The organism is Sphingobium sp. BYY-5 (genome assembly GCF_022758885.1).
Classification (GTDB): Bacteria; Pseudomonadota; Alphaproteobacteria; order Sphingomonadales; family Sphingomonadaceae; genus Sphingobium.
Window position 1 is genome coordinate 2,387,501 of the sequence record NZ_JALEBH010000001.1, and the last position, 57,671, is coordinate 2,445,171.

The window sequence follows — 57,671 nt, forward strand, 5'->3', positions numbered from 1 at the left end:
GTAAGCTTCCCGTCTATGACCACCGGCAGGTGGCGAATGCGCCGCTTGGTCATCAGCGACAGGCCATGGAGGATTGGGGTCCGGTCATCGATGGTGATAGCCGGCGCGGTCATCACTTCCCCCACCGTATGATTGAGCGCCGCCGCGCCGTCGCTGGCGACACGATAGAGCAGGTCACGTTCGGAAAATATGCCGAGCACCGCGCCATCTTCGACCACCGGCACACAGCCGATGCGCTTTTCTGCCAGCAATTGCACCGCGGACAGCACGCTGTCGGTCGGTTTCACATGGATGACGTCGCGTCCCTTCCCCTGCAATATCGCCGCGATGGTCATGGCTGCTCTCCTTTTCGCCTGAACTGATTATATTCGGCCGCTTGATGATCCCACTTTCGCAGCCCATTGAAAAGGGATGACACACAAGGAAGCGCTCGATGATCCGCAGATCGCGGCCACGGCCTGGGGCCGGTTTCGCCGCATCATGGGGTGGATGGCGCTGGCCGGCGTGCTATGCGTCGCGGCGGCGCTGCTATTCCTCTACTGGTGGACCGGTACGCTGCTGCTCCACATGGCGATCGCAACCATATTGGGGGTCTGGTTGACCTTCATGCTGGGAACCGGTCTGATGGCGCTCGCTTTCCTGTCGCACGGGACGGGGCATGACGAACAGGTGATAGACCGGCTGAAGGACGAGGTGCCGATTGACGACTGATCGACGAGGCGAGGTGGTCCTGCGGGTGATGCCGCGGCTGACCGACATCAACAGCAACGGCCATATTTTCGGCGGCTGGGTATTGAGCCAGATGGACATTGCCGGCGGCATCGTCGCCGCGCGAATCGCGCAGGGCGCGGTCGCAACCGTGGCGATCGAGAGCATGAAATTCATCACCCCGATCCTGCTGGGCGACATCGTGTCGGTCTATGCGCGAGAAGAACGGCGTGGCCGCACATCGATCGCTATCCGCATTGATGTCGTGGCGATACGCGGCGTCGGCCAGCAGGAGGTCGAACTGACCAGCGGCCTCTATACGTTCGTCGCGCTGGACGCGAATCACCGGCCACGCCCTCTGCCCGAAGCCTGAACATCAGCGCGCAAGGCGCTCCTTATACTGATAGTCCAGCGTGCCGTTGGCCGGCACGGTCGCGCGCCAGATCCAGTCATTGCCGCGCCGCTCCATCCCGGTGGGACGCGGATCGATGTCGTGCGGGATGGTGACTTCCGCTGTGACGGCGAAGGGCCGGGCGTTGTCGAGCCTGACCGCCCAATGACGAACCTTGCGTGTTTCGGAAAGGGTGCGCACAGCGATGCGTACATCAGCGCTGACGGCAAGGTCATAGTCGACCCGTTCCCCCTCCGCCTTGTCGCCGATATCCGTTTCGCCCGCGAGCAGACGCACGCCGGCGACATCCTCGAACAGCGCGACCCGGCCGGACGGCATGGCCAGGCCGAGTCCATCTTCCTTCCGGTTCTGCACACGCAGGCGCAGCGTCATCGGTTGCGATCCATCGGTCGCGCCGGAGAGGGTGGCGGCGTAGAGGCGTTCCACCTTCACATCCGCCTGTCGCATCAGCGTGACCTGCTTCTGACCATTGGCGGCGACGTCGACAGGGACAGGCACGCGATAGAGCTTCAGGTCGCCGACATCCTCCGGTGGGGGTGGAGGTGGCGGAGGAGAAGGCGCGGCGGGTGCTGGCAGCGCAACGCGATCCAACCGGCGCTGCGCCGACACGACAATGTCCTGCGCGCCCGCCATCTCCATCAACGGCGGGGCGGGCATGTCGACCGGGAACAACTCCCAGCGCGGATGGGTGCTGGTGATGTCCATCGGCCAGCAGGTCAGGTGCAACGGGCCGCCAGTTGGCCGCGGTTTAGCCCCCCATGCACGCTTGTTGGGCTGGCCGGCGATGACATTAAGGCGCGCATCGGGAAAGCCTGTGACGCCCCCATTCGCGACGGTCAGCCAGGCCATGAGGTCGAGCGTCCCGCCATCGGAGTTCATTTCCGCCACATAGTTGGCGGCCCAGTCGAAACCTTCGGCGAGATAGGTGAGTTGCACGGTTGCGCGGGTGGCACGGTCGCTGCTCGCGATCACCGACAGGGTCGGGCGCGGCGACAGGTCCGGCGGCGCCTTGGGATAGAGCATCCGTTCGGGCAGGCCGCTGCATCCCAACGCTTCATAGCCCTGCGCGGTCTGGACGATCACGCCGCCGGTCGGACCGGCGCTGATGATCGCGTCCTGCTCCGTCACCTTGCCGGTCTTGCGATCGGTGCGACGAAGCGTGACGCTGCGCTTGAGATAGGCGTCGACCAGACCGGCGGGCGAGAGCAGCCGGGCGTCCCTGTTCTTCTCCCGTACGCCACGCGGCATGGCCGAAAGCACCGCCGTTTCCGGCATCAATCCTTCGGCCACGCCCTCGAATCGGACGACCGATTCGCCTTGGGGCAGGTCGATGGTGCGGGTTTCGGTGACAAGCGCATAGCCACCCGGCCATCTGCGATCGATCGCACCCTTGGTGCGGCCGGGCTGGCGATAGACGGTGACGGAGACCGAATCGGCCCCGGTGGAAATGACGGTGCCCGCCTGCGCCGATGCAAGACAGGTCCATAAGAGCAACAGCAGGGTTAAGAAGCGCGGCACTGGGGCGCCCGTCCGGTCAGTAGCGCGAATCGAAGGTGACGCTGAGGTCGACCGAACCATTGGCGGCCACCGGCACGCTCCATTCCATCCGGTCGGCCGAGACTCGCTTGCCCTCCAGGCTTTGCCCTCCGAGGCTTTGCATGGTGACGCGGGTGTCGCCCCACAGGCCCAGTTGCGCCAGATCGATCGTCACCGATTCGGGCCGGGCGTTGGTCAGCGTATAACGCATCTTCGTTTCCCAGCGGGAGCCGCCCTTTCTGGTGCGCTGCTCGACGGTGGGGCGCACCTTGACGTCGAAGGCGTCGCCGGTGCGCAGCGCCATGGACGACCCCATGGGCGTGTGATCGATGCTGTTCTCCCCGATAAACTGCGGATCGCCGCGCGCGTCGCGCATATAGACGCGAATTGTGCCGGCGGGGAGTTGATCGCCAAGGCCGCCCTGCTTCGAGGTCGAGAATTTGAGCACGCTCGACGCGCTCGTCGCTTCGGCCGTGCTGCCGAGCCAGCCGTTGACATATTCATAGGTAGCCCGCACCGGCGCACCCTTCACGTCGAGGAAGCTGACCTGCTTCTGCTGGGCGTTGGCGATGGTCGTGCGTGCGGCGAGCGGATAGAGATAATAGTCGCCCAGCCGTTCGCGCGCACCGCTTTCGGTTCCGGCCTGGTCGATCGCGCCGCTCGATGCCCCACCCGACGATTGCCACCAGTTGGTCCGGCCGCCGCCATCGGCGGGATTGCCCGCGACCAATATGGTCTTGGCATTGGTGAAGCTGGTGCCCGTATTGTTGGTGAGCGTGACCCAGCCCTGCATGTCCATCGCGCCCTTGGCCGCATCGAACAAGGCGACATAGTCGGCGGTCCAGCCGAGATTGGGCGTCAGATAGGAAAGCCGCGCCGGCACCGTTCCACCGCGCGCCGATTCGACTGTCACCGACAGGGTCGGGCGGGCGCGCAGATTGGGCGGCACCCGGTCGAACACCACACGCACCGGCAGGCCGTCGTCGCGCAGCACCTCGATCCGGCTGCCGATCTGGAGGACGATGCCGCCATTGGCCGCCAGAACCTTGGCCCGCTCGCGCGTTTCCGCGCCGGTTGCGGGGTTGGTGCGCACCAGCGTCACCTCCTGCCCGACCGCCTTGTCCATCAGCTTGTCGGGGGACAGGAGGTCATAGTCGAAATTCTGCTCGACAATGGAAAGGCCCGGACCGGAAAGATTCACCGTTTCCGGCCGGATGCGCGCCGATACGTCGGGAAATTCGATGCGGTTGCGCCCCTGGTTCACGACGAGTTGCCGATCATCCTGCACCAGCGACTGCCCCCCATTATAGATGGTGACGGCAACGTCGCCCTGCGCCGTGGCGCCGGTCGGGTCAGCGGCGTCCTGCGCCTGCGCCGAAAAGGGAAGAAGGGTCAGCAGCAAGGGAAGCAGGGGCGCGGCTTTCATCGGCATCTCTCCAGCGATTTGGAGAGCCTTGTGCCGGATCATGTGGCGCTTGGAAAGCGGACAAAAAAAGGGGACGGCGCAATGGGCGCCGTCCCTTTTTCATCCCCAAAAGCCGAGCCGCTTATTCGGCGGCTTCGGTCGCGGCCGTAGAGCGCGGGCGGCGAGCGCGCTTCTTGGGCGCTTCCTCGACATCCGCTTCGGCGTCATTGTCGGCGCGCGCGATCGACGGCGGCAGGACGGCGGCATCGAAGCCTTCGCCAGCCTCAACCGGTGCAACAACCTTGCGCGGGCGGCCGCGGCGGGGACGCGGCGCTTCGGCTTCCGCTTCCACGATCGGCTGCGGCGCAGGCTCGACAGCGGGATTGCCCGCCGGTCCTTCTACGCCCATTTCCTGCCGCGCAACCCCGCCTTCCTCCGCACCGAAGCGGTCACGGCGATTGCGGTCACGATAAGTGTTGCGGCCGTCACGGGCATCGCGCCCTTCCCGATGGTCGCGCGATCCCTCGCTCCGATCCTGACGACGATCCTGATCGCGCGGCGCACGCTCTTGGGCCTGATCGCGCGGAGCGCGCTCCTGAGCCTGGTCACGCTGGGGGCGCTCATAGGAGGACGGCTGTTCGCTGCGGAAATCCTCGCCCCCTTCATAGGAGGCGTCATAATCCTCGCCATCCTCGTCGAAATTATCCTCGCGAGGGCGGAAACGCTGCTGCTGCTCGTCCTGCCGTGCCCGGTTGTCGGCGAGCACGCGGAAATAATGGTCGGCGAACTGCAGATAATATTCGGCATTCACCCGGTCACCCGCCATCTGGGCATCGCGCGCCATATTCTTGTATTTCTCAAGAAGCTGGGTCGCATTGCCGCGCGCGCGGTTGTCAATCCTGTTGCCATTGTCGCCACCGCCCCGATTGTTGCCGTTGGGACGTCCATTATTATTCCGGCCGCGATTGCGGCGACCGGCCTGCCGATTGTTGATCAAGACATGATCCTTGCGTTCGCTATGCCAAACTTCACTGAAAACACTGTTCAGTCGCCATCCCCAAGCACGGCCCGAATTTCAGGCCGGATACGGCTCCGCCGGGCACAGTCCTTGCCGGACCATCACCCAGCCGCCAACGGCGCTTGCGCAGCGAGCGCCGTCATGACTTTAAGGAGCGGGAAAACGGCCTTTTCTATCAATGGCCTGTGCGACCATGTCACAAGATAGAGCCGTCCCTGACGCTGATGTAGTGGCTTTCACGCCATAAACCAAGCAATTTTCGCTTGTCCTATGGTAAATCAAGCCTTGTTCACGACGGATGGACCGCAAGAAGGCAGCGGTCATGCCCGGCGAGATCACGTCGCACCGCCACGTCCAGCCCCTTTTCCATCAACAGTGCGGAGACGCTTTCCCTCTGGTCATGGCCAATCTCGATCGCCGCCAGGCCGCCGGGCGCGATCAGACGCGGCAGGTCAGGCGCGATGCGGCGATAATCGTCCAGCCCGTCGACGCCCGCGAACAGCGCGCTGGCCGGTTCGCGCAGGACATCGCCCGAAAGCACTTCGTCCCGCGCGATATAGGGCGGGTTGATAAGGAGCAGATCGAACGGCCCCTCCACACCCTCCGCCCAGTCGCCCAGTCGGAAGACGGCGCGGTCCGCCAGACCCAGCCTGGCCGCATTGCCCTGCGCCACGGCGAGTGCAGCGGGGGAGGCGTCAATGCCAAGTCCCCGTGCCTGCGGCCATTGCGCGAGCGCCGCCAGCAGCAATGCGCCGGAGCCGGTGCCAAGGTCCAGGACGCTGCCGGGTACACGATCATGGAAATGATCGACCGCCACCTCGATCAGCGTTTCGGTGTCAGGACGTGGGATCAGGACATCGGGCGTGACCGTCAAGCTGATCGTCCAGAAATCGCGGATGCCGATGATATGGGCGATCGGCTCGCCCGCCAGACGACGTTCCAGCAGCGGGGCGAAACCGGTGGGCACATCAAGATCGCGCTGGCGCAGCAGCATATCGGCGCGCGACAGGCCCAGCGCATGGGCCATCAGCAATTCGGCGTCGAGGCGCGGCGTGTCACTACCGACAGCGAGCTGGACAGTCGACGTGCGCAGCCTGTCGGGAATGCTCACCCCGCCCCGTCCAGTTGCGCGAGACGGGCGGCTTCATCCTCCGCCATCAGCGCATCGATGACTTCGGCGAGGCCCGGTCCTTCGAGAATCTCGGGCAGGCGGTGCAGCGTCAGGTTGATGCGGTGGTCGGTGACGCGCCCTTGCGGGAAATTATAGGTGCGGATGCGTTCCGACCGGTCGCCCGATCCCACCATCGCCTTGCGCGCGCCAGCCTGCTCGCTCTGGGTGCGCTCACGCTCGGCTTCGTAGATGCGCGCGCGCAGGACCTGCATCGCCTTCGCCTTATTCTTGTGCTGCGATCGTTCGTCCTGCTGGGTCACGACGATGCCGCTGGGCAAATGGGTGATGCGGACGGCGGAGTCGGTGGTGTTCACATGCTGCCCGCCGGCACCCGAAGCGCGGTAGATGTCGATCTTCAAATCGCCGTCGGCGATCTGGACGTCGACCTCCTCCGGCTCGGGAAGGACGGCGACGGTCGCGGCAGAGGTATGGATGCGTCCGCCGCTTTCCGTGACGGGCACGCGCTGGACACGGTGGACGCCGCTTTCGAACTTCAGCTTCGCGAAGACGCCGACGCCGTTGATGGAGGCGACCACTTCCTTGAAGCCCCCCTGTTCCGAAGCATTGGCGGAGATCATCTCCATCTTCCAGCCCTGCGCATCGGCATAGCGCTGATACATGCGGAACAGGTCGCCAGCGAAGAGCGCGGCCTCATCACCGCCGGTGCCGGCGCGGATTTCCAGCATGGCGGGCCGGGCGTCGGCCGCGTCCTTCGGCAGCAGTTGCAACGCCAGCGCCCGTTCCGCGTCGGGGAGCCGGCCCTTGATGAGTTGCATCTCCTCCTGCGCCATGTCGCGCATGGCGGGATCGGCTTCCTCGCCACCGGTCATCATCTCCAGCGCGGCCAGTTCCTGCCGCAACCGGCGCAATTCGCGCGCGGCCCTCGCCACCGGCTCGATCTCGGCATATTCCTTGGACAGCCGCACGAACGCATCGGGCGCAAGGTCGCTGCGGGTCATCGACGCCTGCACCTCGTCCCGGCGCGCCTCGATCTGCGCGATGCGTTCGGCGGAGATGTGCATCAGAGCGCCGTGACCGTCCCGATCAGTGCATCCAGCAGCACCGCCTGCTGCTCACCAGTGCCCAGGTTACGGACAGCCGCCTCGCCCCGCGCCAGTTCATCGTCGCCCAGGATGATCGCCCAGGCGGCTCCGCTAGCATTGGCGCGTTGCATCCGCTTCTTCATATTGCCGCGATAGCCCATGTCGCAGGCGACGCCAGCGCGGCGCAGGTCAGCGATGATGCCGGTCGCCTTCATCTCGGCCGCTTCCCCCATCGGGATGACGGCAATCGCTGGCTTGTCGATGGCAGGCATATCCACCAGCATCGCCAGCCGTTCGATCCCCGCTGCCCAGCCGACCGCCGGGGTGGATGGACCACCCAGATTCTCGATCAGCCCGTCATAGCGGCCGCCGCCCAGCACCGTGCCCTGTGCGCCCAGCCGGTCGGTGACGAATTCGAACGCGGTGTGGCGATAATAATCAAGGCCGCGCACCAGCCGGGAATTACGTTCCCACGCGACACCCGCGGCGTCGAGGCCCGCCGTCACCTTCTCGAAAAAGCTGCGCGCCTCGTCGGTCAGATAGGCGTCGATATCCGGCGCGCTGTCGGCGATCGGGCGATCGCGCGGGTCCTTGCTGTCGAGGATGCGCAGCGGATTGCGGTGCAGGCGGTCGCGGCTATCTTCGCTAAGATCATGCGTGTGAGACATGAAGTGTTCGACCAGCGCCGCGCGCCAGGCATCGCGGCTGGCCGCGTCGCCCAGCGTGTTGAGGGTCAGGGTCACGCCGTCCGAAACGCCCAACTCACGCAATAATTGGTCAGCAAAAACAAGAAGTTCCACGTCCGCGCCCGGCTCGCCCGCGCCCAATATTTCGGCGTCGAGCTGGTGGAACTGACGGAAACGGCCCTTTTGCGGGCGCTCGTAGCGGAAGAGCGGACCGTGGGTGGCGACCTTCAAGGGCGCATATTGCTGCCAGCCTTCGGTGATATAGGCGCGGCTGATGCCGGCGGTGAATTCGGGGCGCAGGGTGATGCTGTCGCCACCGCGATCCTCGAACGTGTACATCTCTTTCGAGACGACGTCCGTGCTTTCGCCCAGCGAGCGCGCGAAGACGCCGGTGGATTCGAACACCGGCACCTCGACCCGCTGAAAGCCGTAGAGCTTGCGCACCCGGTCGAACGTCGCGACCACATGCGCGAAGCGCTCCTGAAACGCTTCGGTGGTGCCGCCCAGCATATCCTGCGTGCCGCGCACGGGGCGCGGGGTTTCGATCTTCGCCATGGGGCAGCGCCTTTAACGGCAAACGCCTCCCAAGGAAACGCGCTTTTTCGGCCGCGACCGTTAGAATGTCGTGGTCAGCGCCAGCGAGATATAGCGGACGTCTCCGGAGCGCGGCGCATTGGGCGCATCACGCAGGAAACGCCCCTTGCCCAGCCAACTGGCATTGAGTTCGGCGCGCACCCGCTGCGGCACGGCCCACCAGCGCAGGCGACCATCGACCATATGCCCAGCGAAGCGACCCGAGCGACCGGTCGCATCGCGCACGCCGCTGGTCGAGAAAGCGTCTGTACGTGACGCCAGCCACATCGGATGCCAGCTTCCGAACAGGTCCAGCCGCTTGCCCGGCGCCATTTCGATGCGCAGGCCGGGCGTCAGGATATTGGCGCGGCCGGTCTGGGCGAAGATACCCGCCGGTACGAAATCCGCGCGACGCATCCCGAACAGCGTGTCGAACCGGCCATAGCGGCCACCGGGCCGATCACCGCTGGCATAGTCGAATTCTGCGGACAGGCGGGCCTTCAACGCGCCTGGAAAGCTGTATCCGGCATCGGCATGGACAAACCAGGCCGCGACATCGAGCGATGCCGCAGCGGGCGCATTGCTCGCACGTACACGTCCCATCTGCCAGATGCCTTCCACCTCATAGTCGAACCGGGCGGGTGCGGGATCGCGCATCACGCGCGCGCTGAAGCTGTGCAGATGGCGGTTGCGCGTCGGGCGGCCGGGTGCATCGCGTTCGGCGAGGCCGACATAGCCCAGTTCGATCATCGACCCGCGCGACAGCTTTTGCGCGGCATAACCGCCCCATAGGCGGAGGTCGAAACTTTCCCGGTCGATCGCAACCGCATTATCGAGCACGGATTGCTCATCGTCGGGCCGGCGCATCTGCGGCAGGACGTAGATAAGCGTCGCCGTCCCGCCACTCGCCGTCGCGATATCCACCCGCGCGCCGCTATAGCCGTTGGTGGTGTTGCGATAATCATCGGCCGCCACCAGCCGCCGCGATCCGAGATTGAGGAGAAAGCGGCCCAGTTGCACCGCTGTCTTGCTGTCACGCCCGAGCACCGAACCGAGATCAGCCGCGACATAAGCCTGCACCGGCTCCAGGGTGTTCACCTCCCCGGTGCCGATCCCCTCCCCCGGCTTGCCGCCCCAGGCACGGCTGTCCCACAATTCCGCGCCGAGATGAATCGGACCATGGCGATAATCGGCAGCAATCACGGTACGCAGGCTGGCGAGGTCGATCCGGTCATCGAGTCCCGCGCGCGCCTGCCCGTCCAACGCTTCATAACGGATGCGGACATTGCCCGAGAGAGAAAGGCCATCCTCCGCCAGAGCAGATGGCGCACCAACGAACAAAAGGGTGAAAGAGGTGAAAAGGAAGATACGGTCCACGCACGGCTCCATGCTCCGCCCGGAGGCGGTTTATGAGGCAGCCTTTGGCGCGGACGCGCTGACCGGGAAGCCGCTTATCCCGATGTCATATCGCATGGCCAAAGCCATCGCGCCGATCAAGCCTTTTCGCGCGGACGGGGTGGACGCAGGCCCTTCATAGCGCCATGCTGGAAGGCAATCGGGCCGCCCGGCCCTGCAAAAATTTCTGGAGACATCCATGATCCGCAGCCTTGCTGCCGCACTATGCCTATCAACGGGCCTTTCAACCGCGATCGCCACACCGCTGTTCGCGCAGGACGCGATCCGTTCCAGGCCGACCGCCCTGCCCGTCAACGATGCAACGCCCGCGCCCAGGGACATACCCTATCCGGGCGGCACCATCCGGCTGGAGGTCGATGCGACCGACACGACCCAGCGCATCTTCCGCGTCAGGGAAACCATCCCCGTCGCAGCCGCCGGCCCGCTGACCCTGCTGATGCCGCAATGGCTGCCGGGCAATCATGCGCCGCGCGGGCAGATCGAGAAGCTGACCGGTATCAGCTTCACCGTGGGCGGCCAGCCCGTGACATGGAAGCGCGATCCGCTGAACGTCTACGCCTTCCAGATCGACGTGCCGCAGGGCGCGACTGAAGTCGTGGCGCAGTTCCAGTTCCTGTCCGCCACCCAGCCCAACCAGGGGCGCGTCGTCGTGACGCCCAAGATGCTGAATATCCAGTGGGAATCAGTCTCGCTCTATCCGGCCGGCTATTACACCCGCCAGATCCCGATCCAGGCGAGCGTCACCTATCCCACCGGCTGGCAGGCCGCGACCGCGCTGCGTGGCACGAAGAGCGGTGATCGCGTCGCCTATGAGACGATCGACTATGAGGCGTTGCAGGATTCGCCGGTCTTTGCCGGCCGCTATTTCAAGCCGGTGGACCTTGGCAGCAACGTGACGCTGAACATCGTCGCCGATGACGCCGACGAACTGGATTTCAAGCCCGATCAGATCGCCAGGCACAGGAAGCTGGTGGCCGAGGCGGGCGCCCTGTTCGGCACCTATCATTTCAATCACTACGACTTCCTGCTCGCCATCACCGACGAGATGGGCGGCATCGGCCTGGAGCATCACCGGTCGTCCGAGAATCAGGTCGAGCCGGGCTATTTCAAGAAATGGGATTCAGGCGAGGCACTGCTCGACCGCAACCTGCTGCCGCATGAATTCACCCATAGCTGGGACGGCAAGTTCCGCCGCCCCGACCTGCTCTGGACCCCCGATTTCAACGTGCCGATGCAGGACAATCTGCTGTGGGTCTATGAAGGGCAGACGCAATTCTGGGGCTATGTGCTGGGCGCGCGGTCGGGGATGTTTTCCAAGGCCGAGACGCTGGACGCCTATGCCCATATCGCCGCCAAGCTGGACACGACGGTCGGCCGTCAGTGGCGCCCGATGGAGGACACCACGCTCGACCCCGTCATCTCCGCCCGCCGTCCCAAGGGCTGGCCGAGCTGGCAGCGGTCCGAGGATTATTATAATGAAGGCCTGATGATCTGGCTGGAGGCCGACGCGATCATCGCCAAGGCGACGCGCGGCAAGAAGGGCCTGGATGATTTCGCCAAGGCCTTTTTCGGCATCAATCCAGGCGACTGGGGGCAGGTCGTCTACAACCGCGGCGATGTTATCAGGACGCTGAACGACATCGCCCCTTATGACTGGGCGGGCTTCTTCCAGAAATATGTCGACCAGCCCACGCGCGAGACGCCCAAGGGCGGCTTCATCCTGGGCGGTTACAAGCTGGTCTATGGCGAGGAGCCGGGCGCCATCACCAAGGCGGCCGAGGGATCGGGCAAGATGGTCGACCAGAGTTTCGGCCTGGGCGCGATCGTCAAGAATGACGGCGAAATCAGCGGCGTCATCTGGGACAGTGCGGCGTTCAAGGCGGGGCTGGCCGTGGGATCGAAGATCCTTGCGGTCAATGGCGACGAATTTTCCGGCGACGTGTGGAAGGCCGCGATCAAGGCCAAGGCACCGATCCAAATTATCCTGAAACAGGATAAATACTATCGCACTTTGACACTCGATTATTCGGGTGGCCTGCGCTATCCGCGCCTCGAAAAGACAGGAGAGGGTGAAGGCAGCCTCGATAAGCTGCTGAAACCGAGAACATGACTCACCCGCACCCCCACGCGAAGATAAAGGCATAGCCATGAATATCGAACTGATCCCTGTCGGCGACGATCCGCCCAACAGCCTGAACGTCATCATCGAGGTTCCCGTTGGCGGCGAACCGGTGAAATATGAGTTCGACAAGGCGTCGGGTGCGCTGTTCGTGGACCGCATCCTGCACACGCCGATGCGCTACCCCGCCAATTACGGCTTCGTTCCGCACACGCTGTCGCCCGACGGCGACCCGCTGGACGCACTGGTCATCGCCCGCTCGCCCTTCGTCCCCGGATCGGTCGTGCGCGCGCGCCCGATCGCGGTGCTGAACCTGGAAGACGAAGCGGGCGGCGACGAAAAGCTGGTCTGCGTCCCCGACAACAAGACCTTCCCTTATTATGCCGATGTCGGCGAGAAGGACGACCTGCCCGGCATCGTGATGGAGCAGATCGAGCATTTCTTCACCCACTATAAGGATCTGGAAAAGACCAAGTGGGTGCGCATCGGCACCTGGGGCGGCGCGGAAGACGCCAAGCGCATCACCCTGGAAGCGATCGCCCGCTATCAGGCGGAGAAGAAGGCGGCGTAAGGCTGGCTTTCCGACCGAGAAAAAAAGGCCGTGCGGAGCGATCTGCATGGCCTTTTTGTTGGGAGCCGCACCGGCCCTCACCCCCACCCGGCCACCCATATGATACTGCCGTTGGGTGGCCGGGTGGGGGTGAGGGCCGGTGCGGTCTCAAAATGCGCTCTTCCGCGCATTTTGCCAAAGATTCAAATCAGCCGATCCGCCTCCAGCGCCATAGCCAGCGAATCGCGCAGCTTGGGCATCCGCGCATGAAGCCGGGCGTCGGCTTCCACCAACCGCTCGACGCCCGCCTCCAGTTGCGCTTCATCCAGAGTGAAGGGCAGACGCAGGAAGCGCTCGAACGCGCCGCCGACGCCGAAACGCGGGCCGGCGGCGATGCGGACACCCAGACTTTCGGCCAGCGCCGCAAGCGCAGTCGCCTCCGCGCGCGGCAGTTCGGCCCAGAGCGACAGGCCCCCGGCCGGCGATTCCACCCGCCAATGGGGCAAATGCCGCGCGATCAGCGCCAGCAGATGGTCGCGCCGCGCGCGCAATATCTCCGCCCGCGCGCCAAGGCCGACATCGGCGTCGACCAGTTGGGCGACAGCGATCTGCTCAACCACGGGGCTGGCCATATCCATCGTCGTACGCAGGCGGCCGAGAGCCGCGACCGTCTGCGGGTCGGCGCGTATCCAGCCAACGCGTAAACCGCCCCAGAAGATCTTGCTGGCCGATCCCAAAGTGATGACCTGCCGCCCGGACGGGTCGTGCATCGCAACCGGCGGCGGCGGCGCGAAGTCGAGGCCCATCGCCACCATGGTTTCGTCGACGATCAGCGGCGTATGGCTGCGCGCCGCCGCTGTCACCAGGGCGCGCCGCGTGGCCGGGTCCATGCTGCGCCCGGTCGGGTTGTGGAAATCGGCGATGACATAGGCGAAGCGCGGGGATGTCTGGCGGAAGGCCGCCTCCATGGCATCAATGTCCCAGCCCTGCGCGGGCAGGCCGACCGGCACGGGCACGACATGGGCGCGCTGCAGCGCCTGGATCGCATTATGATAGGTCGGATGGTCGATCACCACCCGGTCGCCCGGCCCGGCCAGCCATTTGAGGAGCAGCGAAAATCCCTGCTGCGCGCCGTTCGTCACCATGATCTGGTCGGGTGAGGTCGGGCAGCCGCGCCGCTCATAATGGGCCGCGATCGCCCGGCGCAGCACCGTCAGGCCGAGCGGATCATAGCCAAGATCGCCCAGATAGGCAGGCAATGCCTCCACCGCCGCCTGATAGGCGCGGCCGACACCGGGCGCGGCGGGCAGCGCGGCATGGGTCCAGTTGAGCAGATTGCCGCCCTGCGTGGTGTCGATCTCTCCCGGCGGGGTTTCGACCCGGCCGGGGGGCAGGCGCGTGACGCTGCCCGACCCCTGCCGGCTTTCAAGGAAGCCTTCGTCACGCAACCGGTCGAAAGCGGCGGCAACGGTGGTCCGGGAAAGGCCCAGTGCAGCGGCCAGCTCGCGTTCGCCCGGCAGGCGGACATTAAGGCCCACACGCCCGTCCATCACCAGCATCCGCAACGCCTGCGCGAGCTGGCGATAGGCCGGCTCAGCACTGTCCTGCGCACGCCAGGCGCCCAGCAGGCGGAGGAGGGACGGCGGACGAAGCAGCGAAGTGGACATGAGAATCATCCCATCATGGTCATAAATCAAGGCCATTTAAGATGAATTGGCTGTTTTTGAAAAGGCCAATCTTCCGGAATAAGCCTGGCTATGATGATGCACCGCCGCCTTTTCCAGCTTTTCTGGGGTCTATGCCTCTATGGTTTTGCCATGGCGCTGCTGCTGCGCGCCAATCTGGGACTCGATCCCTGGGATGTGCTGCATCAGGGGCTGGCGCCGCGGCTTGGCCTCAGCTTCGGCATGACGGTCAATTTGCTCGGCGCGATCATATTGCTGCTTTGGTGGCCATTGCGGCAACGGCCGGGCATCGGGACGATGGCCAATATCCTGGTGATCGGGACAGCTGTGGATCTGTCGCTGATGATCCTGCCGACGCCGGAAGGTTATATGATGCGCGCAACGTGGCTGATCGCCGGGATCGTCCTCAACGGCATTGCCGGCGGCGCCTATATCGGCGCCGGCCTGGGCCCGGGACCGCGCGACGGGTTGATGACTGGTCTCTGCCGCCGCACCGGCTGGCCGGTCAAATGGGTGCGCACCGGAATCGAGATCGGCGTGCTGGCGATAGGCTGGACACTGGGCGGCACGGTGGGCGTCGGCACCATTCTTTACGCCGCGACCATCGGCTGGATCGTCCATCATGCCCTGCCCTTCTTCCGCATCGCCGACACCGGGCGACCGGCGCGCGCCTGCCCGCCCGCCTGACAACGAGGCCCCCTGACCGGCCGGCGCCGAAGACCAGCCGGCCGGTCCTTTTTCCTCCCGAAAATGCGTTGCATAGCCATTGACCGGAACAGCCAATCGGGCATGATCCCGCCACCCCTTCCCGGTCAAGGAGCCTTGCCCCATGCGCCCCTTCCTCGCCGCTGCCCTTCTCCTCCCCCTGACCGCCGCTGCTGAACCGCAAGACCAGGCCCTCGCCCCGCTCGCCTTCGAACGGATTGCCCCTGTCGGCACGAAGATGCCCCGCTTCAAGGTCGACGCCGCCTGGCCGGCGATGCCCGGCGACCTGCTGCTGGGTCAGGTGAGCGGCGTGGCGGTCGGGCCGGACGATTCGGTCTGGGTGGTGCATCGCCCCCATTCGCTAACCGTCACCGACACCGGTCTGGCGCAGAGCCCGCCGATCGCCGTCTGCTGCAAGCCCGCGCCGCCGGTGGTGCGTTTCAGCAAGGCAGGGCGCTATCTTGGCGGATGGGGCGGCGTGGCGAGCGCGCCCACGATCGATGGGGTCAACCAGTGGCCCACCAGCCTGCACGGCATCTTCGTCGACAAGGAGGGCAGCGTCTGGTTCGGCGGCAATGGCAAGGGCGATCATGTCGTCATGAACTATAGCGCGGAGGGCCGTTATCTCCGCAGCTTCGGCCGGCGCGACAAGACCGGCGGCAATGACGCGACCGACCAGCTCGGCAACCCGTCCGACGTCAATCATTCGGACGGCATGGTGCTCATTTCCGACGGCTATGCCAACCGCCGCGTCATCGGCTTCGATGCGAAGAGCAACGGCTATAAAGGCCGCTGGGGCGCCTATGGCAAGCCACCCATCGCCCCGGTCCGCGAAGGCGATTTCGACCAGAGCCATGCGGTCGACCCAAGCAAAGTGGCCAACCCGAAATCGGAGATATTCGCCGATATCGTCCATTGCGTGGTCCCCACGAAGGACGGCCATGTCTATGTCTGCGACCGTAACAATAATCGCGCGCAGCTTTTCAGGCGGGAGAAGGATGGCGGCCTGACCTTCGTGCGCGACCTGGCGATCGCGCCGGAGACGGGCGGCACCCACAGCGTCACCGACATCGCCTTTTCGCCCGATCCGGCACAGACCTATCTCTATGTCGCGGACATGATGAACAGCCGCATCTGGATTCTCGAACGCAGGACGCATGAGGTATTGGGCGCGATCGGCCGGGTCGGGCGGCAGGCAGGCCAATTTACCTGGCTGCACAGCATTGATACCGACAGCGACGGTAATATCTATGCGACCGAGGTGAATACCGGCCGCCGCGTACAGAAGCTGGTGTTCACCGGCATCGAATGAGGAGGAACGCCGCGTGGCGACCGAACTTTACGACCTGACCGTGCCCGTTTTCATCCGTGGCCTCAAAAACCTGTCCGCCCTGCTGGAAAAGGGCGCGGCTTTCGCTGCCGAAAAGGGCATCGATGCGCAATCCCTGGCCAGTGCGCAGTTGATCGAGGACATGAAGCCGCTGACCGCCCAGGTGCAATATGCCTGCGACACCGCCAAGGGAACGGTTACGCGACTGGGCGAACTGGAACCGGTGGCGATGCCGGATACCGAGCAGAGCTTCGAGGAGTTGCAGGCGCGCATCGCCAGGACCATCGCCCTGCTGGAATCCGTGCCGCGCGAACGGATCGACGGACGGGAGGAAACACCTGTGCCGCTAAAGCTGCCCAATGGCGAGATTCCCTTCACCGGCCGCAGCCATGTGCTGGTCTTCTCGCAGCCCAATTTCTATTTTCACCTTGTCACCGCCTATGCGCTGCTGCGGCAGGCCGGCGTTCCTCTGGGCAAGATCGATTTTCTGGGCGGCGCCTAACCCGCGATCAGGCGCATATAGGCGCTGGCGACCCAACCGCTGACGCAAGGGCCGTCATAGGGCTGCTTGCGGTCCACGGGGGACGATACGCCGCAATCCGTGGCTTGGGCTTCATTGGCGGCCGGCGCAGGCCGCACCACCACGCCCAGCCATTTCTGGTCGATGCTGCGGGTGCAGATATAGGCCCGGTCGCCTTCCGCCAGCGTGGCGACCTCCTTCGCTTCGGCGAAGGGGGCCGCGCGTACCGGCAATCCCTTGGCGCCCGGCCGCGTCACCTGCCCCATCCCGCCGCAGGCGTCGAGCCGCGGTCCGTCCTCGCCGATCGTCACCGACCGCGCCAGCCCGGACTCCAGCCGCGTTTCCGACACCGCTTCGCGCGGGGCGCCGGCGAGCGAACTGTTGGGCAGTTCCTCCAGCACGTCATTGCTTTTCGAGCAGGCCGGAAGCCAAGCCAGGGGCAGCAGCATAAGGACAAGGACGGCACGCATGGAAAGCGTGATAGACCGGGCTGGCCTCCAGCGGAAGACGCCATGTTTCGCTTTAGTTTCAGTGCGCCTTTCCCTATATGCTCGTACATGAGCGAAGAACCCGTCAACTCCCCCAACAGCAATGAATATGGCGCCGACAGCATCAAGGTGCTGAAAGGGCTGGACGCCGTGCGCAAACGGCCCGGCATGTATATCGGCGATACCGACGATGGCAGCGGCCTGCACCATATGGTGTTCGAGGTTTCGGACAATGCGATCGACGAGGCGCTGGCCGGCCATTGCGACAGGATCGTCATCACGCTGAACCCCGACGGGTCGGTCAGCGTGGAGGATAATGGCCGCGGCATTCCGACCGGCATCCACAAGGAAGAAGGCGTGTCGGCGGCCGAGGTCATCATGACCCAGCTTCACGCGGGCGGGAAGTTCGAAAACACGTCCGACGACAATGCCTATAAAGTGTCGGGCGGCCTGCACGGCGTGGGCGTATCGGTGGTGAACGCCCTGTCCGAATGGCTGGACCTCAATATCTGGCGCGAGGGCGAGGAGCATTATATGCGCTTCGCCTATGGCGACGCGACCGCGCCGCTCAAGGTCATCGGCAAGGCGCCCATCAAGGAAGACGGGACTCCCAAGAAGGGCACGCGCGTTACCTTCCTCGCTTCGCTTGAAAAGGCGCCCGGCGACGGCGCGACCTTCAAAAACCACACCGAGTTTGATTTCGAGAAGCTGGAACATCGCTATCGCGAACTCGCTTTCCTCAACAGCGGCGTGCGCCTGTTCCTGGTCGACGCGCGGCATGAGGAGAAGAAGGAAGTCGAGTTGTTCTACGAAGGCGGCATCGCGGCTTTCGTGAAGTATCTCGACCGCAACAAGAATGCGCTGATGCCCGATCCGATCGCGATCTCCGGCACCCGCGAGGACGTCACCATCGACGTCGCGTTGGAGTGGAACGACTCTTATTATGAGAATGTCCTCTGCTTCACCAACAACATCCCGCAGCGCGACGGCGGCACGCACCTCGCCGCCTTCCGCGCGGCGCTGACCCGCACGCTCAACAATTATGCGGAAAAATCCGGCGCGCTGAAGAAGGAGAAGGTCTCCCTCACCGGTGAGGATATGCGCGAAGGGCTGACCGCGATCGTCTCGGTCAAGCTGCCCGACCCCAAATTCTCGTCGCAGACCAAGGACAAGCTGGTCAGTTCCGAGGTGCGCCAGCCGCTCGAAAGCCTGATGGCCGACAAGATGGCCGAATGGCTGGAGGAGAACCCCGCGCACGGCAAGATGATCGTGCAGAAGGTGATCGACGCCGCCGCCGCGCGTGAAGCCGCGAAGAAGGCCCGCGAACTGACCCGGCGCAAGGGCGCGATGGACATCGCCAGCCTGCCCGGCAAGCTCGCCGACTGCCAGGAACGCGATCCCGCCAAGTCCGAACTCTTCTTGGTCGAGGGCGATTCGGCCGGCGGTTCCGCCAAACAGGGCCGCAATCGCCACAATCAGGCGATCCTGCCGCTCAAGGGCAAGATCCTGAACGTGGAACGCGCGCGGTTCGACCGGATGCTGTCGTCCAAGGAAGTCGGCACGCTGATCCAGGCGATGGGCACCGGCATCCGCGACGATTTCAACCTGGAAAAGCTGCGCTACCACAAGATCGTCATCATGACCGACGCCGACGTCGACGGCGCGCATATCCGCACGCTGCTGCTGACCTTCTTCTATCGCCAGATGCCGCAGATCATCGATGCGGGGCATCTCTACATCGCCCAGCCGCCGCTCTACAAGGCGACGCGCGGCCGGTCCGAGGTCTATCTCAAGAATGAGGCGGCGCTGGAGCAGTATCTGGTCGACAATGGCGTCGATTCGATGGTGCTGGAAACCAGCGGTGGCGCGCGCAGTGGCGACGACCTGCGCGGGCTGATCGAACATGGCCGGCGGATGCGCGCGGTGATGCGCTATGTGCCGCGCCGCTACAATCCCGCGATCATCGAGGCGCTGAGCCTCAACGGCGCGCTCGATCCGGAACTGTCGAGCGATGCGCAAGCCCAGCGCCTGGCCGCGACGGTCGCCTGGATGGATGCGCTTGATGTGGAGGGCCGCTGGTCGGGCCGCATCGCCGAAGAAGGCGGCTTTCATTTCGAGCGGCTGTGGCGTGGCGTCACCGACCATCATGTGGTCGAGGGCGGCTTCATCGGGTCGGCCGAAGCGCGCAAGCTGCATAGCATCGCCAGCGAAGAAGCGGCGAGCTATCGGAGCGCGGGTCGCCTGGTGACGGTCAAGGCAGCGCAAGCCGCCGAGGAAGCGGGCGAGGACGACCTGCCCGCCGCCCCGGCCAAGGGCGCGATGGTGACGTCGCCCAGCGAACTGCTCGACGCCATCCTGACGGCCGGGCGCAAGGGCTTGTCGATCCAGCGCTACAAAGGGCTGGGCGAGATGAATGCCGAGCAGCTGTGGGAAACCACTCTCGATCCGGACAATCGCTCGATGCTGCGGGTCGAGGTCGAACAGGCCGACATCGCCGACGAAGTCTTCTCCCAGTTGATGGGCGACGTGGTCGAATCGCGACGCGACTTCATCCAGGACAATGCGCTGAACGTCGCCAATCTGGACGTGTAGAAGCAGAAGCACATTATCGCGGCCTGCCGCCCTTCCGGCGCCGGGTCGCGAAAATCCATTAGCTATTTTGTCAGGCCAATTTTACGATTGCCGCTTGCCAGTCGCGCTTTATTGTCGCAAAATTCCTTAAAATCATTGCAAAATATGGGCATACCGGTCCGCAAATGGTCAGACAGATTTGATGTCGCTGACCTTTGCAATGCCGGGCGAACGGCGGTTCGCCATGATTGGGAGGGGGCGATGATAGTGCGGACATTCGGGGTCATGGCAATGGGCGCCAGCGCGATGGCGCTGGCTGCATCGGCATCGGCGCAGCCGGTGACATTGGTCGGGAACGGTCAGGTGGCCAGCATAGCGCATGATGGCGATCAATCCCTGACCCTGGCCGCGACGATGCTGTCGCGCGATCTGAACGCCGTGACCGGCCGCACCCCGGCGCTCTCGACGAAGCTGGAGGATTGCGCGCGCGTCTGCGTCGTGGTGGCGCAGCGCGGATCAGCCCTGATGGAAGCGGTGGCGCGCGATACCGGGGTCGACCTTGGCGGGCTGGACCAGCAGTGGGAACGCTATCTGCGCGTCGGCATCCCGTCGCGCAGCCAGCCGGGGCGCCAATATCTGCTGATCGCGGGATCGGACATGCGCGGCGCGATCTGGGGCGTGGTCGATCTGAGCCGCGACATGGGTGTTTCCGCCTGGGAATGGTGGGCGGACGTCACGCCGCGTCGGGTGGAGCGGCTGGTCGTCGATGGCAAGAGGCAACTCTCGCAATCGCCATCGGTGCAATATCGCGGCATCTTCCTGAACGACGAGGATTGGGGATTACAGCCCTGGGCGGCCAAGACGTTCGAGCCTGAGACCGGCGACATCGGGCCGAAGACCTATGCCAGGATATTCGAGCTGATGTGGCGGCTGAAGGCCAATCTGATCTGGCCCGCAATGCATGAAAGCACCAAGCCTTTCTACCAGATACCGGGCAATGCCGAAATGGCGCGCGACTATGCGATCGTCGTCGGCACGTCCCACGCCGAACCCATGATGCGCAACAATGTGCGCGAATGGGACGAGGCGACGCAGGGGCATTTCAACTTCTTCTCCAACCGCGACGAGATGCTCCGCTATTGGGGGACGCGGGCCAAGGCGGTGAAGGATTTCGAGAATATCTACACGGTCGGCCTGCGCGGCGTGCATGATTCCGAAATGGAGGGCGCATCCTCGCCGGAAATGGCGCGGGGCGGATTGCAGCAGGCGATCGATGCGCAGCGGAAGTTGCTGGCGCAGGCATCGGCCATGCCGGTCGATAAAATCCCGCAGGTGCTGACGCTCTACAAGGAAGTGCTGGACCTCTATTCGCTGGGACTGAACGTCCCCGACGATGTCACTCTGGTATGGCCGGAAGATAATTACGGCTATATCAACCAGTTGCCGACAGCCAGCGAACGCGCCCGGCGCGGCGGCGCGGGCGTCTATTATCATATCTCCTATTGGGGCCGGCCGCATGACTATCTCTGGCTCGCCACGACCCATCCCGCGCTGATACGGGAGCAGATGGAGCGCGCTTGGGAGACCGGCGCGCGCAAGATCTGGGTGCTGAACGTCGGCGACATCAAGCCCGGCGAATATCTCACCCAATATTTCCTGGACCTCGCCTTCGATCACCGGCTGTTGCAGGGCAGCGCGGGCGACCACCTCACCAACTGGGCGCGTGCCCAGTTCGACAGGGCGGTCGCGGATGAGATCGCCGGGATCATGACCGACTATTATGGCCTGGCCTTCGAACGACGCCCGGAATTCATGGGGTTCAGCCAGGTGGAGCCGATCACCCCGATCTCGATCGGCGCCTATGTCCGTTCCGGTGGGGCGGAGGCGCAGCAGCGCATCGATCGCTATGACGCCTTGCGCGCCCGTGCCGAGGCGCTGGCAGCGCGCATTCCTGCGGACCGGCGCGACGCCTTCTACGAACTGGTCCTCTATCCGGTTCGCGGCGCGGCCAGCCTGAACGAGCGGAATTTGAAGCTCGACCTTGCCGCCCTCTACAGCCGTCGGGGTCAACCGGCGGCGAACCTGCTGGCGGACGAGGCCAAGGCCGCGCACAACCGCATGGTTGTCGATACCGCTGCCTATAACACGCTTGGCGGTGGAAAATGGCGGGGCATCATGGACATGGCGCCGCGGGCATTGCCGGTCTTTGCCGAGCCGCCTTATCCCCATGCGAGCTTTACGGCCCGGCCCGGTTGCGTCGTGGACGGATCGGAACTGACATTCGTGCCAGGCAAGGCGGCTGTCCATGCCCTCACCATTCGCGGCTGGGGAGAACCGACCGATTGGACGATGGCGGGGCAAGCGGGCGTGACGTCCGCCCTGTCACGCGGCCGCCTGGACAGCGCCAACGGATATCAGCAGCGCGTGACGATCGCCTATGATGGAAAGGCCGCCGCCCCCTCGTTCGGGACGGTGACGTGCGGCGGCAAGCGCATCGCCGTCGAAGGCCGAACTCTGCTGGCCGTGCCGCCGGAGACGCCGGTCGAGATAGACCATATCATCGCATTCCCGGCCGCAAATGCCCCGGTAAGCGGCACCGACTGGGAACGGATCGAGGGGCTTGGCGCCTATGGCGCGGCGCTCCGCACGAAACTTTCCATCCCGTCCCATGACGATATGACGAGTGCCGCGCCGCTGGCCTATGATTTCGATCTGGCGGCGAAGGGCGACGCCACCCTGCATGTCGTCGCCCTGCCCGTCCATCCGCTCACTTCCGTCAACCGGCTTCGCATCGCCATCCGCATCGATGACGGAGCGCCGCAACTGCTCGATTTCGAGACGCATGGGCGCAGCGACGAATGGAAGGCGAATGTGCTGAGCAACACGGCCCGGCGGACGCTGTTCCTGCCGCAACTGGCGGCGGGCAAACACCGCATCCGGCTCTATGCGATGGACCCTGGCTTCCTGCTCGACCGGATGGAATTGCGTCTGGACGGCGCGCCTGACCGCTATGGCGCGCCGCTCATTCGATAGAGCAGGACGGTATTTTCAGGGAAAGGTCCATTCGAGGATGCCGGGCGCGCCGTCGAAGCGAAGCCGGACAAAGCGCGCCCTGCCCGCCGCCGGAATGCTGATCGGCGATCCCTGCGCCTGGATCGGTGCGCCGATGCGCTGCCATGCGCGCCCATCGTCCGACGCCTCGACGCTGAAATGCAGCGTCTGCATCACATCGGCGGGGCGCAGGTGGCTCTCGCCGACTTGCCCCGCAGCGCCAAGGTCCGCCTGCAACCAGGAAGTTTCGGCGGTCGCATCGCCCTGCCAGCCGGTCGCATAATTATCGTCGCCCGCAGCGGAGGCGGCATGAAGGGGATCGCGCGCCGACGAGGCGGTCAACGCCACAGCGCGACCGGCAGTCCGGTGGCTGGCCGTGCCCGCTATATCCGGTCCTTCATGGGTCGGAATCACCGGCAGCAACCGATCGCCCGCGATGCGCAGGCGATCGACGGCGACCTGCCGCAACACCTCATCACCCGCGCGCGGGAAAGGCAGGGCTTGTCGATGATAGAGAATGAAATCCTCCTGCCCCACGCGGAAGACGGCGTGATGGCCGGGGCTGATGATCTGCCGGTCCTGATCGGTCGCCAGCAACGGCTTGTCCTCCGGTTCCCGGAAGGGGCCGAAGGGCGTGTCGCCAATGGCATAGCGGACCTGATAATTATCCTTGGTCGTGTTGCCCCATGACGAGGTCAGGAAGTAGCGGCCGTTGCGCTTCACCATGAACGGCCCTTCGAAATAATGCGGTGGGGTCACGTCATGGACTTCGCCGTCGAAGCTCGTCATGTCGGGTTTCAGCTTGACCGCGAAACAGCGGCCGTTGACCCAGTTGAGGCCCGATCCCCAGTAAAGATAGGCCTGCCCGTCATCGTCGATGAAGGCTTCGGCGTCGATCATGTGAAAGCCGGGCCGGAAATCGCGCCGGACCAGCGGCTTGCCGCCATTGGCGTCGCGCCAGGGACCGGCGGGATGATCGGCGACGCCGACCCAGATCTCGTTGCCGACCGAAACATACATCCAGAAACGCCCGTCGCGCCCCTGCACGACGGAAGGCGCCCAGACATTGGCCCCACCCGACGTCGTGCTGTGCGCGGCGGCCTTCGTCGGCCAGTTCGGCGTGGAGAAAGTCCAGTCGCGGAAATTGCGCGACCGCCACAGGCCCAACTTTTCGCCGCCCCATGGATCGATCGTGACGAAGATGAACCATTCGCCGCGATAATGGACGATCGAGGGGTCGGCCGCATAGCCGGGCAGCAGCGGATTGCGGGCGTGCGGGGCGAAGGGATCGGTGGCCGGGGCGGCGGCAGGTGCTGCGCCCGCCAGGGCAGCGATCATCGCCAGAAGCAGCGTGCGGGCAAACCGGCCCGATCGTGTAACGGTCATTGTGCGTCCTGCCCCCATTTGTTCGGCTTCGACGCCAGTTGCAGTTCCAGCGTCCCGCCCGCCATAATCTCTTCCTGCCGCAGGAACGCCCGGTCGATCGGCTTCCCGTTCAGCCGCGCGGCGCTGATGTAGATGCGCCCCGGCTTCCAGTTCGGCGCCTTTATAGTGAAGCTCCGGCCGTTTTCCAGATTGAGCACGGCCCTGGGCTGATGCGGGGCGTGCAGATAGAAATGGTCGGTCGTCAGTTTCGGGAACAGACCGAGGCGATTGAAGACATAGTGCGAACTCATCGCCCCATTATCCTCATCACCCGGATAGGCGTTGGCGGTGAAGCGGGTGAAGATGCGGTTCGCCCAGAAGCTGGCCAGGTCGGGACGCCCCACTTCGCTGAACAGCCATGGCGTGGCGAAGCTGGGTTCGTTGGTGATGTCGATCAACCCGGTATTGAGCGCATGGTCCAGCCGCTCGATGAAACGGTCCCGGCCGCCCATCGCCGCGATCATCCCCGGCAGGTCGTGCAGCATGTCATAGGAATAGATCCAGCCCGTCCCCTCATAGAAGCCGACATTATTGTACGTCTTGCCGTCCCAGCCCAGCTTCGGATCGTTCGGCTGGAACCGTCCATCCGGGTAACGCGGCGCGATGAAACCGGCAAAGCCGTCGCTCTGCACATCCTTGTCCCAGACATGGCGCCAGTTGCCGGAACGCTGTTGCAGCATCGCGGCCAGATCCTTCCGGCCGGCCGCTTCGGCAAGGCCGGCGGCGTAGAAATCGTTGAGCGCGTAACCGATCGTCGAGGAGCCGGACCGCGCGCGGGGATTATCGGTTTCGGGGCTGTTGTCGCCCACGCCGAACCAGCCATCGATCAGGTAGCGCGGCCGTCTTTCTTCCAGCGCATTATGAATGGCGACATCGGCCGCCGCCTTCCAGTCCACGCCGGGGACGCGCCGGATCAGCCCTTCGCCCAGCACATTGTCGACTTCGTCGCCGCCCTGCCCGACATGATAGTTGCGCCCCGCGATGAAGGCGGTGTGGGCCGCGCCATAGCGACGGTAGGTTGCTATGATCGATGCGACGTTGCCGGCATAGACGCTGGGGCGGAGCAGGGACATCAATGGGAAGGCCGTACGATACGTGTCCCATAGCGTGTAATAATCGTCCCAGTGCGGCGTCGTCCGGTCGGCGACGGGCTGGTCGAGCGTTCGGTCGCGCGGCTGGATCACGCTATGGTAGAGCGCGGTATAATAGCGGCGCTTGTCGGCGTCGCCCACCCCGTCGATCGTGGCGCGGTTCAGCTCCCTGTCCCATTCGGCGCGGGCATCGGCCTGTACATCGGCGAAATGCTTGCCCGCCAGTTCCGCGTCGAGCAGCTCGCCGGCGCGTTCGGCGCTGGTGAAGGAGACGGCGACCTTCACCTCGACCGGACCCTTGCCGTCGAACTGCCACCAGGCGTTGAGCTTTGTGTCGGCGGGCACCTGCGCATCGACCGCGCCGGGCAGCAGCCTGTCGCCGGCCCGCACGCCCCAGGCGGTCAGCGGCCGGTCGATCTGCGCGACAAACCAGATGTCGACATTGGCGGGCGACCAATAATCCTTGCTCCGCACCCGGCCGATCAGGCGGCCCCGTTCCGGGATCAGCCGCACATCCGCCCCGTCGCTCGCCAGCACACCGCCGATCTTGCGGGTGATGTCGAAGACCAGCGTCGCCTGCTTGCCCGCCGGATAGGCGAAGCGGTAGATGGCGGCATGATGACCGGGCGTGACTTCGGCGCGGACGCCATAGCGGTCGAGCGTCACGGCATAGCGGTCGGCGCCCATTTCCTCGCCACTTTTGGGCGACAGGTGGGACGCTTCGTCCAGCACGGGATCGCCCGTCTGGGGCGACAGGAGGAAGGTGCCGTAGGTGGTCCGTCCACCCGAACCCTGGGTATGCAGTTGAGCGAAACCGCTGATATCGGCGGCGGGATCATAGCCGGCATTGCTGCCGCTCAGCATTTCCGGGCTGGGATGGATGGAGCCGGCGGGGCGCGCCGGTCCGGCGACCGTGTCGCCTTCATCATCATTGCCCAGCCCGACATGCGGATCGACATAATGGACAAGGGATTCGCGCTGCGCGATGGCGGCGTCGGTCAGGATGAAGGCGAATGCGGCAGCGCCAAGCAGCCAATATTTGCGACCCGTCAACTATCGGCTCCTCTTTTTTGGGGGTCTGATGCGCCCTTTCGCATCAGGCCGGACAACGCCGGGAACCCGTGCAGTGGCCCCGGCGCTGTCCTTTCGTGTCAGAAGGTGCCGCGCAGCGTCACGCTGTAGGTGCGACCGTCATAATCGTAGCGACGCGGCAGATCCGGTTGATTTTCATATTCATACCGGATCGCGTTGGTCAAATTATAGGCATCCACCGACAAGGTGAGGAAGCTGGTGATATTGTAGGAAGCGGAGGCATCGAGCTGCCCGCGCGCCCGCACCTGGCGCGCCGCGCCGGTGAAGGTGCCGGCCGAAGCCAGGTCATATTTGCTGCGCACATTATAGACCAGCCGCACCCCGTAATCGGGCGTTTCATAATAGCCGATGAGGTTGGCATTATGCTTCGACACGCCCGGCAAGGTCGCCTTCGCGCCGGTCGCGGTCTTGCCGCTGATCGTCGTATAGGCATAGTTGAAACCGCCGCCCAGATTCTTGAGGATGCCGGGCAGGAAATCCAGGGTCTGCTGGATATTGAACTCCAGGCCGCGGACCGTGATCGGGTTGGTCTGGTTCATGAAGCCCGATGCGGAGACCAGATAGGGCTGGGTGACGCCGCCCTGCGTGTAGGTCAGGCTGCTTTCGCAACGGTCGCCATTGACCGTCAGCGTGCCAAGGCCCAGCGCCGAGGCATCCGACGGGCAGAGCTGGGTCGGATCGGTGATCTGCGAAATGAGGCCGGTAATCCGCTTCTGGAAGCCCGCCAGCGAGATGATGCCGTTCGGGCGGTTGTAGAATTCCGCCGAGATATCGAACGAGGTGGCGTTATATGGCTTCAGGTCCGGATTGCCGAGCGTGACCGAATAGACGCCGTTCGACGGCGCGCTGACGATCGTGACCGGCGTGAAGGCGCGCGGCTGGGGCCGGACGTAAGTGCGATAGGCCGCGGCGCGCACCAGCAGCTTGTCGGAAATCTCGGCCACAGCGATGAACGACGGCAGCAGCTTGTTATAATGCTGTTTGTAGGTCGTGTTGACGAAATCGCTGGGCGATCCGATCGAATTGGTCAGCGAGACCCGATTGAGCGCGTTGATGATGTTGTTCGTGCGCTCGTAGCGCAGGCCGCCATTGCCGCGAACGGTGATTCCACCCAGTTCGAACTCATATTTCAGCTGGCCATATGCAGCGAAGATATTGTTCTCATTAGTGAAATTATAGAGGGAATAGCTGTTGTCGTTATAGCGGATATTATAGCCCAGGGGCGAAAGATCGCCGCCCGGATAGACGGTGATGGGCGTCACCTGCGACAGGAATTTGTTGAGGTCGGTGACCTGCCAATTGCCGGTGGGCGTGCCGCCATTGCCGCCGAAGAAATCGTCATAGGTCGGGCTTTGCATCATGACGTCGCCGGTCAGGTTCTGAACCTGCAAACCATAGGCGCTGGTGCGATAGCCCCGCGAAATGAACTGGTTATGTTCATAGCGCATACCGGCCTGGATGCCGGTGAGGAAGCCGTGCAGCGTGCGCTCCACTTCGAACTGGGCGGCGGCCAGCTTGTTGGTCGCATAGCTTTGCGTGCCGGTGAACTGCATCCGGTTGCGCTGCGCGGCGGGAATGGCGGAATCGTAGAAATAGGTGGGATCGGCGACGCCGCCCCACACGCCGCTGCTGATGCCGGCGGCGCTGGTCGCCGGGACGGGGTTGATCGTATAGGCGAAATTGTTGAGATTGCCGCCGCCCGTGCGCATCGTGCCGGTCAGGCCATTGCCGCCTGCCGCCTGCATCGTCTCGAAATCGACCTCCGTTTCGATCGAGCTGTTCGACGCCTGCGAAAGGGTGCCGATGGCGTTTACCCGCCAGTCGTCATTCTTCCATTCTCCATTGGCGTTGATGCCCCAGGCCTTCTGATGCTGGCCATATTCGCGCGTGGACGACACGGCGGTGGGGTTGGCATAGTCGAAGTCGTTGACGACATAGCGGCCGTCCGAAAGACTGACCGGCGCGCTGAGGGCCGTGATGCTGCTCGCCGTGTTCAGCGAATTGACCATAATATATTGCAGCGTCTTGGGCTGCTTGCGATCGGTCAGGAATCCGGTCAGGCCGATTTTGGCGCTGTCGCTGATCCGATATTCCGCACCGGCGGCTGCTGAATAGAGATTGCCCTTGTTGAGGCGCGAATATTGCCGAAGCTGCGAATTATAGAGGACGCCTGCGGTGGATTGCGTTCCGGTGCAGGAAGGACAGCCCGCGGACGGCGCATAATAGCCGCCGACCAGCGCGGCATTCGCCTGCGCCTGTTCCGGCGACATGGCGGTGTAGCTGTTGAACAGGATCGAATCGCGCCGGAAATTCTCCTGCTTGTAGGCGAAGGTGCCGAAGACGGCGAAATCGTCGCTGAAATGATGATTATAACCGATCGTCGCGCCCGGCGCGCCACGCTCGCCCAGTTCATTATATTCGTAGGACGCCTTGGCGAAGCCGCCTTCCTTGCGGCTCAATGCCGAAGCGATCTGCAGGTCGACATTGCCGGAAAGGCCGCCGCTCTGGGCGTTGGCGAGCGGCGATTTCTCGACAATGATCGCGCTGAAAATATCCGAGTTGAACGCGCCGAGCGGTGCGGCTTCCGACAGGATCGGCTCCGCGAAGGCCACGCCGTTCAGCGTCAGTCGCGCATATTCGCCGGGCAGGCCGCGCAGGTTGATCGTCGCGTTGCGGCCTTCGGCTTCGCGATTGATCTGGACGCCGGGCACGCGCTGCAACGCCTCGCCCACGTTCAGATCCGGGAAGCGCCCCAGACCGTCCGAGGAAATGCCGTCGGTGATGGAAATCTGCGCCCGCTTGCTCGCAATGGCGTTGGCATAGCTCTGACGGAAACCGGTAACGACGATGTTGTTATCGGAAGGGGTGCTGTCGAGCGCCTCATCCCCCGATTGCGCGGATACGCTCTGGTCGATGGCGGCGGATGCGGAAGCGGCCTGGCTCACGGCATCGCCCGGCGCGCTCTGCGCCCAGACTGGTGCCGAACTCAACATGCTTCCCCCCAACAGCGCGATGGCGAGTTGATTGATTCGCGTATACCGAAAACGCATCTTGTCCTCCCCGAATGCCCTCTGGCGGTATTTCTCCGCGCTACGGCAATTAGATTATATGCCACCGCTTAAATTGGGCGGCAAACTGGTCATACCAATATCGCTGACCATGTCAATTCTGTCGGAGTTAATCCATGCCTGACGTGCATGGATGTGGTCAGACAGGGCTAATTATCAGAAAGGACAACGGATTTCCGTCTGTCACGTCCCATATTTCGGGAAAGGGGCAGGATGAAATATGGATGAAGCGTATCTTTGGTCGGACAAGATGTAGCGCTCAAATAGCGTTGCCCATCATGCGGAGCGTAAACCGGCTCTCCTCGAAGCATCCGCATGGGATTGTCGCCATGGACTTTACCGCCAACCCGCCAAACGCCTAGAACCGTCGCCATGATGGAAGAACATGACGCAGGGCGGCCTGCCGCCACGCCGGTGATCGCGCATGACCGGCCTGACCACCCGTCCGAACGGCTGATGGTGGAGCAGGCTCAGCGCATGAGGCGGATGCTGTTCATGGTCCCCCTCGCCCTCCTCGGCGCATGTGGTGGAGAGGTGGAACCGGCGGCCAACCAGACGACGCCTGTCGAAACCGTACGGACCCCGATCAGCACCGTTGCAGCCAACGGCGTCGAAGCGAACAGGGCAGCAGCACTTCCTGCACCTGCAAAGGAAGTGAGCAAGCCTTTGGTTTCACGTGAAACACCATCCTCCCACGCCGCGCCGCCAGATTATCGCGCGATCGGCACCGAACCCTTCTGGGCCGTGACGGTGCGCGGATCGGTCGCAACGCTGGAACGTCCCGACAAGGCATCTGTACGCTTCGCTGTCAGCCGCAACGACGATGGCCGGGCGATCCGCTATCTTGGAGACGGGTTTTCCATGACGCTCACCGAAGGGCCGTGCAGCGACGGCATGAGCGACACCATCTGGTCCGACCGAGTACAGGTGGCGTTCGGGGAAGGCACGCTGAAAGGCTGCGGTGGGGAGCGGGATGACGGGGGTTACGCGCCTTAATCCGCCCGCCCTTAATCCGCCCGCCCTTAATCCACCCGCATCGCCTCGGCCACCAGCGCTTCGGCTTCCATCAGCAGCGCATCCTCCGCCGCCTGCTGCGCCACCTGCTCGCGTCCGATCAGAATCAGCACGGGAACGGCGAGCGGGCTGACGCGGTCGAGATCGATATGCAGCATCGTCCCCCCGGCGCGGTCAATCAGGTCGCCCAGCCGCCCGACATCGGTCATCCGCGCGCGCGCATCGGCCCAGGCGGCCTGGAGCAGCAGATGGTCGGGCTGATATTTGCGCAACACGTCATAGATGAGGTCGGTGGAGAAAGTGACCTGCCGCCCGGTCTTGCGCTTGCCCGGATGCTGCCGCTCGATCAGGCCGGAAATGACCGCCACATCGCGGAAGGCCCGCTTGAGCAGGCTCGACTGCTCGACCCATTCGACAAATTCATGGTCGAGGATATCGGCGGAAAAGAGGCTCCTGGGATCAATGACGGGCTTCAGCCCGTAAACCGCCAGCGCATAGTCGTTGGAGACGAAGCCCAGGGGCATCAATCCCTGGCTCTCCATGCGACGGGTGAGCAGCATCCCCAGCGACTGATGCGCGTTCCAGCCCTCGAAACTGTAGCAGACCAGATAATGACGCCCCTCATGCGGGAAGGTTTCGATCAATAACTGACCCGGCTGCGGCAGGGCGGAGCGATATTTCTGCATCTCCAGCCAATCGCGCACATCCTGCGGGAAGCGATGCCATTCTCCCGGTTCGGCCAGAAACGAGCGTACGCGATCTGCTAGCCGCGTCGACATGGCCATGCGGGTGCCGCCCCAACTGGGAATACGCGCCTGCTTCGACGTCGCCCGCACCACCAGGTCGCTGGTGTCCATCCGCACCACTTCCAGCGCCATGCCGGAAAAGAAAAAGCTGTCGCCCAGCCGCAGGGTGGCGGCGAACCCCTCCTCCACCGTGCCCAGCTTGCGCCCGTTACCGAAGCGCACCGCCAGTGCGGGCTGATCGACAATGATGCCGGCGTTCAGTCGGTGCTGCTGGATAAAATGCGGGTGGGAGACGCGCCATGTCCCGTCCGCCTCCTGCGTCAGTCGCTTGAACCGGTCATAGGCGCGCAACGCATAGCCGCCCCCCTCGATGAAGTGGAGGATGTTGGCGAATGCCTCCTCGCTCAGCGCGCTATAGGGCGTGGCGGAGCGTATCTCGGCCAGCAGTTCCTCCGCCCGAAAAGGCCCTGCACAGGCAAGACCCATCACATGCTGCGCCAGCACGTCCAGGCTGCCCGGACGGAAATCGTCGGCGTCGCGCTCACCCGCCTCGACCGCGTCCAGTGCAGCGCGCGCCTCCAGATATTCGAAGCGATTGCCGGGGATCAGCACCGCCTCGCTAGGCGTATCGAGCCGATGATTGGCGCGGCCGATGCGCTGAAGCAGGCGCGAGCTGCCCTTGGGTGCGCCCATCTGGATCACGCAATCGACATTGCCCCAGTCGACCCCCAGGTCGAGGCTGGCGGTCGCCACCAGCGCGCGCAGCCTGCCCGCCGCCATCGCCGATTCGACCTTGCGCCGCGCCTCGATCGACAGGCTGCCATGGTGGATGGCGATCGGCAGATTGGCGTCATTGACCGACCAGAGTGACTGGAAGATCAGCTCGGCCAGCCCCCGCGTATTGCAGAAGACCAAAGTCGTCTGGCGCGACTCGATCTCCGCCATCACCTGTTTCGCCGCATATTTGCCCGAATGGCCCGACCAGGGAATGATTCCGTCCGGAATCAGGATGGCCACATTGGGGTCCGCGCCCTGCTCCCCCAGGACTGGCGTCACGGCGTCAATGTCCGCATCGGGCGCAAGCCAGGCGCGATAGGCATCTACATCGGCAACGGTGGCGGACAGCGCGACCCGACGCAACGCCGGGTTGATCGCCTGCAACCGCGCCATCGACAGGTTGAGCAGGTCGCCGCGTTTCTGCGTTGCGAAGGCGTGGACTTCATCGACGATCACCGTCCTCAAATCCGCGAACATCAGCATCGCGTCGGGATAGCTGAGCAGCAGCGACAGTGATTCGGGCGTGGTGAGCAATATCTGCGGCGGCCGGGCGCGCTGGCGCGCCTTGCGGTCCGATGGTGTATCGCCCGTCCGTGTTTCGACCCGGATGGACAGACCCATTTCCTCGATCGGGGTGAGGAGGTTGCGCCGGACATCCACGGCCAGCGCCTTCAAGGGGGAGACGTAGAGGGTATGAAGCCCCTCGACAGATTCGCGAATCAGGTCGGTCAGCGTCGGCAGAAATCCCGCCAGCGTCTTTCCCGCCCCGGTGGGCGCGACCAGCAGCGCATGGTCGCCCGACTCCGCCGCCGCCAACATCTCCATCTGATGCCGTCGCGGCCGCCAGCCGCGTGATGCGAACCAGTTATCGAGGATGGGGGGGAGCGCGGCGGGCATGGCAAGGATGTAGGCACGATCTTGCTCCTGCGAAAGCCGGAGAACAGAGACCAGCGATGGCGCAGCGGCGCGGAATAATAGTGCTGGATCAGGAAATATTATGTCGCCCCCTCTGGCCCCTTTCCCCTCTCCTGCGTTACAGTCCCTGCCCATGACAGCGGCGCAACGAGATGCCGCGTGCCAAGCAGGAGAATGACATGACCGGCGAAACCGAAGCCGACCACAACGGCATCGACCCGACGCTCAACCGCCGCCGCCCCAAGGCCCCGATCATGGAGATTGACGGGCGCAAGCTGAAGCCCGCCACGCTGATGATGGGCCATGGCTATGACCCCACCCTGTCGGAAGGCTCGTTGAAGCCCCCGATCTTCCTCACCTCCACCTTCGCCTTCGAAAGCGCGGCAGCGGGCAAGCGCCATTTCGAGGGCGTCACCGGCATCCGGCCCGGCGGCGCGGAAGGCCTTGTCTATTCCCGCTTCAATGGTCCCAATCAGGAGATTTGCGAGGATCGCCTGTCGGTGTGGGAAGAAGCGGAGGATGCCCTCCTCTTTTCCAGCGGCATGTCGGCGATCGCCACCACCTTGCTGGCTCTGGTCCAGCCGGGCGACGTCATCGTGCATAGCGCCCCGCTCTATGCCGCGACCGAATCGCTGATCGGCCGCATCCTGGGCCGCTTCGGCGTCCAATGGCTCGATTTTCCAGCCGCTGCGACCGAAGAAGAAATCGGCGCGGTGATCGAAAAGGCCAAGGAGCTGGGCCGAGTCGCGCTCATCTATCTGGAAAGTCCCGCCAATCCGACCAATGTTCTGGTCGATCTGGAGGCCGTGGTCGCGCGGCGCGACTCGCTCTTCGCAGGCGCCGATCATGTGCCGCCGATCGCGATCGACAATACGTTCCTGGGGCCGCTCTGGCATCGTCCGATCAAGCATGGCGCGGACATCGTCATCTACAGCCTCACCAAATATGCGGGCGGGCATAGCGATCTGGTCGCGGGCGGCGTGCTGGGCTCCAATGCGGTCATCAACAGCATCCGCCTGATGCGCAACACGATCGGCACCATCCTCGACCCGCACTCGGCCTGGATGCTGCTGCGCTCGCTGGAGACGCTGGAGTTGCGCATGAGCCGGGCGGGAGAGAATGCGGCCAAGGTCTGCGCCTGGCTGCGCGACCAGCCGCAGGTGGAGAAGATCGTCTATCTGGGCTTCCCCGAAACCGAGCGGCAGGCCGACATCTATCGCCGCCACTGCACCGGCGCGGGATCGACCTTCTCGCTCTACTTGAAGGGCGGTGAGGCGGAGGCCTTCGCTTTCCTCGACGCGCTCAAGATCGCCAAGCTGGCGGTCAGCCTGGGCGGCACCGAAACGCTGGCCAGCCACCCGGCGGCGATGACCCATTTGTCGGTGCCGGCCGAACGGAAGAAGGCATTGGCGATCAGCGACAATATGGTCCGCATCTCGATCGGCTGCGAGGATGCGGATGATCTGATCGCCGACTTTGCCCAGGCGCTCAGGACCATCGGATGAAAGACGCGCGCCCGGTCGTCCTGATCGCCCAGCCGCATCTGGCGCCGCTGCTGGGCGTACTGGCGGCGGATTATAACGTCAGGCCGCTCTGGGAGGAGGACGGGCGCGCGCATCTTGGCGGCGCGCAGACGCTGGTGACGGCCGGGGAGTTCCGGCTCGATCCCGCGCTGATCGCGGCGATGCCGCGTCTCGGCCTCATCGCCTGCTTCACCGTGGGCTATGACGGGATCGACCTGGACCTTGTCCGGTCGCGCGGTATCAGCGTCGCCCATGCCGGCAACGCCAATGCCGAAGATGTCGCCGATCACGCCATCGGCCTGATGCTGGCCCATCGCCGCTGGATCGTCGAAGGCGACCGTCAGTTGCGCGCCGGGCTATGGACCGCCCAGGCCAAGACGATCACCCGCTCGATGGGCGGTGCGCGGCTGGGCATCGTCGGGATGGGCACGATCGGCATGGCGGCGGCGGAGCGCGCGCAGGCGATGAAGATGCGCATCGGCTGGTGGGGACCACGCGACAAGCCTGCCCTCCCCTGGCCCCGCGCGGAAAGCCTCATGGCGCTGGCGAAGGAGAGCGACATCCTGCTGGTCGCCGCCCGCGCTGAGGAAGAGAATCGCGGCATGATCTCGGCCGCCATCATCGATGCGCTCGGTCCGGCCGGGATGCTGGTCAATGTCGCGCGTGGCCAATTGGTGGACGAAGCGGCGCTGATCGATGCTCTGAAGGCCGGGCGGCTGGGCGGCGCGGCGCTCGACGTGTTCGATCCCGAACCGACCGATCCTGCGCGCTGGATCGACGTGCCCAATGTCGTTCTGACCCCGCATACCGGCGGCGCGACTCATGAGGCGGTGAGCCAGATGGTGCAGATGCTCAAGGCGAATCTCGCCGCCCATTTCGCGGGCGAGCCTCTGCCCGCTCCCGTGATCTAGGGCGGATCGACATTCAGGATAAAGCAGAAGCCTTGGCCTCATTTTCAACGTCATGCCGGACTTGATCCGGCATCCAGGGCCACAAAGGGCGGCACCTGCGACTCTGGATGCCGGATCAAGCCTGTCCTGAGCCTGCCGAAGGGTCCGGCATGACGGCGTAGGAAGCGTCTGAAACCGTGAATGTCGATCGGCCCTAATTCCAGTCGACCCGCGTCCAGCCGCGTTCCGCCGCCAGCTTCGCCAGCGGCTTGTGCGGGTTGGCCGCGAAGGCGATATCGGCGAATTCCAGCATCGGCGCATCCGACACATGGTCGGAATAGGCCCGGATATGCGCCTGGGACCGGTCGATCGCTTCGGCCGCCATCCATGCCTTGATCATCCGCAGCTTGCCGGTGTCATAGCAATTCTCACCAGCGATCTTCGCGCGAACATAGCGCAGATCCTGAGAAAGATGGTCGGTCGCGATCACCGCGTCGAAGCCCAGCCGTCGCGCGATCGATTCGACGTACAGTCGGTAGGATGCTGTAGCGAGCACCAACCTGTAGCCATCCGCCCGGTCGCGCCTTATCTGCGCCACCGCATCCTGCCGCAAATTGGTCGCCATCACCTTGTCCGCATAGCTTTCAATATGCGGCATCAGCTTTGCCCGCTCGACATTATGGCCGATCATCAGCGTCTGGTTCAGTTCCTTGAGCCGCTGGCGCGTTATCAGCTTCAATATATAGGCCAGCATCAACAGGATGACGCAGGGGAAAAGCAGCAGCCGCCACGGCGCGATTCGCCGCGCCACATGAATCAGGAAGCCCGTATAGGTGCCGCTGAAGGTCACCGTGCGGTCCATGTCATAGATGGCCAGCCTGTGCGTCATGCCGTTTCCGAAACTTTTGCCCTTGCCCGTCGTTCTGGCCAGCGGATGGGCCGTTTCAGCTTGCCGTGCAACCGATAATGGACCACTAAACCCCCTTGATGAACAAAGCCGCCGACCTTTCCGAAGAAACGCGCAATGGCGGCACGGTTATACGGCTTTCGGGAAACCTTGCCATAGCGTGCCTTCATGACCTGCCCGCCCGCCTGGACGGCTTGCAGGGGCCGGTCAGCGCGATCGACCTGGCCGACATCGATCATATCGATACGATCGGCGCCTGGACGGTGCATCGCACCGCCAAGCGCCTTGGCGCGGCAATCACCGGGGCGCATGATGAAGTCCTGCGCCTGATCGAGGCCGTGGGCAATCTGGACGAACCGGTGGCGATCCATCCCGAACATATCGCGCCCTGGCGGCGCGTGGTGGGAGAGATCGGCGAGGCTGTGACCAATGCGGGGGCCACCCTGTTCGGCCTGCTCGGCTTTTTCGGCGCCACATTGGTGGCGAGCTGGAGCGTGATCCGGCATCCCAGCCGTTTCCGGTGGAACGCCGTTATCCAGCGATTCGAGGTGGTGGGCGTTTCCGCGCTCGGCATCATCGGCCTGATGAGCTTCCTGATCGGCATCGTCATCGCTCAGCAGGGGTCGGTGCAGTTGCGCCAGTTCGGCATGGAGATGTTGACGATCAATCTGGTCGGCCGGCTGACCTTCCGCGAACTGGGCGTGTTGATGACCGCGATCATGGTGGCGGGTCGATCCGGTTCCGCCTTCGCCGCGCAACTGGGCACGATGAAGCTGACCGAGGAAATCGACGCGATGCGCACCATCGGCGTGTCGCCGATGGAATCGCTCGTCCTGCCCCGCACGCTGGCCGTCGTGGTGATGATGCCGCTGCTCGGCTTCTACGCCTCCATCGTCGCGATCATCGGCGGTGGCTTCCTGTGCGCCGTCTCGCTGGATATTCCCCCGATCACCTTTGTCCAGCGGCTGCGCGAGGTGGTGCCGATCACCGACCTGTGGGTCGGACTTATCAAGGCCCCGGTCTTCGGCGTCATCATCGCGCTGTCGGGCTGTTTCCAGGGAATGCAGGTCAAGGCCAACGCTGAAGAGGTCGGCACACGTACCACCGCCGCCGTGGTCCAGGCGATCTTCCTGGTCATCGTGATCGACGCCTTCTTCGCGGTCTTCTTTACCTGGGTGGGCTGGAACTGATGAACGAGGAACGGATCCAGCAGGCCGAGGAACTCCGCATCGAGGAAGCGGTCGAAACCGCCGCCATCGCCATCAAGGTGCGCAATCTCAAGAACAGTTTCGGCGACCAGATCGTCCACGAAAATCTCGACCTTGACGTGCGCAAGGGCGAGATATTGGGCGTGGTCGGTGGATCGGGCACCGGCAAGTCGGTGCTGATGCGTTCGATCATCGGGCTTCAGACCCCGGACGAGGGCGAAATCTGCGTCTTCGGCGAAACCATGATCGGGCGGCTGGATGACGACGCGCTGGCGATCCGCAAGCGCTGGGGCGTGCTGTTCCAGGGCGGGGCGCTCTTCTCGACGCTGACGGTGGCCGAGAATGTCGAAGTGCCGATCCGCGAATATTATCCAAATATCGGGCCGCAATTGCGTGACGAGATCGCCGCCTACAAGATTCGCCTGACCGGCCTGCCGACCGACGCCGGCCCCAAATATCCGTCCGAATTGTCAGGCGGCATGAAGAAGCGCGCGGGGCTGGCCCGCGCGCTGGCGCTGGACCCGGACCTGCTGTTCCTGGACGAACCGACGGCGGGCCTCGACCCGATCGGCGCGGCGGCGTTCGACGACCAGACACGCAAGCTGCAACAGACGCTGGGCCTCACCGTCTTCCTCATTACCCATGATCTCGATACACTCTATTCGATCTGCGACAGGGTTGCGGTGCTGGCGGACAGGAGGGTAATCGCGGTCGGCACGATCGAGGAGCTGCTGGCGCTCGATCACCCCTGGATCCAGGAATATTTCAACGGCCCGCGCGGCCGCGCCGCGACGGCGGCGGTCAAGCGCGAAAAGAACAAGGCGGCGTCCGCGTCGCCGGACGGAAGGCGATAATCTATGGAAACCCGCTCCAATCATGTGCTGGTAGGTACGGTCACACTGTTGCTTCTCGCCACCGTCATGATCGCCGCTTTCTGGTTCTCACGCCTGTCGCAGGGCGACAACAAAGAATATGACGTCTTCTTCAAGCAATCGGTCAACGGCCTCGCCAAGGGGTCGAGCGTCAACTATTCGGGCGTGCCGTCGGGCCAGGTCGAGAAGATCGAATTGTGGGATCGCGATCCAAGCTTCGTGAAAGTACGCATTTCCGTCAAGACAGGGACACCGGTGTTGCAGGGTACGACCGCGACCATCTCCGGCGTCGGCTTCACCGGCGTCAGCGAGATCGTGCTGGACGGCGCGGTCAAGGGCGCGCCACCGATCGTCTGTCCAAAGGATAATCCGGCGTCGGCCTGCCCAGATGGCGTGCCGGTTATCCCAACCAAGCCGGGAGCGCTGGGTGAACTACTCAACAATGCGCCACAACTGCTGGAACGGCTGTCGACCCTGACGGAACGGCTGACGGAACTGCTCAACGATAAGAATCAGCAGTCGATCGCAGGCATCCTTGCCAATGTGGAGCGGGTATCGGGCGCACTGGCCGACCGCAGCCCCGAAATCGCCGCCACCCTGGCGGAGGCGCGAATCGCGGTGCAGCGCACCGGCGTCGCCGCCGACCAGATCGGCAAGCTCGCCGCCACCACAGACTCGCTACTGAACGATGAGGGCCGTCCGCTACTGGCTGACCTGCGCAAGAGCGTGCAGTCGGCCACGCGCAGCATCGACACGCTCGACAAGACGATCGGCGAGGCCCAGCCGGGCGTCCACGCCTTCAGTTCCCAGACCATGCCGGAAGTGAACCAGTTGGTCCGCGAACTGCGGGAAATGTCGCGCTCCTTCCGCGGCGTCGCCGAGAAGCTCGACCAGCAGGGCGCGGGATCGCTGGTCGGATCGCCCCCGCTGCCGGATTATAAGCCATGATGAGAGAGAAGCGGATCATGATCCACGCGAACCCCCGCAGCGCGATGGTCGCGCTCGCCGCCGCCTTCCTGCTGTCGGGCTGCGTGTCCTTCGGCGCGAAACCGCCGACGCAATTGCTGACGCTCGATGCGGCGCAGAAGGTGCCCGCAGGCGCCGGACGCGTCGCCGGATCGGGGCGCACCCTGGTCGTCACCGACCCCGAAGCACCCAAGATGCTGGATACGGTCCGCGTGCCGGTGCAGACGGCGCCGACATCGGTCGCTTATGTGACCAAGGTGCAGTGGGCCGACACGCCGCGCCACCTGTTCCGCCAGCTACTGGCCGAGACCATCTCTGCGACCACCGACCGGGTGGTGCTCGATGCCGGGCAGTTTTCGGGCGATGGCGGGCAGCGCCTATCGGGCGAGCTGGTCGACTTCACCGTCGATGAACCCGGCCATAGCGCGATCGTCACCTATGATGCGGTGCTGACCACGGCGGCCGGTGTGGCGCTGGCCCGGCAGCGCTTCACCGCCAGTGCGCCAGTGCACGGCAAAATCCAGGCGACCTCGGTCGGTACACCGCTCAATGCAGCGGCGAACAAGGTTGCGGCGGATGTCGCGGCCTGGGTCGCAACGGTGAAGGACTAACTCCTAAATCCGTTAATCCAGGCTCTTGCTCGCCTGTTCGGTGACATCCTTGGACAGGTCCGGCTCCGCCAGGATGCGCTGCAATTCGGCGCGCATCAACCCGGCGCGCCCTTCATCGAAGCGTTTCCAGCGACCGAGCGGCGGCACCAGGCGCGCGGCCGTCTGCGGGTTCAGTTTGTCGAGTGCAATAATGCAATCGGCGACCAGCCGATATCCCTTGCCGGACTTGTGATGGAACGCCCATTGGTTGCCCGCGAAGGCGCCATAGAGCGAACGCACGCGGTTCGGGTTGTTCAGGGTGAAGTCCTTATGCTTGCCCAGTTCCTCGACCTGGTCGACTGTCTCCGGATGCAGGGCAAAGGCCTGGGTCTGGAACCATTTGTCGAGCGTCAGGGCATCGGCCGCATAGCGGTTGTAGAAGATGTCGAGCGCCGCCACCCGTTCGGCGCTGGTGCCGTTCGCCAGCGTGCCGAGCGCCGCCTGCCGCTCCGTCATATTGTCGGCCTCGCTGAACTGGGCGAAAGCGATGGCGGGACCATCCTCGGCACCCAACGCCACCAGATAATGGAGGGCGGCATTGCGCAGCTTGCGCGCGCCCTTGGCGGCTGACGACAGCGAGAAACCGTTCGCCTTGGTCTTCGCATGTACATCACGCCAAAGCGGCTCCAGCGCCGTACCGATCTTTTGCTGCAGAGCATCGCGCGCGGCGTGGATCGCGTCGGGATCAACGATCTGCATCTGGTCGCCCAGATAGGCTTCGCTCGGCAGACGGATCGTTTCGGCGACGAAAGCCGGATCAAGCGCCGGATCGGTCAGCGCGTTGCGGATCGCTTCGATCACGCTGCCATCATCCACATTCTGCCCGCCGATATGCCCGATCAGCACATTGACCATGAGTTGCTGCATCGCCTCATAGCGGGCGAAGGGATCGTCATCATGCGCCGACAGGAAGGCGAGGTCGTCCTGACTGCGGTTCGTCTCGACGATCACCGGCGCGGAAAAGCCGCGGTTGATCGACAGGACCGGCGCACTGGCGAATCCGGTGAAGACGAAGCTCTGCTTCGGCTCGGTCAGCATCAGCAGCTCGTCGCCATGGTGCTTGGCCGTGGCAGAATCGAACAGAGCCATGCGCAACGGAATCGCCATGGGCTGCTTGTCGGGCTGGCCGGGCGTTGCCGGAACGACCTGCTCCAGGGTCAATTCCACGCTCTGACTCGCGGGATCATGGGTCAGCAGCGCCCGGACATGCGGCGTCCCGGCCTGCTCATACCAGCGGCGGAACTGGGTAAGGTCGATGCGCCCGCCCTCCTCCATGGCGAGAACAAAATCCTCGCACGTCACCGCTGCGCCGTCATGCCGGTCGAAATAGAGGTCGGTGCCGGCACGGAAGCGTTCCGCTCCCATCATCAGCGCCATCATGCGGATAACCTCCGCGCCCTTATTATAGATGGTGGCAGTGTAGAAGTTACTGATTTCCATATAGGATTCGGGTCGGATCGGATGCGCCAGCGGCCCGCTATCCTCCTGGAACTGGGCCGCGCGCAGGATACGGACATCCTCGATCCGCTTGACCGCATGGCTGCCCATGTCGGCGGAGAAACTCTGATCGCGGAAGACGGTGAAGCCTTCCTTGAGCGAAAGCTGGAACCAGTCGCGACAGGTGACGCGGTTGCCCGACCAGTTGTGGAAATATTCATGCGCCACCACGCCTTCGACCCCATCATAATCGATGTCGGTCGCGGTCTCCGGATCGGCAAGAATATAGCGCGAATTGAAGATGTTGAGGCCCTTATTCTCCATCGCCCCGAAGTTGAAGTCGGCGACCGCGACGATATTGAACACGTCGAGATCATATTCGCGGCCATAGACGCGCTCATCCCAGGCCATGCTATCCTTGAGCGCCTTCATCGCGTGCGCAGTGCGCGGCAAATCGGCTTCCTTGACCCAGATGCCGAGTTGCACCTCCCGCCCGCTCATCGTCACGAAGCGGTCGGCATTGCAGGCGAGATCGCCGGCAACCAGAGCAAAGAGATAGCAGGGCTTGGGAAAGGGGTCCTTCCAGCGCGCCCAGTGACGGCCGCCCTCAAGGTCGCCCTGCTCGATCGGATCGCCATTGGCGAGCAGCACGGGAAAGCGCGCCCTGTCCGCCACCATATGCACATTGTAGCGCGACAGGACATCCGGCCGGTCCGGGAAGAAGGTGATGCGGCGGAAGCCTTCCGCCTCGCATTGCGTGCAGAGCAGGCCGCCACTCGCGTAGAGACCCATCAGCTTGCTGTTGCTCTCCGGCGCCAATTCCACCAGCGTCTCGACGCTATGCGCTCGGCCGGGCAGCGCGACGATGAGTGCGCCAGCCTCCAGATGCCATTCCCCTTGGTCCAGAAGACGACCATCGACCTTCACTTCCAGCGGAACCAGGCCATCCCCGTCCAGCCGCAACGGCCGGTCATGATCGCCGTTGCGCGTGACGGAAAGGGTCGCATGTATCCTGGTCAGCGCGGGATCGAGATCGAAGTCGAGCGCAATATCAGGGACCAGCCAGTCAGGCGCGCGATAATCGACGCGACGGATAATGGTGGGAGCGGCGGCGGTGGTGGAGAGCATATCGGCCATGTCCGCAACCTAGGGAGCGGCCGGGCAAAAGACCAGTGGGCTTTGAAAGCAGGCATAAGATCGCCCGTCGCCCACATCCATCTATTGGTGATAGATGAGACGGCGTGGGATGAGGCGATGACGGATCAGTCTGACGCCATCCAGACTAGATTCGTTCCCCGGAAAGACGCTGACAGATCATGTCGAGCTGGTCGAGATTGGAGTAGCGCAGCGACAATATGCCACCGGTCGAAGCGCTGTCATGGTCGATATCAACCTTCAGCCCCAATATATCAGCCAGTTGCTGTTCCAGCGCGGCGATGTCCGGATCTTTATCACTTGCGCCGCCGCCACTGCGGCGGGCAGCCGGTGCTTCGACGCCGGTCTTGACCTTGCGCACCAACTGCTCGGTATCACGGACCGAAAGCCCTTTTTCCTCAACCTGTTGCGCCAAACGCTCGCAGTCGGGCGCGCCGATCAGCGCACGGGCGTGACCCATGCTGATCCTGTTGTACATCACCTGTTGCTGCACCGTTTGAGGCAGCTCAAGCAGACGCATCAGGTTGGCCACATGACTGCGCGATTTGCCGACGATACGCCCAAGCGCTTCCTGGCTGTGATGAAATTCGGCGATCAGCTTGCGATAGGCTTCCGCCTCTTCGATCGGGTTTAGATCCTCGCGCTGGATATTCTCGATCAGCGCGATCTCCAGCGTTTCCTGCTCGTCGAAATCCCGAACGATGGCGGGAATGCGATGGAGATGCGCGCGCTGCGCCGCGCGCCAACGGCGTTCACCGGCGATAATCTGGAAACCCCCGCCATGGGGGCGAACGATGATCGGCTGGATCACGCCACGCTTGGCGATGCTGTCGGCCAACTCCTGCAGCGCGCCTTCATCGAAATGGCGGCGCGGCTGTTCGGGATGCGGATGGATAAGCGCGACCTCGATGCTCTGTATCGCCTTGCCGTTGGCAGCGGGCGTGGCGGCCTGCGCAACAGGCTCCTCACGGGAGACGTCGCCCAGCAAGGCGGAAAGGCCCCGTCCGAGACCTTGGGGGCGCCTGGCGATCTTCGGCTTGTCGGTCATTTCGTCGCTCAAGCGGCAACCTCCTGTCGCGGCAGCCGCCCGATCAATTCGCGCGCAAGCTGCATATAAGCCTCCGACCCAGAGCATCGGAAATCGTAGATAAGAGCGGGCACGCCATGGCTGGGTGCTTCGGACAGGCGCACATTACGGGGAATCACCGTCGAGAAAACGAGATCACCCAGGCAGGCTCGCACATCGTCGGCAACCTGATCGGTCAGGCGGTTACGGCGGTCGTACATGGTCAGCGCCACGCCCATGATCGACAGGCCGGGATTGAAGCGGCCCCGGATGCGCTCGACCGTCTGGAGCAATTGCGACAGACCTTCCAACGCGAAAAATTCGCACTGGAGCGGCACGAGAAGATATTGAGAGCCAACCATGGCATTGATGGTCAGCAGCCCCAGCGAAGGCGGGCAGTCGATCAGGCAGATGTCCCAGCGGCCAGGCTGCGCTTCGGAAAGAACGCGCTCCAGACGATGGGTGCGCTCCTCATAGTCGATCAGTTCGATCTCCGCGCCGGACAGATCCTGCGTCGCGGGGACGAGGTCGAGCTTGGGAACGCGCGTGGTGACGATCGCATCGTCCAGCGCGCAGTTGCCGACCAGCAGATCATAGCTGGATTGGGCCCGCTCCCCCTGCCCGACACCCAGGCCGGTGGATGCGTTGCCCTGCGGATCGAGATCGACCAGCAGCACCCGAAGACCCGTGGCGGCCAGGCCGGTCGCCAGGTTGATCGCGGTCGTGGTCTTGCCCACTCCCCCCTTCTGGTTGGCGATGGCGATGCGGATCATGGGCGACCTTTCTTCTTGCCAACGGGTGCGAGGCCAGTCGCGACGATGATGGCGCTATCGGCATCGGTCACGCTCGGTTCCACGTGGAACACACCTTGCCATGCCGGGCGCGCCGCCTCCAGTTCAATTTGCGCATTTCGTCCCTTTGGCAGCACCCAGAGGCTGCTTTTTTCGGACAGATGCAGCGCGGAGGCGAATAATTTGGGCAAAGGCGCATAAGCGCGCGCGCTGATGACGGCGGCCCTGGTCGGCGGAACGACTTCGACGCGGCCGCCGAAAACGCGGGCGTGGGCCAGACCCAGCTCGTTGATGAGGCCATTCAGAAAATCGATCCGCTTGCGGCGAGACTCGACCATCAGCATCGGCCGGTCGGACAGGCAGGCGAGAACGATGCCGGGCAGACCAGCGCCAGAGCCAAGATCGATCCACTCTCCATCCCCCGCCCCATGGCTGTGGATGAGCAGTTGGGCGGAATCGACGATATGCCGCGTCCAGACATGCGGGCGCGTCGATTCGGCGATCAGATTCTGCTCGTCCATGGCGGACAGGAGGATGGCGACATAGCGCTCCAGCCGATCCCATGTTTCACATGGAACATCGAACTGCGCCTGCAACCAGGCGCGGGCTTCCTCTTCGCTCACGCGGCCTCCCGACGGACATGGACCAAAATGGCGGCAAGCGCGGCAGGGGTGATGCCCCGGATTCGCCCGGCGGCGGCAAGCGTATTCGGACGGGCGGCATCGAGCCGCTCGATCATCTCGGTCGATAGACCGCCGATGGTGCGATAGTCGAAATCGGCCGGGATGCAGACACGCTCATTCCGGCGCAGTTCGGCAATCTCGCTATCCTGCCGCTGGAGATAGGGCGCATAATGGGCGTCCTCCAATATCTCGTCGCGTAGATCGGCGGGCGCATCGCGCAGCGTCGGCACGAGATCGAGCAGCAGCGCCTTGTCCACTTCGGGGAAACGCGCCCAATCGAACAGGCTTCGCCGCGCGCCATCCTGTCGCACCACAGCGCCAGCACGCGCCATTTCGCTCGCAGTCATGGGGCGGGCCAATTCCGCTTCGATCCTGCCTCGCAACTCCGCCCGGCCGGACAGTCGTGCAGCGCGCGCTTCCCCGATGATGCCGTGGGTGATGCCGATCGAACCAAGCCGCGTCTCGGCATTGTCCGCGCGCAGGCGGAGTCGATATTCGGCACGGGCGGTGAGCATCCGATAGGGCTCGGTCACGCCTTGCAACACCAGATCGTCGATCATCACGCCGATATAGGAACTGGCGCGATCGAGGATCATCGGCGCTTCGCCACGCGCACGCGCAGCGGCGTTGACACCGGCGACTAGGCCCTGGGCGGCGGCCTCCTCATAGCCGGTGGTGCCGTTGATCTGGCCGGCGCAAAAAAGGCCGGGGACCGTCCGCACTTCCAGCGAGGCATCGAGCGCACGCGGATCGACATGGTCATATTCGACCGCATAGCCAGGGACGGCGATCTCGACCTGCTCCAGGCCGAGCATGGACCGCACCATCTCTATCTGCACATCGGTCGGCAGCGAGGTGCTGATGCCGTTGGGATAAACGAGCGGATCGTCCAGCCCTTCGGGTTCGAGAAATATCTGATGCCCGTCGCGGTCGCCGAAGCGCAGCACCTTGTCCTCGATCGATGGACAGTAACGCGGCCCCCTGCCCTCGATCGCACCGCTGAACAAAGGCGACCGGCCGAGACCGTCGCGGATGATCTGATGCGTGCGATCATTGGTGCGAGTGATGGCGCAGGCAAGCTGCGGCAGAATACGGCCGGCGGTGAGCGGAGACATCGTCCAGCCTTCCTCGTCCGAAGGCTGGGTTTCAAGCCGTGCCCAGTCGATAGTGCGACCGTCGAGACGCGGCGGCGTGCCGGTCTTGAGCCGCGCGATCGGCAGGCCGAGTTCCCGAAGCTGGATGCCGAGCCTGGTCGCCGCACGCTCACCGATGCGGCCGCCGGTCTCGCGCTCGTCGCCGCGGAAAAGTCTGCCACCAAGGAAAGTACCGGTCGCCAGCACGATCGCGGCGGCGCTCAGGGTGCCGCCATCGGCCAAAGCAATCCCGGCGATCACCTCCCTGTCAAGAAGGAGCGCGGCGGCTTCGCCTTCGACAATGGCAAGGCCGGGCTGCGCATCCAGCAAGTCATGGATAGCGGCGCGATACCGCTTGCGGTCTGCCTGGATACGCGGCCCCTGAACGGCGGCGCCCTTGCTGCTATTCAGCATTCGATAGTGGATGGCCGCCGCATCCGCAGCGCGCGCGATCAGCCCATCAAGGGCATCGACCTCACGGACCAGATGCCCTTTGCCCAGGCCACCGATCGCTGGGTTGCAGGACATGGCGCCAACCGTCTGCCGGTCGAAGGTGAGCAGCGCCACCGACGCGCCTTTGCGCGCCGCCGCAGCAGCCGCTTCGCAGCCGGCGTGGCCGCCACCGACCACGATCACATCATAGCTTGTTCGCATGAAGGCGCCCTTATCAGATTTGGGCGGTCGCGGTCAAAAGCGTTCCACGTGGAACATGGATCATTTGCCGATGCAAAATCCCGAGAAGAGGCGGTCGAGCATATCTTCCGTACCGGCCCGGCCCGTAAGGACATCGATAGCGGCGCGGGCAAGGCGCAATTCCTCCGCCGCGACCAGCATATCAGTCACCGCGGCGGCAGCGACCAGATGATCGCGAAGCTGTCCGACTCGCTGTCGCTGTCGGACATGCAACGCATAATCGCCCTCGCCCGGCAGCAAGCCGGCGGCGCGCGTCTGCAAGGCATCAACCAAAGCCTCCATCCCTTCGCCGGTGCGCGCGGATAGACGCAGGCCCGGACGATCGCTGTCCGCACGATCGCACTGAGCCGCGATCAGGATCGCATCGGCGCGCGGCAGGTGGGCCGGATCACCGAGCCAGAGAATGATGTCGGCCGCCTCCAGCGCGGCGCGAGCGCGGTCGATGCCGATCGCTTCGATCGCGTCTCCTGCCTCGCCGCGCAGGCCGGCGGTGTCGGTGAAAAGAAAGGCGGTGCCGCCGATTGCGGCGGGCACCTCGATCCGATCGCGGGTTGTCCCCGCAATGTCGGAGACGATCGCCGCCTCGCGCCCGACAAGCGCGTTGAGCAGGGTCGACTTGCCCGCATTGGGGGGACCGGCCAGCACCACGCGCACGCCATCGCGCAGCCGCTCAGCCGATGGGGCGGCAAGGATGACGGCGACGTCCCGCGCCAGGGTGGCAATGCCCTCCCCAATGCGCGCTTCGATCGCGGCGTCAGGGACATCATCCTCGTCAGAAAAGTCGAGCGCCGCCTCCACCATGGCGGACAGATCGAGCAGGGTCCGACGCCACCCATCGATCCGGCGGGAGAAATGACCTTCCGCCATCAGCAGCGCGGCGCGGCGCTGGCTCTGGGTTTCAGCGGAGAGCAGGTCGGACAGGCCCTCGACCGCATTCAGGTCCATGCGGCCATTGGCGAAAGCGCGGCGGGTAAATTCTCCAGCTTCGGCGCGACGGAGTCCCGGCATGGCGCCCAGCACCTCCTCCACCGCCGCAACCACGGCACGACCGCCATGACAATGCAGCTCCGCCATATCCTCACCCGTGACCGTATGCGGCCCCGGCAGCCAGAGCAGCAGCGCACGGTCGATCGGCGAGCCATCGCGCAGGTCTTTCAGCAAGGCGAGGCTCGCCATGCGGGGCGGCGGCACGCGCCGCGCCAACGCTTCCAGCGCGGTGCGGGCCTGCCGGCCGCTTATCCGGATGACGGCGATTCCGGCCGGCGGCGCACCGCTCGACAAAGCGAAAATAGTGTCGTCCTGACTATGGGGCACGAACCTTATTTCTTCTCATCCTTGGCCGGGCCACCGGACAGGCCCGACAGGCCGACATTCATCATCTGCTGAAACAGGCGCATCCCCGCGTCGCCCAGCGGTGAAAAGCTCTTGAACAAAGTTTCCATCTGTTCGGTACTGCCCACACCGTCAAAGCTGTCGAGCATCGTTTTGATATATTTGTCATGGATGGGCGTGACATCCGGCAGGCCCAGAAAGGCGCGGGCCTCGGCAGGCGTGCAATCCACGTCGACGGTTACTTTCATGTCCTGCCCTTCCCTGATGGCCGTTGGATCGCGTCGCGCCGTCATGCCGCAAGTCATCGTATCAAGGCAAATTTTTAAACGTTGCAGGTGGTTGCGCGCCCGTCCGGATCAGCCAATATGCGCCCTATTCTCAGAGCGGAAAGGATATCGGCATGGGTAGCTTTACCCCCATCACCACATTGGAAGGCGACGCGCAATTCGACGCCTATGTCGCCCAGCCAGAGGGCGAAGCCATGGCAGCGATAATCGTCATCCAGGAGATTTTCGGGGTGAATGAAGGCATCCGCCGCAAATGCGACAGTTGGGCCAAGGCCGGCTATCTCGCTTATGCGCCGGACCTGTTCTGGCGCGAAAAGCCGCATGTCGAACTGGACGCCGATGTGCCGGACGATTTCCAGCTAGCGATCGGCCATATGCAGAAGTTTAATCAAGATCGGGGCATTCGCGACATCGAAGCGACGATCAAGGCCGCGCGCGCCGCACTGGGCGGTAAAGGCAAAGTCGGGGTCGTCGGCTATTGCCTGGGCGGACGCCTGGTCTTCATGTCGGCCTGCCGCACCGACGGCGACGCCTTTGTCGTCTATTATGGCGTGGGCATTGACGGGTTGCTGGGCGAACAACATGCGATCGGCAAGCCGGCCATGCTGCATATCCCCACCCGTGACGGTTTCGTCCCCGCCGAGGTCCAGCAGAAGATGCACGAAGGGCTGAAGGATAATCGCCATGTGACCCTGCATGATTATGAGGGGCTGGACCATGGTTTTGCCGCCGAGATGGGCAATCGCCGGGTGGAAGATGCCGCGCAGCACGCGGACCAGCGCACCGCCGATTTCTTTGCGGAGCATCTCGCATGAGCGGCGCATGGCGGATGGTCGCCCGCAGCCATGGCGGGCCGGACGTGATTGCGCGCGAGGATTTCGATCCGGGCACGCCGGGTGAAGGCGAATTGCTGATCGAGCAGGATGTGATCGGCCTCAACTTCATCGATACCTATTATCGCACCGGTCTTTATCCCGCCCCCCTCCCCACTCCGCTGGGTTCGGAAGGTGCGGGCCGGGTTGCGGCGGTGGGCGCTGGCGTGACCGGCTTTGCGATCGGCGACCGGGTTGGCGCCGCCGGCGGGCTTGGCGCCTATGCGACGCATAGAATCCTTGCCGCCGATCGGGTGGTCCGAATTCCGGACGGCATATCAAGCGAAGATGCGGCGGCGATGATGCTCAAAGGCATGACCGCCTGCTATCTGGCCGAGGACAGCATCGCCCTACAGCCGGGACAGGTCGCGCTGGTCCATGCGGCGGCGGGCGGCGTTGGTTCGATCCTTGTCCCCTGGCTGCGCGACAAGGATGTCATCGTCATCGCGCATAGCGGATCGGCGGAGAAAGCGGCGACGGTCCAGGCCGAGCACAGCCTGCACGGCTCCTTCGACGATCTTGCCGGCACGGTGCGCGAACTGACCGGCGGCAAAGGCGTGGATGTCGTCTATGACGGCGTCGGCAAGGACAGTTGGAGCGCCTCGCTCGCCAGCCTCAAGCGGCGCGGGCTGATGGTGAGCTACGGCAACGCTTCAGGCGCGGTGCCGCCCGTCAATCTACTGGATCTAAGCCGCGGCGGATCGCTCTATGTCACCCGCCCGACCATGTATGACTATGTCGCCACATCCGAGGAACTGGCGCATACGGCCGGACGATTGTTCGACCGGATGCAGCGCGGCGTGGTGAAAGCACAGATCGGACAGCGCTTTGCCCTGGCCGATGCAGCCGATGCACATCGCGCACTGGAGGCACGGCAAACGACTGGAGCAACGGTGTTGATTCCCTGACCGCCTGAAACGAATATCGGACGCCCTCGCCAAGGAGAAGCGTCCGATATTCTCACAAGATGCGGTCTGTCCCAGCCCGAAGACTGGCGAAAGATCAAGCCATATTCGTACGGTCAACCAGGGGGGTCATTTTGACTTCCTCCCTTGCAACAAGCTCCGGCAATTTGGTGCAGATCATGACATCCTGCAACGAGGAACCGATTCCTCCGCCCATCCAGCATCCATATTCCACCTTGGTGATGGCCATACCAGCGTCCCACGCCATCTTCTCGATCAAGGAGCGATCAAAGGCAATGAATCCTAAAGGATCGCTTTCATTACCGACAAGAATATTGCCGTCTTCCCACATGACATGATTGTCGAGGGGAAAGATCGATTGCCCCTTATTAATCATATATCGAGAAAATTCATTGAGTTCAAAGCAAGTCAGCAGAAAACGTCCGCCAGGAATCATCATGGAGGAAATGAATTTCAACAAACCGCCAAAATCTTCTTTCGTGACATGCGTAAATACCGAAAAGGCATAGCCGTCACTGAAATAATTATCATATTCCAATGCCAACTTCTCACGCCCCTTCCCTCCGCTCTGAGAAATGAAGCGGTCATAATGGTCGTTCTTGTCGTTGATTAGCTCAAACCAGGTGTTGTTAAGATTGGGACGGATGTAGTTATTACAAAAGTCGATCACTGGGGGCATGATATCCATCCCCACAATGGCAGATGGCTCCAGCCCCGTCTTGCGCAGCGAGACCAAGCCACGTCCGATGCCACATCCGAAATCCAGAACCCGCGATGTACCGTTATGCAGCGGGAGGAGTCGACGCATGATGACAGCCGACGCATCGCCAACCGCCTCAGGATCCGACCCACCAACCCAGTCGTTCATCGAGTCGCCACGCATTACGTCAAATATTTCAGCGGTCGTCAGCATATCCGATCCCTTGCCCAAGAACTTTAAATCTTGCTATACTGCTGTATTTGCACCCACAAGCATTAAACGAACGAAGCATTGCATCGCTGCGCGGTTCAACGGAACAGCGTCAATATACCGACCTGATGGTCGACAAAGCCATCATAGATCATCTTGACCGCAACATAGAGGATCACGGCCAGGCCGAGATAGGCGATCCAGCGGAAGCGCTCGATATATTTCGCGATGAGATTGGCGGCCACGCCCATCAGCGCGACCGACAGGATCAGGCCGATGATGAGGATGCCCGGATGCTCGCGCGCCGCGCCCGCGACCGCCAGGACATTGTCCAGGCTCATCGAGACGTCAGCGACCGCCACGGCCCAGGCCGCGCCGGCGAAGCTCTTGGCCGGGCGCAGGCCCGACACATCGTCGTCGGTCGGATCATGCGGTGTATCGCCGCCCCGCCGGGGATGAAGTTCACGCCACATCTTCCAGCTCACCCAGAGCAGCAACAAGCCTCCCGCCAGAATCAACCCGACAATCTGCATCAACTGGCTGACCACCAGCGCAAAGGCGATACGCAGCACCAGGGCGGCGATGATGCCGATCAGGATGACCTTCTGCCGCTGCGCCGCAGGCAGGCCCGCCGCCAGCGCACCGACGACAATGGCGTTGTCACCCGCAAGCAGGATATCGATCATCAACACCTGACCAAAGGCGCTCAGCGCGCTGGGCGATCCGATATTACTGAAATCATTGACGATATGCTGCCATATGTCGGCAGGAGAGCCGAGACCCTGGGCAGCCGAAGCGGCAGTGGCGATAAGGTCGAACATGGCGGCCTGACGTCCCTGTAATCAATATGAAGAAAGCCGGACCATGGCATGGCCCGGCTGTCGCGGCAAAAACATATGACAGGGCGGCGCCCGATCCGTCCGGATCAGGAACCGCCGCATCGCTTACTGGTTCATGGTCGCGAAGAAATCCTCGTTGGTCTTGGAATCCTTCATCTTGTCGAGCAGGAATTCCATCGCGTCGATCGTACCCATTTGCATGAGGATACGGCGCAGCACCCACATCTTGCTGAGCGTCGGCTTTTCGACCAGCAACTCTTCCTTGCGGGTGCCCGACTTGCCAACATCCAGCGCCGGGAAGATACGCTTGTCCGCGACCTTGCGATCGAGGATGATTTCCGAATTGCCGGTGCCCTTGAACTCTTCGAAAATGACTTCGTCCATGCGGCTGCCGGTGTCGATCAGCGCGGTCGCGATGATCGAGAGCGAACCGCCTTCCTCGATGTTGCGCGCGGCGCCGAAGAAACGCTTGGGGCGTTGCAAGGCATTGGCGTCAACACCACCGGTCAGCACCTTGCCCGACGAAGGGACGACAGTGTTGTAGGCGCGGCCGAGGCGGGTGATCGAATCGAGCAGGATCACCACATCCTTCTTATGCTCCACCAGGCGCTTGGCCTTTTCGATCACCATTTCGGCGACCTGGACGTGCCGGGTGGCGGGTTCGTCGAAGGTCGAGGAGACGACCTCACCCTTCACGCTACGCTGCATGTCGGTGACTTCTTCCGGGCGCTCGTCGATCAACAGCACGATCAGGAAGACTTCGGGATGATTGTCGGTGATCGCCTTCGCGATGTTCTGCAGCATCACCGTCTTGCCGACGCGGGGCGGTGCGACGATCAGCGTGCGCTGGCCCTTGCCCTGGGGCGAGACGATGTCGATGACGCGGGCCGACTTGTCCTTGACGGTCGGGTCGAGCGTGTCGAGCCGCAGCTTCTGGTCAGGATAGAGCGGGGTCAGGTTATCGAAGTTCACGCGATGGCGGACCACATCGGGATCGTCGAAATTGACCGAGAGCAGCTTGGTCAGGGCAAAATAGCGTTCGCCATCCTTGGGTGCGCGAATTTCGCCTTCCACCGTGTCGCCGGTGCGCAGACCGAATTTGCGGACCTGGTTGGGCGAGACATAAATATCATCGGGGCCGGCGAGGAAGTTCGCCTCTGGGCTGCGCAGGAAGCCGAAGCCGTCAGGCAGCACTTCGATCGTGCCCTCGCCCATGATCTGCTCGCCATTTTCCGCCTCGGCCTTGAGGATCGCGAACATCAGATCCTGCTTGCGCAGGGTCGATGCGCCTTCCACGCCCAGTTCTTCGGCCATGGTGACGAGGTCGGCGGGCGCTTGCTTCTTGAGGTCCTTGAGGTGCATTTGCGAGTCGGTCCGATGAGGTAAGGATGAAAATGGCCCGGAAAGGAAGGAGATAGCCGGACAGGAAGGCCGGAAAACTCTCGCGCCGGACGGGCGAGGTGAATATTCCGCGTGTAGCGATCCGCTGCCCCTTTAGTCAAGGCGGCATAGGAGCCAATCCCAACGGAAATTCGCGCTTTTGCAAGAACAGGCGGCAAATGGTGCCGCTGGCGCGACAACCATCCTCCATGGTATAAGAATGCGATAAAATGAAAGGATGAGGATATGGGACGGCTCCATGCCTTGCTGGGGATTGCGCTTGCAATTGGCGGCCCGGCCCTCGCCGCGCAGGATGCGCCCGCGCCCAATGCTTCAATCCTTGATCCTGACGTTCCGCCGGCGGTGGTCCATACCGGGCCGTCGCCTGATGACCGGGTGACGATCCCCATCTCGATCGACGGCAAGGGGCCGTGGAACTTCATCATCGACACCGGATCGCAACGCACCGTGATCGCCCGCGATCTGGCGCAGAAGCTGGCGCTTTCACCGCGCGCCAATGTGATCATCCTCAGCATGACGGGGCGCGCTCAAACCAATACCGTCGCTGTGCCGAAGCTGGGCTTTGGCGGCGGCACCGTAAACGATATCGAGGCACCGGTGCTGGAGGGCGAGCATCTCGGCGCGCCGGGCCTGCTCGGCCTCGACAGCCTGCACGCCAAGCGGGTGACGCTCAATTTCCGCACCGGGCGCATGGAAATCGCCAGCAGCATGACGAGCCGCCGCCTGTCGGTCGATCCCAATACCATCGTGGTGGAGGCACGCCGCAAGCGTGGCCAACTGATCCTGCTCGATTCCGACGTCAACGGGATGCGGGTCAGCATCATGCTCGACACCGGCAGCAGTTACAGCATCGGCAACCTGGCGCTGCGGAACAGACTGATCGCCAAGAAACGCGCGCCGGACCTGCTGACCGCGACGCTCACCAGCGTCACCGGTGGCACGCTGGTGGGGCAGGTCGGACGCATCAAATCGGTACGGATGGGCCGCGTCAATCTGACCGAAGTGCCGGTGATCTTCGCGAACGCCAGCCCCTTTGCGGAACTGGGAATGCAGGACAAGCCGGCACTGATGCTGGGGATCAGCGCGCTCAGAATCTTCGATCGGGTGGCGATCGACTTCGGCCGGGGGAAAGTCGATTTCCTGCTACCCGACGCCAGCGCGGTGGAAAAAATGCGCTTCGCAGCGAACCATCAGGGCAAGGGGTGATCTTGCAGTCCACCAAATGACCTTCTCATCCTTGCGAGCGTAACGCTCCCAAGGATGAGAAGGTCTTAGGGATTGGGTGTAGGCCGGGTCGCCGGGGGCTGCTGTTGTTGCCGCTGACGATCGCGACCCAGCACATTGTCGATCCATTGCTGATCGATGCGCGGCGGCTGCGGACGATCTTCGGGATCGGCCTCCGCCGGCTGGCCATCCGGATCGGCGCTCGGCTCCTGGGTTCGCGGGCGATCGATCGGCAGGCCATTCTCATCGACCATCATGCCCCCCTGCATTCCATTGTCGGGCTGGCCATAATAGGCCTCGTCATCCGGTTCGAGCTGCCATTCGGGCAGAGTCACCTGGGTCTCGAACTGTTCGACCGGCCGCTTGGCCACCGCTACTTTCATATAGGCGGCGAAGGCGCGGGCAGGCGCGCGACCGCCCTGGAGCACGCCGACCGCCCTGGCATCATCGCGGCCCATCCAGACGCCAGTGGTGATACCGCTGGAAAAGCCCAAGAACCAGCCATCCTTGTTGCTGCTGGTGGTGCCGGTCTTGCCGGCGACGGGACGGCCGATCTGCGCCGCCTTGCCGGTGCCGGTGGACACGGCGGTCTGCATCAGGTCGGTCATGCCCGCTGCGACCCAGGGCGCCACCAGCACGCGGCTGGTATCGTCCTGATGGCTGTAGAGCAGGCGGCCGTCGGCGGTCGTCACCTTGGTGATGCCATAGGGCGTCACCGCAATCCCCTTGCGCGCGATCGACGCAAAGGCGCGGGTCATGTCGATCAGACGAACGTCGGACGTGCCCAGCACCATCGAAGGATGGGTGTTGATCGGCGTCGTGATCCCGAAACGCCGCGCCATGTCGGCGACGGTCGGGAAACCGACCTCCACGCCCAGCTTCGCCGCGACCGTGTTGATCGAATAGGCGAAGGCGGTGCGAACATCGATATCGCCCGCGAAACGGCCATTGCTGTTGCGCGGACTCCAGCCGTTGATCGTCACCGGCTCGTCGGTAACGCCGGTATCGGGGGTATAACCCGCCTCCAGCGCGGCCATATAGACGAAGATCTTCCAGGCGGAGCCGGGCTGGCGCGTCGCGGTGGTGGCGCGATTATAGTTGGAGGTCACATAATCGAGACCGCCGACCATCGCCCGCACCGCGCCGTCGCGGTCCAGGCTGACCAGCGCGCCCTGGGTGCCAGCCGGGACATTGGCCTGGATCGACGCCGTCGCCGCCTTCTGCATGTCGAGATCGATGGTGGTGTAAACCTCCAGCGGCTCATTCGGTTCGTCGATCAATAGGTCGAGCTGGGGCAGTGCCCAGTCAGTGAAATAGCGCACGCTGTTCTGCGGCGGCTCCGGTGCCATCTTGACGCCGGCAAGATTGGCTCTCGCATGTTCGGACGCGGAAATCGCCCCATTTTCCTGCATCAGGTCCAGCACCACACCGGCCCGGCCGACCGCAGCCTCGGCATCGGCGGTGGGGGAATAGCTGGACGGAGCCTTGACCAGGCCGGCGATGATCGCGGCTTCGGGCAGGTCCAGCGTGGTGGCGGGATGGCCGAAGAATTTGCGACTGGCCGCGTCTATGCCATAGGCGCCGCCGCCGAAATACACCTTGTTGAGGTACAGCTCCAATATCTGCCGTTTGGAAAATTTCCGTTCCAGCGCCAGCGCCAGCACCATCTCACGAATCTTGCGACCGAAGCTGTAGCTGTTGTTGAGGAAGATGTTGCGCGTCACCTGCTGGGTGATGGTCGATGCGCCTTGCCAGCGTCGACCGCTGCCGCGCCGCTCCACCGCTACCCAGGCGGCACGCACCATGCCGATCGGATCGACGCCGGGGTGCAGATAGTAGCGCTTGTCCTCGGTCGATACCATCGCGTCGACCATGACCTGCGGAATCCGGTCATAGCTCAGCCATTGGCCAAAGCTCGGCCCCAGGGAGACGATGACGCTGCCGTCGGCGGCATGAACGCGGATCATCTGGCCGTTGGGGGAAGATTTCAGGCTGTCATAGTCGGGCAGCGACTGCATCGCGATCACCACCGCGATCACGATCGCCAGCAAACCTGCCACCGCTGCCGCGAGGCCGATCTTCAGCCCGCGCACCAGCCATTTCCTTGCGCGACCGGGCGCGCGCTTGCTCTTGCTTGATCCTGCCATTTGTGCCGCTCCGAATAGGCGCTAATCCCCGCGTCGACCAGCGCAAATCATGCAACCGGCGCGGAAAAAGACCATTGCGGCGTCATGGAGAATGGCGGTTTACCGGCGATGAACGGTTCCCCTCCCCGCTCGCTTCAGGCAAAGTCGAGAAGGACCGCACCAGCCTGCCTCGACTTCGCTCGACGCGAACGGCCGTGAATATCCTACCTCAGCTCGTCGCGCGGCTTGAAGGCCAAGCTAACACTGTTCATGCAATAGCGCAGGCCGTTGACACCAGGGCCATCGGGAAAGACATGCCCCAGATGGCCCTCGCACGTGGCGCAGCGCACCTCCGTCCGCATCATGCCGTGGCTGTTGTCGCGTATCTCCTCGACCACGTCGATATCGACCGGCGCGGTGAAGCTGGGCCAGCCGGAGCCGCTGTCATATTTTTCTTCGGCATCGAACAATTCCGTACCGCAACCCGCGCAATAATAGACGCCATCGGCCTTGTTGCTGTTATATTTGCCGGTAAAGGCCCGTTCGGTGCCTGCCTCACGCAGCACATGATATTGTTCCGGGGTCAGGCGGGCGCGCCATTCGGCGTCGGTCAGGTCCAACTTCTCCATAACCGCACTATGACCGTGACGGACAGGTCTATCAAG

Annotated in this window: 47 protein-coding genes (2 of these 47 running past the window's edge); 19 read left to right on the forward strand and 28 right to left on the reverse strand. The window is 63.7% G+C overall.

Annotation, left to right across the window (positions count from 1 at the left end):
• Positions 1-335: the 5' portion of a CBS domain-containing protein gene (locus MOK15_RS11480; protein WP_242931728.1), read on the reverse strand. 94 nt of this gene lie to the left of the window's left edge; only the first 335 of its 429 coding nucleotides appear in the window; its start codon is at positions 333-335; the stop codon falls past the left edge of the window.
• Between the two features lie 76 nt (positions 336-411).
• On the opposite strand from MOK15_RS11480, the gene MOK15_RS11485 reads away from it, so the two are divergent.
• On the forward strand, positions 412-711 hold the full coding sequence (locus MOK15_RS11485) for a hypothetical protein (protein WP_242931729.1): 300 nt from the start codon (positions 412-414) through the stop codon (positions 709-711).
• A 28-nt stretch (positions 712-739) separates the two neighbouring features.
• A complete protein-coding gene (locus MOK15_RS11490) occupies positions 740-1,081 on the forward strand; it encodes a hotdog domain-containing protein (RefSeq protein ID WP_242932727.1) in 342 nt (113 codons plus the stop codon).
• A gap of 3 nt (positions 1,082-1,084) precedes the next feature.
• Here MOK15_RS11490 and MOK15_RS11495 read toward each other — a convergent pair whose 3' ends face one another.
• The 7 genes from MOK15_RS11495 to MOK15_RS11525 all read right to left on the reverse strand — a co-directional run bounded on the left by MOK15_RS11495 (position 1,085) and on the right by MOK15_RS11525 (position 9,929).
• A complete protein-coding gene (locus tag MOK15_RS11495; RefSeq protein WP_242931730.1) occupies positions 1,085-2,638 on the reverse strand; it encodes a hypothetical protein in 1,554 nt (517 codons plus the stop codon).
• 16 nt (positions 2,639-2,654) lie between these two features.
• Positions 2,655-4,082, reverse strand: coding sequence for a DUF4139 domain-containing protein (locus tag MOK15_RS11500; RefSeq protein WP_242931731.1), 1,428 nt, complete (start codon positions 4,080-4,082; stop codon positions 2,655-2,657).
• A gap of 121 nt (positions 4,083-4,203) precedes the next feature.
• Positions 4,204-5,058, reverse strand: coding sequence for a DUF4167 domain-containing protein (locus MOK15_RS11505; protein ID WP_242931732.1), 855 nt, complete (start codon positions 5,056-5,058; stop codon positions 4,204-4,206).
• A 310-nt stretch (positions 5,059-5,368) separates the two neighbouring features.
• Positions 5,369-6,190 (reverse strand): peptide chain release factor N(5)-glutamine methyltransferase, encoded by an 822-nt coding sequence (gene prmC / locus MOK15_RS11510; RefSeq protein ID WP_242931733.1) that lies wholly within the window; start codon positions 6,188-6,190, stop codon positions 5,369-5,371.
• Entirely contained in the window at positions 6,187-7,275 is a 1,089-nt protein-coding gene (gene prfA, locus MOK15_RS11515; RefSeq protein ID WP_242932728.1) for a peptide chain release factor 1, read from the reverse strand. Before prfA ends, prmC begins: the two co-directional genes overlap by 4 nt.
• Positions 7,272-8,534 carry a histidine--tRNA ligase gene (hisS, locus tag MOK15_RS11520; RefSeq protein WP_242931734.1) on the reverse strand — a complete coding sequence of 421 codons (1,263 nt, stop codon included), beginning with the start codon at positions 8,532-8,534 and terminating at the stop codon, positions 7,272-7,274. The genes prfA and hisS overlap by 4 nt, the downstream gene beginning before the upstream one ends.
• Positions 8,535-8,594: 60 nt before the next feature.
• Entirely contained in the window at positions 8,595-9,929 is a 1,335-nt protein-coding gene (locus MOK15_RS11525) for an alginate export family protein (protein ID WP_242931735.1), read from the reverse strand.
• A 217-nt stretch (positions 9,930-10,146) separates the two neighbouring features.
• Between MOK15_RS11525 and MOK15_RS11530 the strand changes: the two genes are divergently transcribed.
• Both MOK15_RS11530 and ppa read left to right on the forward strand, forming a co-directional pair.
• Positions 10,147-12,078 (forward strand): peptidase M61, encoded by a 1,932-nt coding sequence (locus MOK15_RS11530; protein ID WP_242931736.1) that lies wholly within the window; start codon positions 10,147-10,149, stop codon positions 12,076-12,078.
• Between the two features lie 37 nt (positions 12,079-12,115).
• On the forward strand, positions 12,116-12,658 hold the full coding sequence (gene ppa, locus MOK15_RS11535; RefSeq protein WP_242931737.1) for an inorganic diphosphatase: 543 nt from the start codon (positions 12,116-12,118) through the stop codon (positions 12,656-12,658).
• A gap of 182 nt (positions 12,659-12,840) precedes the next feature.
• Here ppa and MOK15_RS11540 read toward each other — a convergent pair whose 3' ends face one another.
• On the reverse strand, positions 12,841-14,304 hold the full coding sequence (locus MOK15_RS11540) for a PLP-dependent aminotransferase family protein (RefSeq protein ID WP_242931738.1): 1,464 nt from the start codon (positions 14,302-14,304) through the stop codon (positions 12,841-12,843).
• Between the two features lie 90 nt (positions 14,305-14,394).
• Between MOK15_RS11540 and MOK15_RS11545 the strand changes: the two genes are divergently transcribed.
• The 3 genes from MOK15_RS11545 to MOK15_RS11555 all read left to right on the forward strand — a co-directional run bounded on the left by MOK15_RS11545 (position 14,395) and on the right by MOK15_RS11555 (position 16,859).
• Complete coding sequence (locus MOK15_RS11545; RefSeq protein WP_242931739.1) at positions 14,395-15,009, forward strand: hypothetical protein; 615 nt, start codon at positions 14,395-14,397, stop codon at positions 15,007-15,009.
• Between the two features lie 142 nt (positions 15,010-15,151).
• Entirely contained in the window at positions 15,152-16,339 is a 1,188-nt protein-coding gene (locus tag MOK15_RS11550) for a hypothetical protein (protein WP_242931740.1), read from the forward strand.
• A gap of 13 nt (positions 16,340-16,352) precedes the next feature.
• The gene (locus tag MOK15_RS11555; RefSeq protein WP_242931741.1) at positions 16,353-16,859 is read left to right on the forward strand and encodes a DUF1993 domain-containing protein; all 507 of its coding nucleotides are present in this window, start codon (positions 16,353-16,355) and stop codon (positions 16,857-16,859) included.
• Here the strand turns inward: MOK15_RS11555 and MOK15_RS11560 are convergent.
• The gene (locus tag MOK15_RS11560) at positions 16,856-17,347 is read right to left on the reverse strand and encodes a hypothetical protein (RefSeq protein WP_242931742.1); all 492 of its coding nucleotides are present in this window, start codon (positions 17,345-17,347) and stop codon (positions 16,856-16,858) included. The genes MOK15_RS11555 and MOK15_RS11560 overlap by 4 nt on opposite strands.
• Positions 17,348-17,434: 87 nt before the next feature.
• Between MOK15_RS11560 and gyrB the strand changes: the two genes are divergently transcribed.
• Both gyrB and MOK15_RS11570 read left to right on the forward strand, forming a co-directional pair.
• Complete coding sequence (gene gyrB / locus MOK15_RS11565) at positions 17,435-19,957, forward strand: DNA topoisomerase (ATP-hydrolyzing) subunit B (protein ID WP_242931743.1); 2,523 nt, start codon at positions 17,435-17,437, stop codon at positions 19,955-19,957.
• Positions 19,958-20,197: 240 nt separating this feature from the next.
• Positions 20,198-22,969 (forward strand): glycosyl hydrolase 115 family protein, encoded by a 2,772-nt coding sequence (locus tag MOK15_RS11570; RefSeq protein ID WP_242931744.1) that lies wholly within the window; start codon positions 20,198-20,200, stop codon positions 22,967-22,969.
• 15 nt (positions 22,970-22,984) lie between these two features.
• On the opposite strand, the gene MOK15_RS11575 is transcribed toward MOK15_RS11570, so the two are convergent.
• The 3 genes from MOK15_RS11575 to MOK15_RS11585 all read right to left on the reverse strand — a co-directional run bounded on the left by MOK15_RS11575 (position 22,985) and on the right by MOK15_RS11585 (position 29,645).
• On the reverse strand, positions 22,985-24,373 hold the full coding sequence (locus MOK15_RS11575) for a family 43 glycosylhydrolase (protein WP_242931745.1): 1,389 nt from the start codon (positions 24,371-24,373) through the stop codon (positions 22,985-22,987).
• Complete coding sequence (locus MOK15_RS11580) at positions 24,370-26,556, reverse strand: GH92 family glycosyl hydrolase (protein WP_242931746.1); 2,187 nt, start codon at positions 26,554-26,556, stop codon at positions 24,370-24,372. Before MOK15_RS11580 ends, MOK15_RS11575 begins: the two co-directional genes overlap by 4 nt.
• Before the next feature lie 98 nt (positions 26,557-26,654).
• Positions 26,655-29,645 carry a TonB-dependent receptor gene (locus MOK15_RS11585; RefSeq protein WP_242931747.1) on the reverse strand — a complete coding sequence of 997 codons (2,991 nt, stop codon included), beginning with the start codon at positions 29,643-29,645 and terminating at the stop codon, positions 26,655-26,657.
• Positions 29,646-30,158: 513 nt separating this feature from the next.
• On the opposite strand from MOK15_RS11585, the gene MOK15_RS11590 reads away from it, so the two are divergent.
• Positions 30,159-30,659 (forward strand): membrane-like protein, encoded by a 501-nt coding sequence (locus tag MOK15_RS11590; protein ID WP_242932729.1) that lies wholly within the window; start codon positions 30,159-30,161, stop codon positions 30,657-30,659.
• A 26-nt stretch (positions 30,660-30,685) separates the two neighbouring features.
• On the opposite strand, the gene MOK15_RS11595 is transcribed toward MOK15_RS11590, so the two are convergent.
• A complete protein-coding gene (locus tag MOK15_RS11595; RefSeq protein ID WP_242931748.1) occupies positions 30,686-33,097 on the reverse strand; it encodes a ligase-associated DNA damage response DEXH box helicase in 2,412 nt (803 codons plus the stop codon).
• A gap of 197 nt (positions 33,098-33,294) precedes the next feature.
• Between MOK15_RS11595 and MOK15_RS11600 the strand changes: the two genes are divergently transcribed.
• Positions 33,295-34,620, forward strand: a complete 1,326-nt coding sequence (locus tag MOK15_RS11600; RefSeq protein WP_242931749.1) for a cystathionine gamma-synthase family protein — start codon at positions 33,295-33,297, stop codon at positions 34,618-34,620.
• Positions 34,617-35,549 (forward strand): 2-hydroxyacid dehydrogenase, encoded by a 933-nt coding sequence (locus MOK15_RS11605; RefSeq protein ID WP_242931750.1) that lies wholly within the window; start codon positions 34,617-34,619, stop codon positions 35,547-35,549. The genes MOK15_RS11600 and MOK15_RS11605 overlap by 4 nt, the downstream gene beginning before the upstream one ends.
• A gap of 193 nt (positions 35,550-35,742) precedes the next feature.
• Here the strand turns inward: MOK15_RS11605 and MOK15_RS11610 are convergent, their stop codons facing one another.
• Positions 35,743-36,417: an HAD-IB family hydrolase gene (locus tag MOK15_RS11610; protein WP_242931751.1), complete on the reverse strand. Its 675-nt coding sequence runs from the start codon at positions 36,415-36,417 to the stop codon at positions 35,743-35,745.
• Positions 36,418-36,515: 98 nt separating this feature from the next.
• Here MOK15_RS11610 and MOK15_RS11615 point away from each other — a divergent pair, with 98 nt between their 5' ends.
• From MOK15_RS11615 to MOK15_RS11630, 4 genes are read left to right on the forward strand one after another with little or no spacing between them, the layout of a single operon-like run.
• The gene (locus MOK15_RS11615; RefSeq protein WP_242931752.1) at positions 36,516-37,625 is read left to right on the forward strand and encodes an MlaE family lipid ABC transporter permease subunit; all 1,110 of its coding nucleotides are present in this window, start codon (positions 36,516-36,518) and stop codon (positions 37,623-37,625) included.
• Positions 37,625-38,497, forward strand: coding sequence for an ABC transporter ATP-binding protein (locus MOK15_RS11620; protein WP_242931753.1), 873 nt, complete (start codon positions 37,625-37,627; stop codon positions 38,495-38,497). Before MOK15_RS11615 ends, MOK15_RS11620 begins: the two co-directional genes overlap by 1 nt.
• 3 nt (positions 38,498-38,500) lie before the next feature.
• A complete protein-coding gene (locus MOK15_RS11625) occupies positions 38,501-39,463 on the forward strand; it encodes an MlaD family protein (protein ID WP_242931754.1) in 963 nt (320 codons plus the stop codon).
• A 17-nt stretch (positions 39,464-39,480) separates the two neighbouring features.
• Positions 39,481-40,092 carry an ABC-type transport auxiliary lipoprotein family protein gene (locus tag MOK15_RS11630; RefSeq protein ID WP_242932730.1) on the forward strand — a complete coding sequence of 204 codons (612 nt, stop codon included), beginning with the start codon at positions 39,481-39,483 and terminating at the stop codon, positions 40,090-40,092.
• A gap of 12 nt (positions 40,093-40,104) precedes the next feature.
• On the opposite strand, the gene pepN is transcribed toward MOK15_RS11630, so the two are convergent.
• The 7 genes from pepN to MOK15_RS11665 all read right to left on the reverse strand — a co-directional run bounded on the left by pepN (position 40,105) and on the right by MOK15_RS11665 (position 48,669).
• Positions 40,105-42,705: an aminopeptidase N gene (pepN, locus tag MOK15_RS11635; protein WP_242931755.1), complete on the reverse strand. Its 2,601-nt coding sequence runs from the start codon at positions 42,703-42,705 to the stop codon at positions 40,105-40,107.
• 145 nt (positions 42,706-42,850) lie between these two features.
• Positions 42,851-43,783, reverse strand: a complete 933-nt coding sequence (locus MOK15_RS11640) for a ParB/RepB/Spo0J family partition protein (protein WP_242931756.1) — start codon at positions 43,781-43,783, stop codon at positions 42,851-42,853.
• Entirely contained in the window at positions 43,780-44,562 is a 783-nt protein-coding gene (locus MOK15_RS11645) for a ParA family protein (RefSeq protein WP_242931757.1), read from the reverse strand. Before MOK15_RS11645 ends, MOK15_RS11640 begins: the two co-directional genes overlap by 4 nt.
• Positions 44,559-45,203 (reverse strand): 16S rRNA (guanine(527)-N(7))-methyltransferase RsmG, encoded by a 645-nt coding sequence (gene rsmG / locus MOK15_RS11650; RefSeq protein ID WP_242931758.1) that lies wholly within the window; start codon positions 45,201-45,203, stop codon positions 44,559-44,561. The genes MOK15_RS11645 and rsmG overlap by 4 nt, the downstream gene beginning before the upstream one ends.
• The gene (gene mnmG, locus MOK15_RS11655) at positions 45,200-47,050 is read right to left on the reverse strand and encodes a tRNA uridine-5-carboxymethylaminomethyl(34) synthesis enzyme MnmG (RefSeq protein WP_242931759.1); all 1,851 of its coding nucleotides are present in this window, start codon (positions 47,048-47,050) and stop codon (positions 45,200-45,202) included. The genes rsmG and mnmG overlap by 4 nt, the downstream gene beginning before the upstream one ends.
• Before the next feature lie 60 nt (positions 47,051-47,110).
• Positions 47,111-48,403 (reverse strand): tRNA uridine-5-carboxymethylaminomethyl(34) synthesis GTPase MnmE, encoded by a 1,293-nt coding sequence (gene mnmE, locus MOK15_RS11660; RefSeq protein WP_242931760.1) that lies wholly within the window; start codon positions 48,401-48,403, stop codon positions 47,111-47,113.
• Positions 48,404-48,408: 5 nt separating this feature from the next.
• On the reverse strand, positions 48,409-48,669 hold the full coding sequence (locus MOK15_RS11665) for a DUF6489 family protein (protein ID WP_242932731.1): 261 nt from the start codon (positions 48,667-48,669) through the stop codon (positions 48,409-48,411).
• Positions 48,670-48,821: 152 nt separating this feature from the next.
• Here MOK15_RS11665 and MOK15_RS11670 point away from each other — a divergent pair, with 152 nt between their 5' ends.
• Together MOK15_RS11670 and MOK15_RS11675 are read left to right on the forward strand one after the other, a co-directional pair.
• Positions 48,822-49,523: a dienelactone hydrolase family protein gene (locus MOK15_RS11670; protein WP_242931761.1), complete on the forward strand. Its 702-nt coding sequence runs from the start codon at positions 48,822-48,824 to the stop codon at positions 49,521-49,523.
• Entirely contained in the window at positions 49,520-50,488 is a 969-nt protein-coding gene (locus MOK15_RS11675; protein ID WP_242931762.1) for a quinone oxidoreductase, read from the forward strand. Before MOK15_RS11670 ends, MOK15_RS11675 begins: the two co-directional genes overlap by 4 nt.
• A gap of 94 nt (positions 50,489-50,582) precedes the next feature.
• On the opposite strand, the gene MOK15_RS11680 is transcribed toward MOK15_RS11675, so the two are convergent.
• The 3 genes from MOK15_RS11680 to rho form a co-directional block, all read right to left on the reverse strand.
• Complete coding sequence (locus MOK15_RS11680) at positions 50,583-51,419, reverse strand: methyltransferase domain-containing protein (RefSeq protein ID WP_242931763.1); 837 nt, start codon at positions 51,417-51,419, stop codon at positions 50,583-50,585.
• Between the two features lie 95 nt (positions 51,420-51,514).
• On the reverse strand, positions 51,515-52,237 hold the full coding sequence (locus MOK15_RS11685; protein WP_242931764.1) for a YjbE family putative metal transport protein: 723 nt from the start codon (positions 52,235-52,237) through the stop codon (positions 51,515-51,517).
• A 123-nt stretch (positions 52,238-52,360) separates the two neighbouring features.
• Positions 52,361-53,617, reverse strand: coding sequence for a transcription termination factor Rho (gene rho / locus MOK15_RS11690; protein WP_242931765.1), 1,257 nt, complete (start codon positions 53,615-53,617; stop codon positions 52,361-52,363).
• Positions 53,618-53,881: 264 nt separating this feature from the next.
• Here rho and MOK15_RS11695 point away from each other — a divergent pair, with 264 nt between their 5' ends.
• Positions 53,882-54,862, forward strand: a complete 981-nt coding sequence (locus MOK15_RS11695; RefSeq protein ID WP_242931766.1) for a retroviral-like aspartic protease family protein — start codon at positions 53,882-53,884, stop codon at positions 54,860-54,862.
• A 65-nt stretch (positions 54,863-54,927) separates the two neighbouring features.
• On the opposite strand, the gene MOK15_RS11700 is transcribed toward MOK15_RS11695, so the two are convergent.
• The 3 genes from MOK15_RS11700 to holA form a co-directional block, all read right to left on the reverse strand.
• Positions 54,928-57,027, reverse strand: a complete 2,100-nt coding sequence (locus tag MOK15_RS11700) for a PBP1A family penicillin-binding protein (RefSeq protein WP_242931767.1) — start codon at positions 57,025-57,027, stop codon at positions 54,928-54,930.
• Positions 57,028-57,230: 203 nt separating this feature from the next.
• Positions 57,231-57,635, reverse strand: a complete 405-nt coding sequence (gene msrB, locus MOK15_RS11705; RefSeq protein ID WP_242931768.1) for a peptide-methionine (R)-S-oxide reductase MsrB — start codon at positions 57,633-57,635, stop codon at positions 57,231-57,233.
• Positions 57,636-57,666: 31 nt separating this feature from the next.
• A protein-coding gene (gene holA / locus MOK15_RS11710) for a DNA polymerase III subunit delta (RefSeq protein ID WP_242931769.1) crosses the window boundary here: on the reverse strand, positions 57,667-57,671 show its end. It continues 1,024 nt past the right edge of the window; 5 of the gene's 1,029 nt are visible here — the last part of the coding sequence; its start codon lies off the right edge, out of view; the stop codon is at positions 57,667-57,669.

Coding starts and splice junctions, on each gene's coding strand:
- MOK15_RS11615 (WP_242931752.1), top strand. CDS start 36,516: ATGAACAAAGCCGCCGACCTTTCCGAAGAAACGCGCAATGGCGGCACG.
- MOK15_RS11695 (WP_242931766.1), top strand. CDS start 53,882: ATGGGACGGCTCCATGCCTTGCTGGGGATTGCGCTTGCAATTGGCGGC.
- MOK15_RS11610 (WP_242931751.1), bottom strand. CDS start 36,417: ATGACGCACAGGCTGGCCATCTATGACATGGACCGCACGGTGACCTTC.
- MOK15_RS11560 (WP_242931742.1), bottom strand. CDS start 17,347: ATGCGTGCCGTCCTTGTCCTTATGCTGCTGCCCCTGGCTTGGCTTCCG.
- MOK15_RS11675 (WP_242931762.1), top strand. CDS start 49,520: ATGAGCGGCGCATGGCGGATGGTCGCCCGCAGCCATGGCGGGCCGGAC.
- MOK15_RS11545 (WP_242931739.1), top strand. CDS start 14,395: ATGATGATGCACCGCCGCCTTTTCCAGCTTTTCTGGGGTCTATGCCTC.
- MOK15_RS11625 (WP_242931754.1), top strand. CDS start 38,501: ATGGAAACCCGCTCCAATCATGTGCTGGTAGGTACGGTCACACTGTTG.
- MOK15_RS11575 (WP_242931745.1), bottom strand. CDS start 24,373: ATGACCGTTACACGATCGGGCCGGTTTGCCCGCACGCTGCTTCTGGCG.
- gyrB (WP_242931743.1), top strand. CDS start 17,435: ATGAGCGAAGAACCCGTCAACTCCCCCAACAGCAATGAATATGGCGCC.
- MOK15_RS11550 (WP_242931740.1), top strand. CDS start 15,152: ATGCGCCCCTTCCTCGCCGCTGCCCTTCTCCTCCCCCTGACCGCCGCT.
- MOK15_RS11670 (WP_242931761.1), top strand. CDS start 48,822: ATGGGTAGCTTTACCCCCATCACCACATTGGAAGGCGACGCGCAATTC.
- MOK15_RS11500 (WP_242931731.1), bottom strand. CDS start 4,082: ATGAAAGCCGCGCCCCTGCTTCCCTTGCTGCTGACCCTTCTTCCCTTT.
- mnmG (WP_242931759.1), bottom strand. CDS start 47,050: ATGCGAACAAGCTATGATGTGATCGTGGTCGGTGGCGGCCACGCCGGC.
- MOK15_RS11485 (WP_242931729.1), top strand. CDS start 412: ATGACACACAAGGAAGCGCTCGATGATCCGCAGATCGCGGCCACGGCC.
- MOK15_RS11590 (WP_242932729.1), top strand. CDS start 30,159: ATGGTCCCCCTCGCCCTCCTCGGCGCATGTGGTGGAGAGGTGGAACCG.
- MOK15_RS11605 (WP_242931750.1), top strand. CDS start 34,617: ATGAAAGACGCGCGCCCGGTCGTCCTGATCGCCCAGCCGCATCTGGCG.
- MOK15_RS11645 (WP_242931757.1), bottom strand. CDS start 44,562: ATGATCCGCATCGCCATCGCCAACCAGAAGGGGGGAGTGGGCAAGACC.
- MOK15_RS11680 (WP_242931763.1), bottom strand. CDS start 51,419: ATGCTGACGACCGCTGAAATATTTGACGTAATGCGTGGCGACTCGATG.
- MOK15_RS11630 (WP_242932730.1), top strand. CDS start 39,481: ATGATCCACGCGAACCCCCGCAGCGCGATGGTCGCGCTCGCCGCCGCC.
- MOK15_RS11595 (WP_242931748.1), bottom strand. CDS start 33,097: ATGCCCGCCGCGCTCCCCCCCATCCTCGATAACTGGTTCGCATCACGC.
- ppa (WP_242931737.1), top strand. CDS start 12,116: ATGAATATCGAACTGATCCCTGTCGGCGACGATCCGCCCAACAGCCTG.
- msrB (WP_242931768.1), bottom strand. CDS start 57,635: ATGGAGAAGTTGGACCTGACCGACGCCGAATGGCGCGCCCGCCTGACC.
- MOK15_RS11570 (WP_242931744.1), top strand. CDS start 20,198: ATGATAGTGCGGACATTCGGGGTCATGGCAATGGGCGCCAGCGCGATG.
- MOK15_RS11620 (WP_242931753.1), top strand. CDS start 37,625: ATGAACGAGGAACGGATCCAGCAGGCCGAGGAACTCCGCATCGAGGAA.
- MOK15_RS11585 (WP_242931747.1), bottom strand. CDS start 29,645: ATGCGTTTTCGGTATACGCGAATCAATCAACTCGCCATCGCGCTGTTG.
- MOK15_RS11665 (WP_242932731.1), bottom strand. CDS start 48,669: ATGAAAGTAACCGTCGACGTGGATTGCACGCCTGCCGAGGCCCGCGCC.
- MOK15_RS11700 (WP_242931767.1), bottom strand. CDS start 57,027: ATGGCAGGATCAAGCAAGAGCAAGCGCGCGCCCGGTCGCGCAAGGAAA.
- rho (WP_242931765.1), bottom strand. CDS start 53,617: ATGCACCTCAAGGACCTCAAGAAGCAAGCGCCCGCCGACCTCGTCACC.
- MOK15_RS11490 (WP_242932727.1), top strand. CDS start 740: ATGCCGCGGCTGACCGACATCAACAGCAACGGCCATATTTTCGGCGGC.
- hisS (WP_242931734.1), bottom strand. CDS start 8,534: ATGGCGAAGATCGAAACCCCGCGCCCCGTGCGCGGCACGCAGGATATG.
- MOK15_RS11685 (WP_242931764.1), bottom strand. CDS start 52,237: ATGTTCGACCTTATCGCCACTGCCGCTTCGGCTGCCCAGGGTCTCGGC.
- MOK15_RS11540 (WP_242931738.1), bottom strand. CDS start 14,304: ATGTCCACTTCGCTGCTTCGTCCGCCGTCCCTCCTCCGCCTGCTGGGC.
- MOK15_RS11600 (WP_242931749.1), top strand. CDS start 33,295: ATGACCGGCGAAACCGAAGCCGACCACAACGGCATCGACCCGACGCTC.
- pepN (WP_242931755.1), bottom strand. CDS start 42,705: ATGGCCGATATGCTCTCCACCACCGCCGCCGCTCCCACCATTATCCGT.
- MOK15_RS11530 (WP_242931736.1), top strand. CDS start 10,147: ATGATCCGCAGCCTTGCTGCCGCACTATGCCTATCAACGGGCCTTTCA.